This window comes from Corynebacterium sp. MSK074 (assembly GCF_030229735.1).
Classification (GTDB): domain Bacteria; phylum Actinomycetota; class Actinomycetes; order Mycobacteriales; family Mycobacteriaceae; genus Corynebacterium.
This window is the reverse complement of sequence record NZ_JASPIX010000007.1, coordinates 56069-96741: the sequence shown is the minus strand read 5'-3', so window position 1 is coordinate 96741 and position 40673 is coordinate 56069. Positions and strand designations below refer to the sequence as shown.

Genomic DNA, 40673 nt, shown 5'->3' with positions numbered 1-40673 from the left:
ATGCAATATCGAAATCAGACCCTTGAAGCCCTAACCGCCTAGAATTAAACCAGTCCAACTTTCGGGGGGCAGTTCACGATTCGACGAACGCTGCGGGGCGGCTTTTGCCTGGGAAGAATTACTTCTTCAGGCCGTCGATGATCTCGTTGAACTGAGCAACTGGGCGCATGACGGCAGAGGTCTTCTCGTCATTTGGCCAGTAGTAGCCGCCGAGGTCGGCGGGGTTGCCCTGGGCGTCGACAAGCGCCTGGGCAATCTCGTCTGCCTGGGAGGACAGCTGGGAAGCCACGTCCTTGAACGCAGCGGCAAGATCGGCATCATCGGTCTGGTTAGCCAGCTCCTCGGCCCAGAAGGTGGCCAGGAAGAAGTGGGAACCGCGGTTGTCGATTTCGCCAGCCTTGCGGGACGGGGACTTGCCCTCATTGAGCAGGCGCTCAGTGGCCTTGTCCAGGGTGGCGGCCAGGACGCCGGCCTTCTCGTTGCCGTTGGTCTGCTTCTCGTGGCGGAAGGACTCAGCCAGGGCCAGGAACTCGCCGAGGGAATCCCAGCGCAGGTGGTTTTCTTCCTCGACCTGCTGGACGTGCTTCGGGGCGGAGCCGCCGGCACCGGTCTCGAAGAGGCCGCCGCCTGCCATGAGTGGAACCACAGACAGCATCTTGGCGGAGGTACCCAGCTCGAGGATGGGGAAGAGGTCCGTGTTGTAGTCACGCAGCACGTTGCCGGTCACGGAGATGGTGTCCTCGCCGCGGCGGATGCGCTCGATGGAGGTCTTGGTAGCGGTGACCGGATCCTCGATGGAGATATCCAGGCCCTCGGTGTCGTGGTCCTTAAGGTACTTCTCCACCAAGGACTTGATGTTGCGGTCGTGGCCGCGCTCTGGGTCGAGCCAGAAGATGGTCTTCATGCCGGACAGGCGAGCGCGGTTGACGGCGAGCTTGACCCAGTCCTGGATCGGGGCGTCCTTGGTCTGGCAGGCGCGCCAGATATCGCCTTCCTCCACGTCGTGGGAGATGAGAACCTCGCCCTGGGAGTTGCGAACCTCAACGGTGCCCGCAGCCGGGATCTTGAAGGTCTTGTTGTGGGAGCCGTACTCCTCGGCCTTCTGCGCCATGAGGCCAACGTTCGGCACGGTACCCATGGTGGTCGGGTCGAAGGCGCCGTTTTCCTTGCAATCCTCGATAACGGCCTGGTAAACGCCGGCGTAGGAGGAATCCGGGATAACGGCGAGGGTGTCCTGCTCCTCGTCGTTCTTATTCCACATGTGGCCAGAGGTGCGGATCATGGCAGGCATGGAGGCGTCAATAATGACGTCAGAAGGCACGTGCAGGTTGGTGATGCCCTTGTGGGAGTTGACCATGGCGAGGTCGGGGCCGTCGGAAAGCGCGGCGTCGAAAGCAGCCTTGATTTCTTCGCCCTTGTCCAGGTTCTTCAAGCCCTCGTAGATAGCACCCAGGCCGTTCTCGCCGTTGAGGCCGGCAGCCAGCAGCTCCTCGCCGTACTTGTCATAAACATCGGCGAAGAAGGCGCGGACGACGTGGCCGAAGAGGATGGGGTCAGAGACCTTCATCATGGTGGCCTTCAGGTGGGTGGAGAAGAGCACGCCCTCTTCCTTGGCGCGCTTGACCTGTGCGAGGAGGAACTCATCCAGGGCCTTGGCGGACATGAAGGTGCCGTCGATGACCTCACCCTTGAGAACCGGAAGCTCCGGCAGCAGGGTCTGCTCGCCATCGGCGGTCTTGAGGACGATGGACAGGGTGTCCTCGTTTTCCAGAATGACGGACTTCTCATTGTGGCGGAAGTCGTTGTCCGCCATGGTGGCAACGTTGGTCTTGGAGTCCTTGGACCACTCGCCCATGCGGTGCGGGTGCTTCTTCACAAAGTTCTTCACGGCCTCCGGTGCGCGGCGGTCGGAATTGCCCTCGCGCAGCACCGGGTTAACAGCGGAGCCCTTGACGGAGTCGTAGCGGGCGGCGATGTCCTTTTCTTCCTCGGTGGAAGGGTTATCCGGGTAATCAGGCAGATCGTAGCCCGCCGCCTGCAGCTCGGCGATGGCCTTCTTCAGCTGCACCAGGGAAGCGGAAATATTCGGCAGCTTGATGATATTTGCTTCCGGGGTCTTAGCCATCTTGCCCAGCTCCGCCAAGGCGTCCTCGACCTTCTGCTCCTCGGTGAGGCGCTCCGGGAACTGCGCGGCGATGCGGGCGGCTAGCGAGATATCGCGGGTTTCCACGTCGATGCCAGCGGTGGAAGCGAAGGCCTCCACGATGGGCTTGAGGGAGTAGGTCGCCAGCAGCGGCGCCTCATCGGTACGGGTCCACGTAATCTTTGCCATGATTCTCCTATATAACGTTGGAAAATTGTTCAAGTGCCCAGATTACCGATTTTGTGGGCGGCATGTGGGCCAGTTTGCTGAAAGTGATCCCCCATGTGCCGCCCCTTGAAAAGGGTTGCGTGGCCGCTGTCACCCATGCGCGGGAGGGGTGGAGATATTCACGAGCCCCCGCTGCGGGCATGCCACCGGCGCAGACGGGGTGTACCCTCACTCTCCATGAAAATCATCGATGAGCTAAGCCCGCCCAGCGCACACGAACACCGCGTTCGCCGCCGTCCGCTGCCGTTGCAAACGGAGATTACCGCCCGCCGCCGCGCCATCGTCATGGTGGCCATGGCCCTGGGCGCGTTTGCCATCGGCACCACGGAGTTTGTGTCTATGGGGCTGCTGCCGCTCATTGCAGATGATTTTGGCGTTTCGGAAGAAAACGCCTCCACGCTCATCACCATTTATGCGATGGGCGTGGTGGTCGGTGCCCCGCTGATTGCGGCTTTTACCGGCAAGCTGCCGCGCCGCCGCCTGATCTTGCTGCTCATCGGCTTCCTCGTGGTGGGTAACCTCCTCTCGGTCTTGGCACCGAATTACGCCATCCTCATGATTGCGCGCTTCATCGCGGGCATGCCGCACGGTGCTTATTTCTCCGTGGCTAACCTTTCTGCCGCATCCATGGCGCCCCCAGGCGGCCGCGGCAAGGCCATGGCTTATGTGGGCATGGGCCTGGCCATCGCCACGGTGATTGGTGTCCCGGCCGCCCAAGCCCTCGGTTCCGCGCTGGGTTGGCAGGCGGCCTACCTAGTGGTCGTGGCTTTGGGTATTGTCACCGCCGTTGCGTTGTTCTTCCTGATGCCGCACATGACGGAGATGAAGCAGACCGATATTCGCACCGAATTCGGTGCGTTCAAAAACAGCCAGGTGTGGTTCACCGTCATCATGGGCGTGGTCGGCTTTGGCGGCATGTTCTCCGTCTATACCTATATTTCGTGGACCATGACCGAGGTCGCCGGCATGGACCAGAGCCTCATCTGGGTGGTGCTCATGGCCTATGGCATCGGCATGACCATCGGCAATGCCTTTGGCGGCTGGCTGGCTGATCGCAACCTGGAGTTTGGCATTATCTTTGCCTTGGCCTGCCTCATCGTTATCTTGACGGCCTTCTACTTCCTCTCCGGCCATGCCATCCCCGCTACCTTGTGCTTTGGCTGCGTGGCGTTTATGGGCTCTACCCTGGTGCCTTCGCTGCAGCTGCGCTTGGTGCATGTGGCCGGCGACGCCCAGACTTTGGCCGCAGCCCTTAACCAGTCCGCGTTGAACATCGCAAACGCGGCCGGTGCGACCATTGGCGGCGCCGTGGTGGGTGCCGGCTTGGGCTACTCCGCTCCGGCGCTGGCGGGTGCCGGCCTGGCGGCGGCGGGGTGCCTGGTATGGGCTGCGACGATGTGGGATAAAAAGCGCCTTGCTCGCCGCGCCTAGGCATACCGATATGCTGTTGGCATGACCCTTACCATCGCGAGCGTAAACGTCAATGGAATCCGTGCTGCGTGCAAGCAGCGCAATGAAAATAACCCCGGTATGAACGCCTGGCTAGAGGAGACTCCGGCCGATATCGTGCTCATGCAAGAAGTGCGCGCAACCCCGGAGCAAGCCGAAAAGGCCCTGGCCCCAGCCCTCGAGGCGGGCTGGCACTTAGCTCTTGCCGACGCCGCCGCAAAGGGCCGCGCCGGCGTCGGCATCTTGTCCCGCACCCCGCTTGCCGACGTCGAAGTGGGCTTCGGCTCCTTTACCGACGCCGGCCGATGGATCGCCGCTACCACCCGCGATATTCGCGTCGCCTCCCTGTACCTGCCTTCCGGCGATACCGGTTCGCCGAAGTTGGATGAAAAGTACCGCTTCTTGGACGAGTTCCAAGAGGTGCTGGCGGAGAATGCGGCGCACACGAATTCTGATGGCAGCCCGGCCGACATGGTCATCGGCGGCGACTGGAATATCTGCCACCGCGCCCAGGACCTGAAGAATAATAAGGCCAACGAAAAGAAGGCCGGCCACCTGCCGGAGGAGCGCGCCTTCATGGACCATGTCTTTGGCGCCTTCCCGGATGACAAGCCGCAGGAGAAGAAGAACCTCGGGCAGTGGCAGGGTGTGGTCGAATACGCCGGCGGCGAGCCGTGGGCCCCAGCGGCAGAACCGCAGTGGTTCGACGTCGCCCGCCGCCTGCACCCGGAAGAAGATGGTCCTTATACCTGGTGGACCTACCGCGGCCAGGCGTTTAATAACAATGCCGGGTGGCGCATCGATTACCAGGCGGCCACCCGCCCGATGCTGGAGCGCGCGCAGCGCACCTGGGTGGATAAGGCTCCTACCGTGGAGCAGCGCTGGTCCGACCATTCCCCACTGCTGGTGGAGTACCGCTGATGACGCCGCTATTTAGCGTCCTGTATGTAGTTGGTATTACGGCTGAGTCCATGACCGCCGCATTGTCCGCCGGCCGCCAAAAGCTCGACCTTTTTGGCGTCACCATGATTGCCTCCATGACGGCGCTGGGCGGCGGCACGGTGCGCGATATGATCCTCGATGATCCTCCCTTTACCTGGGTTGAGCACCCCATCTATTTGGTGATCGTCATCGTGGCGGCCGTGGTGACGGTGGGCATGTCCTTCCTCATGCACTACTTCCGCCACCTCTTCCTCATCTTGGATGCCTTGGGGCTTGCGGTCTTTTCGGTGCTCGGCACCCAAATCGCGGTCCACTTGGGGCACGGGTTCATCATTGCCTCGGTCTCCGCGGTGATTTCCGGCGTCTTTGGCGGCGTGCTGCGTGACCTGCTTTCAGACCGCATCCCGTTGGTCTTTTCCGGCGAGTTTTACGCCGCTATCTCGGTGCTCGCCGCGGCGCTATTTATGGCGCTGTACCACAGTGGCCTGGCCGAGGAACCGACCGCGATTATCACCGCCTCCGTGTGCTTTTTTGCCCGCTTGGCCGCGATCTACTTCAAGAAAGGCCTGCCCGTCTTTGAATATCGCGATGCCGAGCAGCAGATGGACCCGCGCCTGCGTTTGTCCGCGCGCATTGTGCGCGATGGCGCCCGCAAGGCCAAGCGCAAGGCGGGCGCGGCCACACGCTATGCCAGCCCGATCACGCGCCCGCTGACTCGGCCGCTAAGCCGCCCCTTGAGCCGGACGTTTAGGAAAAAGTCTCGAGCGTTTTCTACGGCGGCTGAAGGAACGGACTACAGCGATATGTCGAGCAACCGCATCGCGCGCCGGCCGAAGCAGCAGTCGATTACGCGGCCGAGCGGCCGGCACTCGCCAGGGGCACGGGGAGTAAACGTGGAGCAGCAGTGGAGCTTTAATAAGGGGGACGTCGGCAAGCGCAAGGCACCCAAACACAAGCAGTAGTGCTAGTATAGGTAAGTCAAAAAATTCAGTAATCTGCAACGGAGAAAGTTCATGGCTCGCGCAATTATTTCTTTCGTCCTCGGCGCTGTAATCCTCGGCCTGAGCATCTGGTGGTGGACCGTTGTTGGTCCGTCCTTCGCTTTCCTCGGCCCCATCGTGCTGATGGGCGTGGGCGGCGCGCTGATGGTTGCGGGCTTTGCCATCTTTATGGATGTTGTTAGCCCCACCTCCCGCAAGATTTAAGTTCTTGCGCCGCTTCCCCTGCCCTACGGGTAGGGGATTTTTCGATCCCTCGCTCAGGCGGCGCCGGGGAAGGATGTGAACCGCGCGGCGAGGCTAGGGGGTAGGATAAGGCACCATGACTGCAGACAATTCCACCGTTTCCCGCGTCCTGTCCGGTATCCAACCCACCGCTGATTCCTATCACCTGGGTAATTACCTAGGAGCGCTCAAGCAGTGGATTGACCTGCAGGACGGCTATGACGCCTTCTACTTCATCCCGGACCTGCACGCGATTACCGTGGAGCAAAATCCGGAGGAGCTGCGCAACCGCACCATTGCGGGTGCCGCTCAGCTCATTGCCTTGGGCATTGATCCGGAAAAGTCCACGCTCTTCGTGCAGTCGCACGTGCCCGCCCACGCGGAGCTGACCTGGGTACTGCAGTGCCTCACCGGTTTTGGCGAGGCCTCCCGCATGACCCAGTTCAAGGATAAGTCCGCCAAGCAGGGCTCGGATCGCACCTCGGTGGGTCTATTTACCTACCCCATCCTCATGGCCTCCGATATCTTGCTCTACTCGCCGGATTATGTGCCGGTGGGCGAGGACCAGCGCCAGCACCTGGAGCTGACCCGTAATCTGGCCGAGCGCTTCAACAATAAGTACGGCGAGACCTTCAAGGTACCGGAGCCGTTCATCCCGGAAGGTGCGGCAAAGATTTATGACCTGCAGGAGCCGACCTCCAAGATGTCTAAGTCCGGCGCCAACCCGAAGGGCCTGGTCAACCTGCTTGATGCACCGAAGACCTCGGCTAAGCGCATCAAGTCCGCCGTGACGGATGATTTGGGCTCGGTGGCCTTCGACCGCGATAACCAGCCGGGTGTGTCCAACCTGCTGGTCATCCAGTCTGCGCTCACCGGTGAATCCATCGATTCCTTGGTGGAAAAGTACGCCGGCCAGGGCTACGGCCACCTCAAAGTCGATACCGCCGACGCGCTGCAGGAATTTACCACTCCGCTCAAGGCGCGCTATGACGAGTTGATGGCGGACCGCGGCGAGCTCGAGCGCATCCTGGCGCAGGGCGCGGAGACGGCACAAGAGATTGCCCAGCCGCTTGTCGACGCCGTCTATGAAAAGGTCGGCTTCCTTCCCCGCCTGCGCAAGTAGCAAGCAGCCGCTTCCCCCGCACCCCACCCCACAAAGGGACAAGTGGGCATCTGCCAGTTACTCTAGGTGAGATAAAAACTGTGCGAGCAAGAAGGGAAGCACGTGCCTACCACCACGCAATCCTCCTCGAAGAAGACGGACCACTACGGCATCGAACGCGCCAATGCCGACGATCCCGGTGCGGTAGATAAGATTCGCTCCAAGTCCGGATTCGTTGACCACCTCATGCGCATGAACGAGCGCTACGGTGCCGAAGGCGGCAACCAGTTTGCCGCCGGCATCACCTATTATTCGGTGCTCTCCATCTTCCCGCTTGCCATGCTGATCGTGGCCACCGTCGCCGCCGTCTTGGCTAACCGCGAGGACCTGCTCAATGATCTGCAATCCCATATCACCAGTTCTATCGATGGCGATATGGGCGATACGGTTAACAAAATCCTCGATACCGCCATTGACCAACGCGGCGCCATGTTCGGTATCGGTGGTTTGACCACCCTGTGGTCCGGCCTGGGATGGATGAATAACCTGCGCATCGGTATCTCGGCGATGTGGGGTATCGATGCCAACGAGGGCGGTTCCTTCTTGAAGAAGAAGTTGTCTGACCTGGTGGGCCTCATTGGCCTTATCGTGGCGTTCCTCATCGCCTTTGGCGTGACCGCTGCCGGGTCCTCCGGCCTTACCCAGAAGATCTTTGAGCGCGTAGGAATCGAGTCCTTCTCGGGCATGGACTTGGTGATTTTCTTTGTCGGCTTGGCTGTGGGCCTCGTGGCGAACTTCATCGTTATGTGGTGGCTGATTATGATCCTGCCGCGCACCAAGGTGCCGAAGAAGTCCGGCCTTATCGGCGCAGCCATCGGTGCCGTCGCTTTCGAGCTGCTTAAGCAGCTGTCTACGGTCATCATGTCCTCTGCTACCGGCAGCCCGGCTGGCGCGGTCTTCGGCCCGGTCATCGTGCTCATGGTGGTCATGTATCTGATTTGGCGCGTGGTGCTGTATATCTCCGCGTGGACCGCCACCACCGCCGAGTCCCTGAAGTACGCTCAACCGCCGGTCCCAGAGCCGGCCGTTATTCGCGTCCGCAACGAGGTCAAGGAAGGCGCGCCTGCAGGTGCGACCTTCGGCGTTGGCGCCGCTGTAGGCGCCGCGGCCGTGGGCGCATGGAGCCTGTTGCGCCGTAAGTAAAATCTCCTCCTTAGGGGTGAGGTCGCCGCTGCCGGTGAGCTTTAAGATAGAGCATTATGAATGCCAATGACATCGCACCGAATCTTTATGAGGAATGGGGACTAGATCGCCGCGATGGCGAGCACGAGCTTTTAGTCTTGTTGGAGTCCAAGGATGTGCTGCTGCAGCAGCAAGGCCAAGACATTGAAGATCCGCGGCGCGCGCAGCTGCGCATCGCTGCCAGCGTCTTAGGCTCTGCTGCAAAGCGGTCCGAATACGATAAGGCGTGCGCGGCGGGAGTGCGCCCCACCTGGGGAGACCTAGGACAGCTGGGTGCGGTAGGGCAGTGGAACCCGCGGCCACAGCAAGCCCAGCAGCAAGCTCAGTCATTCCAGCCCGGTCAGGCGGCCGGGCCGGGGCGTCACGCTCAGCAGGAACCGCGATTTGCGCAGACCGCGAGCCCCTATGGGTCGCCATATTCGCGCAATCCCTTTGCCCCGCAGCACAATCCATTCCCGCCGGCAACGGCGAACGCTGCCGTCCCCGCACCGCTGGTACAGCACCCAGCGCCTGAAATTAGCCAGCGTGCCGGTCAAGATGCGCGCATCGGCATGGCCATTTTGGACCTCATCTTCTTTTCGCTCATTAGCGGCAGCTTCGGCGGCGCGCTGCTGTCCGGCGGCGTGGATGAGCTTTCGACGTTCATTGGCGGCGCTATCATCTTGCTGCTCTACACCTTGGGCACTGAGTGTTGGCTCGGCGCCAGCCCGGCTAAGCTGCTGATGGGCTACACGGTGCGCGATGTCGACACCAAAGAGCGGCTCACCCTCACCCAGTCCGCTAAGCGTCAGTGGTGGCGCCTAGTCAATATCGTGCCGGGCCCCGGTACGTTCGCCAGCTGGGTGGGCGCCGGCGTGCATACCTTCACCATTTCGGAGAAGAATAACCGCCGCGGCACCCACGATGAGTGGGCTAACGCCGAAGTAGTGAAAAAGCACCCACGCACATAGCCAGCAACACTACGGCGCCGGCGATAACCCAGCCGAGCCAGCCCTGCACCCCGTCCAAGGAAGAGTTCGCGGATTGCGCCTGGGCATCGGGCGCCGGCGTTGCCGCAGGGGACGCAGGGGAGTTGGCGTCGGAATGGGCGTCGGCAAGCAAATGCCCTACACCATCCCCGGGATGCACCTTATAGGCCTCGTGCAGCAGTTTCTGAGCCTGCTCCCACGCGCGCGGGCCGTGCTCCACGGTGGTATCGAGCAGCACCGCCTGCAGCCGCCGGCCATGGCGGTCAAGCGCGCCGACGAAGGTATGGTGTGCATCATCGGTAAAGCCCGTCTTGCCACCAATACCATCCGGATCATTGAGGAAGAGCCCGTTATCGTTGCCTAATTGGTAACCATCAAGGTCGCCCCAGCCGGGGAACTCCACGGACTCTGTATCCACAATCCGCGCGAAGGTCGGGTTATGGAAGGCCGCGCGGTAAATGCGGGAAATGTCCTCTGCCGAGGTAGACATGCCCGGGGCATCGAGCCCGGAGTAGCTGGCCGCATAAGTGGAATTCGTGCCGATCTCGGCCGCCTTGTCATTGACCTTGCGCAGCGTGGCCTCGTCCCCGCCCAGTTCCTGGGCCAGGGCGTGCGCGGCATCGTTGCCAGAGGCCATGAGCAAGCCCTGCAAAAGCTGTTCCACCGTGTACGTGCCGCCCGGGCCGATGCCTACCGCTGAGCCATCAATCTGTGCCGATTCTTCGCCCACCTCGACCTTCTGGTGCAGATCCAGTTCGTCGATGACCACCAGCGCCAGCAGCGCCTTGATGATGGAGGCCGGCCGGTAGCGGCCGTTAGGGTCCTTCATCGCGATGATTTCGCCGGTATCGATATCGGAGACCATCCACGCCGCAGCCACCACATCCTTATCCACCTTGAACCCTTCGGGCAGGGTGGTGCCGCAGGCCTCATCGCTATCCACCGGCGGCAACGGGGTGGGGGAGGCCTGCCCAGGAGCGAGGCGCTCTGAGGTGGTGGTGGCCTTTTCCGGGCGCTCGGCGTGCGGGCACTTATCGGTATCCGGGGCGGCGGTACGCGTGGTGGTCGGAGTTTCCGGCTCTTCCGCCAGCGCGAGCGGTGCGCCGCTGAGCAGGACGGCAACGAGAGAACTAGCGATAATTCTTTTCATGACATGACACATCTTAGGCCCGTGCCTACGATGGGACGCATGCATGACGCGCCTTTGATTAGCCCTGAAAACAAGGACTCCGCCGCCGACGTGGTGGCCAAGCTTCCTAAGGTCTCCCTCTTTGAGACTATTTCCTCCACGGCCGCCACGCCGGAGGAACTTACCGCGACCATCCGCGAGCGCTACGAAGCCTTGGCCGCCGATGGTGTGGTCTATGCGGAACTGCACCTGGATCCAGCAGAGATCGGCCTAGACGCTGCCGCGGTTGTCGAAGCCGCTGGTGCAGCCCGCATTCCTTCCCTCGACTCCCGCCTCGTCCTCGCCGGCACGGCCCCTGAGGCAGTAGTGCCTGACGACGCCCCCGTGGTGGGCTACAACCTGCCTCAGGACCAAGCGGGCGCGGCCGCGGACTTCCGCGCCGCATACCTGCCCACCCAGATTCACGTGGGCGAGGACTTCGCAGAAGTAGAGCGTGCCGCCCAGGCCGGCGTGAACCGCCTTATCCACCCGGTGAATATGATCGATGACTTCACTGCGAATATTGAAGGCATCGTGCCGGGTAAGGCCTCTGGCTACATCCGCGACCGTCATATTCCCCTGGTCTTTACCCCACTAGAGGAGGCCGAGGAGCTGACCGACCACCCACTGCCACTGCTGCAACAGCTGGGTTTTACCTGCACCATTTCCTCGGGCGCGACTACCTTGACCAAGCAGTTCCTTGCGCTGAGTGAGACTTTTGGCTACGGGCTGGAGGAATTTTTCGATCTTACCGTCAAAGCGGTGGAGAATTCCTTCGCTGACCAGGAATTACGGCAGCATCTGCTAGAAACGGTTATCTTGCCAGCATACGAGGAACTATCTGATCCGGAGCTTGCTGGCCCGGACACGGAAGGGTCCCTCGCAGATGCTGCAGACGCCGCTGAAGAATAGAAACGATTAAAGGAGAATTACATGCCTTCCGTACTTTTTGTTGTTACCGCTGCTGAGGAATGGACACTGGCCGATGGCACCAAGCGCCCAACCGGCTATTGGGCCGAGGAGCTTATTGCCCCGCACCGCGTCTTCCAGGGCGCAGGCTGGGATATCCACTTCGCGACCCCAGGCGCGAAGGCTCCCGTCGTAGATGAGTACAGCCTAGAGGTACTGCCCGATAACGTGCGCATGGCGCAGGAGAATTACTTGGCGGAGTTGGGCGTGGCGCTAGAGAACCCGCTGAACCTGGCCGATGTCAATGAGGAAGACTATGACCTCATTTTCTACCCAGGCGGCCACGGGCCGATGGAGGATCTTGCCTACGATCAGGATTCTGCCAAGTTGATTCAGGCGCGTATGGATTCCGGCCGCGCGCTCGGCCTCGTTTGCCACGCCCCAGCCGCGCTATTGGCATTGGATAACGAAAATTGGCCGTTCAAAGGCTACAAGATGACCGCCTTTAGCAATGCCGAGGAAGGCGAGGAGATGGTCGCCGCCGCTAAGTGGGCATTGGAGACCCGCCTGCGCGAGCTCGGCGCGGATTACCAGGAGACCGATCCGATGTCCCCGAACGTCATCGTGGATCGCAACCTGTACACCGGCCAGAACCCGGCTTCCTCTGAGCCGCTGGCACAGCGCATTCTGCGCGATTTCTAAATGCGCATCCCGCGAATCCTCAAGGCCGGGACTGCCCTGACAGGAGTGGCCGGGGCCGCGGGCATGGCGGCGTATGCGCTCAGCCGCCGGCCGTACCTGCGTGAGGTGGCACCGGGCCTGCGCAGCCCGGTTCTGTACCTGCCGATGCATTTGCTTGCCGACGCCACCTTTGCCCGCGCCAGCCGCTTCTTTGCCAGCATCGATTTCTCCCGTCCGGTGCGGCACGCGGTGGATATTACGGAGTTCTCCGCTTCCTTCGATGGCCACGCCTTTAGCGCCCGCGTGCTTACCCCACGCGGCGATTCCCAGGGCACAGCCACCGCTGGGCCGCGCCCCGTGGTGGTGTGGACGCACGGCGGCGGCCATCTCATCGGCGGCCCGGCCATGTATGACCCGCAGAATGCCCGCATGGCGTCCGAGCTCGGTGCCATCGTGGTGGCCCCGCGCTACCACAAATCCACCCAGGAGCCGTTCCCCGCGGACCATGATGAGTGCTACGCCGCGCTGCGTTGGGTGCAAGAACACGGCGATAAGCTGGGCGGGGATACCTCGCGCATCGCGGTCGCTGGCGATAGCGCCGGCGGCGGCCTCGCCGCGGGTCTGGTGCAGCGTGCCTTTGATGAGGGCCATCCGGTCCGCGCGCTCGGCTTGGTCTATCCCATGCTGGATCACCGCACCACGGATAAGTCCGGTGCGGTGGGCCAATTCATCTGGACGGCGGGCCCGAACCGCGGCGCGTGGTCCATGTACCTGGGAGATGACCACTTGGATGTTGACCTGCCGCCTTATGCTTCGCCAGCCACGCGCAGTGATCTTTCCGGCTTGCCGCCGACGTGGATCGGGGTGGGTGGCATCGACCTCTTCTGCGATGAATCCGTGGCCTTTGCCCAAGCCCTCGATGCGGCCGGCGTGGATACGACCCTCGACGTGTGGGCCGGCGCCTACCACGGGTTTGACCAGATTAAACCCAAGGCTCCACAATCGCGTGAGCTTATCGGCGCCCTCATTGACCACCTCCGCCGTCACCTCTAAAGTCACGTACTGAGGGAGGACGAGCGATGAAATACAACACGCACGTGTCGTGGGTCGTATTTTTCACCAGCCTTATTGTTCTCGGTCTGATTCTGGGCGGAGTCTTTGGAATAGGGACTCTAGGCCGCTCCATTATTGGACTCAGTTTGGGGATAGCGTGGCTGATTTTCGATAAATACATGCGCGACCGGACCCGACGCCAAGAGCAAGAAGCACGCAGCGACTAGACACAAAAGCCGCCCCCTCACCGTCCAGCTGCTGTGCAGTGGGACAAAGGCGGGGCGGCTGATGTGCTACGCGCGGCCGGGGCCGTGCGAACCGTGTGGGTTTAGAACTTAGAGAAGCGCTTGATGAGCATATCCTCCAAGCCCTTCCAAGACTCAGCGTGCTCGTTATATGGCTTGGACGGTACGTAGCCGGCGTGCTCGGTGGAGCCGAGCATGTAGCCCAAGTAGTCCTGCAGGCGCGGGTGAGCCAGCATATAGGAGTTAATGGAATCGTCGCCGGCCCAGTCGGCGGCATCGGCGCATACCTCGTAGCAGCGCGCCATCTGATCGGAATCGACGGCCTCCGGGCCCTTTTCGATATCGCGCACGATGCCGTTGAAGGAATACTGGTTATCCGGGTGGACCTGAACTTCTAGCTCGCCGGCATTAGCAGCGGCGACAACCTCTTCCCAGGTGGATACGCGTGCCAGGTCGTGGTCATCGTTGTCCATGATCCAGCGCACCAGGGTCTTCGGGGAATCGAAGGTGAAGATCTCGCCCCACTTGCCCAAGAAGATGGGCTTGCCGTCCAGGTAGGTGCGCAGGGTGTAGACGGACTTGGACTGCGCGGTGATCTTGATGGGATCGATGCCGGCGGCGGCCCACGGGGAGTTATCGTACGGGTCAGCGGCCTCGGCGGCGGCCTTGCGCTTTTCTTCGGCTTCCTTGGCCGCTGCAGCGGAGGCGGCAGCAGCAGAAGAGATGCGCTCCTTGGCATCGGAAACCTTGGCCGCATCAAAGTCATCGCTGGAGACCACGCGGACGTGCTCATCCAGGTCTTCGATGACTTTCTTCCAGTTGCCGGCGATGACGTGGCCCACGCCGGACCACTCGCTCATGCCTTGTTCGCCGGAGTAGTGGTCGGCGCCGCGGGAGACATTGCGCAGGATGGAGTGGGAGGCGAAGAAGATGGTGGTGTGCTCTGCACCGGCGACGTCGGCAAGCGCGGAGGCTATCTCCAGGTTGCGGGCCACCGTGGATACGTTCTGGTGGCTCGGGCGACCAGCCAGCGCTTCCGGCATGCCGATGAGATCATATTCATTCCGCTCAGCCGGGGTAACGCGGTCTGCATCGCGGCCGGCAAACTGGTCCCACTGCGGGTGGTCCAGCAAATCGTGCTTGGTGCCAGACTCCACGAAGCACAGCAGCTCGGCGGGTGAGTTAAAGGCTAGGACGGCCTCGTCATCGCCCAAAAAGGCCTGCCACTCGGAGCCATGTTGGCGCCACTTGGGTGCCCAGAGGGTATAAAAATCGCCCTCGGTCAGCGAGAGCTTTACAGGTACAATTGCGCGGGTGCTCATGGCGTTTTAGTCTACCCAACGCCCTAAGCAGCGCGCGAGAGCGCACCGGCCTTAGGCCGTGGGGCGCCAAAATCCTTTGAATTGCATGCCCATATTTGTGGTGCGCAGCGGGTTGGTTTGCACCGGATCACCGGCCTCCACGATTTCGCCATTGCCGGAATACATTGCCACGTGCCCGTCCCATACCACCAGGTCACCGGGTTGCAATTGATCCGCACTGACCTGCTGACCAATGGTCTGTTGGTCTGCTGTGCGAGGCAAGTCCACCCCGGCCTGCGAATAAGCCCATTGGGTAAGGCCCGAGCAATCGAAGCCGCCGTTTCCGGTGCCACCCCACACGTAGGGCTGGCCCACTTGGCTCTTCGCTGCGGCGACCGCGGCCCGCCCGGCGGCCGAACCACCCTCGGCAGAGGGCTCAGGTGCGGGCGGGGAAGAAGCCGCGTCGTGTGGGGCAGCATCGGCGCCGGCCTCATCGCCCGCCGCAGATTGTGCTGGAAGAGCGGCGGAGTGCTGGGCACCGGTGGGGCTTAAGGGGGCGTCGGCAAGCGCGGAGTGCACCGGCCGCTGCGCTACCGGCTGCAGGGACTGAGCGGCCGCGCTGAGATCGCCCATCAGGCGCTGCACGCGGGCAGTGGCCATGCCCAGGTGCTGGGAGATAAGCGCGCGAAGCTGAGCCAGAGCGGCGGCACGCGCCGACGGATCCAGCGACAGGAAACCCAGCGCGGTGGGCAGGGCCTGGCGCACCAGCTGCGTGGCGATGCCCACTAGATCCCGGATGGTGCCTGCTACCAAGGTGCGGGCCTGGCTGAGCGCGGCAGAGATGGTTGCATTATCGAGATCGATATTTTTCGCCGATTCGAGTAGGGGAGCGGGATTGCCGTGGGCGATGGCGGCCAAAGGCTCGGCGGCGGAGAGATCCGGCACGCGAGGAAGCTCAACCTCCGGAAGTTGTGCCGGTTGCATGGTGGCAATCTGCTTGAGCGCGGTATCGAGCATCTACATCGCCGCCCCAAGGTGCTGGCCTAGCGAGGCATCGGTGTCTTCTGCCTCGCGCGACATCTGGAAACCGGAGTGGGCAACCTGCCCCATATCGTTGCGCAGCACGCTCATGCGCGCGCCCACATTATCGAGCGCGGCATGCACGGCCTCATTGAAAGCTGTGAATGCGGAATCTTCAGGCAAAATTGGATGGGGCGGATTCTCCCCTTGGGACTGGGCGTGCAGGTCGCGGGCGAGGTGGCGGGCATAGTCAGTATCGATCGTGAAAGGTCTCATGCCCTATTGGACTGCCCAATGGCCCATTTGGTTCCCAAAAAGTTTAAAGTGGTGGTCATGGACATCCACGTAGTAGATCACCCGCTTGCCGTCTCCCGCCTAACGCTAATGCGCGATGCGCGCAGCGATAACTCCGCGTTCCGCGCCGCCCTGAAAGACTTGGGCGCCATGCTTGTCTATGAAGCATCCCGCGACCTTGCCGTGGAAAACTTCGACTGCGCCACCCCGGTGTCTACCACCCAGGGCACCCGCCTGCAGGACCCGCCCATCATCGTGCCGATCATCCGCGCCGGGCTGGGCATGGTCGACCCGGCCCTGTCTATGATTCCGGATGCGCAGGTCGGCTTCATTGGCATGGCCCGCAACGAAGAGACGCACGAGCCGGTGCCGTACCTGGAGGCATTGCCGGAGGACCTGACCGGCCGCACGGTGTTCGTGGTGGATCCAATGCTGGCCACCGGTGGTTCCCTGCTGCACGCATTGCGGCTGCTCGCTGGCCGCGGCGCCACCGATATCACCGCCATCTGCATGGTCTCGGCGCAGCCGGGTGTGGATGCGCTGGCTGAATCCGGTCTGCCGGTGCGCCTAGTCACCGCCGCTATCGATCCTTCGCTCAACGAGGATGCTTATATCGTTCCGGGCTTGGGCGATGCCGGCGACCGCCTCTACGGTCCGCGCAATATCGACCTTTAAGGTAATCTTCTCCCTGGAAAGGCGACCGCACTTTCCAGGGGGAGAATATGAGTTTCATTCATCTAATGTGGTCGAGCTACGGCCACGGATTTTCGCAACAATTGCGGCGGGTGCGACAGCGTCGGGGGATTTCACAGCAGGCGCTGGCGGAGATTTCTGGGGTCTCTCGCAGCCAAATTTCTAATCTGGAGCGCAACGAAAATGGCGTGCACGCCATGGCCGATCCGCAGCTGTCTACGGTATATAAGCTGGCCTTGGCCCTAGAAATCCCGCCGGCGGTACTGCTGCCGGCCGGCGGGGACGTGGTGGAAGGGCATTTGACCGATTCCGCGGTGGCCGTTGCCGAGGACGTCGCGCCCTTCCCGCAAGGCTATGTGGACCGGCGTCGGTTTGCCGCCACGTGGAATGGCGCCCTGAGCTAGAGCACCCCGCATCACCACCTGAGTTACTGAACCGCATGGTCTAGTTGTAGACTTTGCACCCAGACGTATTTCAATGACAGGGAAGGCACGCGGATGATCTCGGAATGCATCAACGAGTGGTTTAATGCCCACCGTGCGGAGGTCATCGCGTGGCGGCGCCATATCCACCGCCACCCAGAAACCGCGAACCAAGAGGTGGAAACCACCAACTTCCTAGCCTCTATCCTGCAGGACTATGGCTTGCAGCCACAGCGCTTCCCACAGACCGGCCTCATGGTAGACATAGGCCCCGATACGGAGCTAGGCCGGCTGGCCTTCCGCGCCGATATCGACGCCTTGCCGGTCACGGAGGTCACTGGCTTGGAATATACCTCCGAAGTTCCCGGAAAGATGCATGCCTGCGGCCACGACGTGCACACCACCGTGGCGCTCGGTCTGGCTTGCGCATTGGCGGATTTCCAACGCGTCCACGACCTGCCGCTGGGCATTCGTGTCATCTTTCAACCGGCCGAAGAGGTATGGGTCGGCGGTGCGACCGATGTTATTGAATGGGGCGCGCTGGAGGGAGTACATTCCATTTTTGCCATCCACGCCGAACCCAAGCTGCGCGTGGGGCGCATCGGTATCCGCGCTGGGGCGATCACTTCTGCTACCGACGTGGTGGAGCTCAATATCAAGGGCCCAGGCGGACATACTTCCCGCCCGCACCTTTCCGCCGACGTCATCTACGCCTTGGGCAAGGTCATCACCGAGCTACCCGCGCTGCTCTCGCGCCGGGTTGATCCGCGCACCGGCACCGTTTTGGTCTTTGGCCAGGTGAATTCGGGCTACGCGCCCAATGCCATTCCAGAGACTGGCAGCTTGACCGGCACCATGCGCACGGCCGATATTGGCATCTGGCGCGATATGCAAAGTCTCTTTACCGAGCTGGTGGAACAGATTCTCGCGCCGGTGGGCGTAGAACATGAGCTGACCTACAACCGCGGCGTTCCGCCGGTGCTTAACGACGACGTCGCCACCGCCCTGCTTGCCTCCGCCGCCCAATCCATCGATCCGCAGGCCGTCGTGCAAGCCCCGCAGTCCTCCGGCGGCGAGGATTTTTCCTGGTACCTAGAAAAGGTCCCCGGTTCCATGGCGCGGCTTGGCTGCTGGTCCGGCGAGGGCGAGCAGCATGACTTGCACATGGGTGATCTTATCGTCGACGAGAGGGCCATCGGCGTGGGCATCAAACTCTTTGGCGCCGTGGTTGAGCAGTTCATAGGGGAGAATGCGGAGACAGACTAACGCGCTTTAAGGTCCTACACGTTAGACTCGTAAGCGACTTTTAAAGTGGAGCTGATAAAGGAGCAAGTGCGTGTTGAACCAGACCAAGCGAATTGTCATCATCGGCGGTGGCCCGGCAGGCTATGAAGCCGCATTGGCAGGCGCCAAGTATGGTGCAGAAATCACCATTATTGAAGACCAAGGCATGGGCGGTAACAGCGTTATCTTGGACTGCGTTCCTTCCAAGTCCTTCATCGCCGGCGCTAATATCAAGACCGACTTGCGCCGCGCCGAGGACATGAAGCTCAACGAAGGCATTGGCCAGGCCCACCTCTCCCTGACCGCTCTGAATAAGCGTGTGCAGGATCTGGCAAGCAAGCAGTCCTCCGATATCCGCGCTACCGTGGAATCCCTGGGCGCACGCGTTATCGACGGCCGCGGCTACTTCCCAGAGGACCAGGAAGCCGATGCCTTTGGCGGCCACAAGGTTACCGCCGTATTTAACGAGGACGGCCACGAGGAAACCATTAACGCAGATCTCGTCCTGGTAGCCACCGGCGCCACCCCTCGCATTCTCCCGGGCGCGCAGCCAGACGGCGAGCGCATCCTCACCTGGCAGCAGGTATACAACCTCACCGAGCTTCCTGAACACCTCATCGTCGTCGGCTCCGGCGTGACCGGCGCCGAGTTCGTCTCCGCCTTCGCTGAGCTGGGCGTGAAGGTTACCATGGTTGCCTCCCGTGATCGCATTTTGCCGCATGACGACGCCGACGCTGCCGACGTCCTCGAGACCGTACTGAGCGAGCGCGGCGTGGAACTGGAAAAGAACTGCCGCGTGGAAACCGTCAACCGCACCGAGGATGGCAACGTCCTGGTCACCACGCAGGACGGCCGCGAAATCACCGGCTCCCACGTCATCATGTCCATCGGCTCTATCCCGAATACCCAGGACCTCAAGCTGGAGAACGTCGGCGTGGAAACCGCCAAGTCCGGCCACATTCAGGTCGACCGCGTCTCCCGCACCAATATCGCCGGCATCTACGCCGCTGGCGACTGCTCTGACCTTTTCCCATTGGCGTCCGTCGCCGCAATGCAGGGCCGCGTAGCCATGTACCACGCCCTAGGTGAGGGCGTGTCCCCGCTGCGCCTGAAGACCGTGGCCAACGCCGTCTTCACCCGCCCGGAAATCGCCGCCGTCGGTTTCACCCAGGCAGAGATTGAGGCCGGCGAAGTCGCCGCCCGCACCATCACCATGCCGCTCAATACCAACCCGCGAGCCAAGATGCGTTCCCTGCAGCACGGCTTTGTCAAGCTCTTCTGCCGCGCCACCTCTGGCCGCGTTATCGGTGGCGTCATCGTTGCGCCGACCGCCTCCGAGCTCATTCTGCCCATTGCCATGGCCGTGACGAACCAGCTCACCGTGAACCAGCTGGCCGATTCCTTCGCCGTATACCCGTCCCTGTCGGGCACCATCACCGAGGCTGCACGACGCCTCGTTGCCCACGACGATCTGGAGTAAACGAAACCAATTCCTCTCTTCGCGCCCGCACTCGATAAGCAGTCGAGATCGGGCGCTTTTTCATGCGCCGCTAAAAGGTGGAGTAAGAATGCTCGGCGGTGCGATTGAGTGAAACCTGGATGGCGCGATCCGCTTGAGGAAGAGCACGCTGGGGGCAATGCTCGCGCGGGCAAGCGGTACAACCAGGGCCGATAGGGGTGGCGGCGGATACGTCTAAATTAAGCGCATCGGCGTAGACAATGCGGTCGGCCTCAGAGATATCGCAGCCTAAGCCCACGGCGAACTCTTTACGAGGGGTTCCCCAAGATTGTGCGGTTCCTTGCACAAAGCGACCTATCCACAGGTAGACGTGACCGTCTGGCATGGCGGCTACCTGGCGGGTGATGCGATTGGGCGTCTCAAAGGCGCGGTGGACTACCCATAATGGGCATGACCCGCCCGAGCGGGCGAAGTGGAAGGCGGTGGAGGATTGGCGCTTGGAGATATTCCCAGCGCGGTCGGTGCGGATGAAGGAAAAGGGCACGCCGGTAAGGCCTGGGCGCTGGAGGGTGGCCAGGCGTTGTGCGGTGGTTTCGAAACCGGTGCCAAAGTAGTTGCACAAAAGGTCGATATCGTAGCGGGTCTTCTCAGCCATCGACAGGAACGGTTGATAGGGCATGGTGACCGCGGCCGCGAAGTACTGTGCAAGCCCTAAGGTAGCTAGTTCTTGCGCCTCGCCGGCAGGAAGCTCGGAGACGAGGTTATCGCAGACATCGCGGTAGGCGAGCAGGCAGTATTGGAGCGCCATTTCAAAGACCAATTGGGCTTCGGAAAGGCCGTCACGAAGCGCAAGCTCCCGGGTGTCTGGATCGAAGTCGCGGCGTGGCCCCGGCCGGGAAAAGCGGACGGTAACGCCGAGGTCCTCGTGCATGCGGGACGCTAAACGGCCGCGGCGTAGCACCCGGTCACCGAGCTGGCCGGCGAGCTCTTCAGCTAGGACATCGAGCTCATGGATGTAGTTATGGGCGTCGTAGAAAAAATCACGGACGAGCTCAAAAGGGGAGCGCTCCCGCGCTGGGGCGCGGGTGGCGACGTCGACGAAGCGGGGCATGAGCTCCGGAAAGCGCGAGGCTAGGTCGGCCAAGGACTCTTCGGCGGCGTCGGGAAAGATGCGGCGCAGGTCGGTGATGGTGCGCGTATCGCGGTCGTCTGCGAAATATCCGGGATCCACATTGAAGCGCTGGGTCAGCTGCATGAGCACGGTGACGGTAAGCGGGCGTTGATCGTTTTCGAGCTGGTTGAGGTAGCTGGTTGATAGTCCCAACTGTTTGGCCATCGCTACCTGTGTTAGCCCCCGCTGCTTGCGCAGTGCATGGATTCGTGCCCCCGCATAATGCTTGGTCATCGCTAGTTCGGCCACCTTTCGCCGCCGTGAACAGCAGAAACCACAAGGTTTGCAGATTCCACTGAATCGTTCCGCTAGATTACACACACCCTACTTATAGCGCAGAGCACATTCAAGCATTTAGTGTGATGTGCAACGCACCGCAGAGTGAAGGAGGACCCATCTAGTGAAGAAGCACGAGGTACGCACCCATAAATCCGCCGAGGAATTTCCCTATGAGGAACACTTGGCATACAAGGTGGCAGAAGTAGCCGCGGACCCCGTAGAGGTCCCAGCTGAGACCACCGACATGATTATTAACCGCATTATCGACAACGCAGCTGTGGCTATGGCCTCCGTGGCGCGGGGGCCTGTAACCTCCGCCCGCACCATGGCCCAGGCACACCCGGTAAGCGAGGGAGGTTCCACTGTATTTGGTGTGGATGGAGCCTACTCGGCCGAATGGGCCGCCCTAGCCAACGGCACAGCGGTCCGTGAGCTGGACTATCACGACACCTTCCTCGCCGCTGAATACTCGCACCCAGGGGACAATATTCCGCCGCTTCTTGCTACCGCGCAGCACAAGGGCCTTAGTGGCCGTGATCTTATCCGCGGCATCGCTACCGGCTATGAAATCCAGGTCAACCTCGTTAAGGGAATCTGCTTGCACGAGCACAAGATTGACCACGTGGCACACCTCGGTCCCTCCGTAGCCGCCGGCATCGGCACCATGCTTGGACTAGATAAGGACACCATCTACCAGGCGGTGGGCCAGGCGCTGCACACCACTACCGCCACCCGGCAATCCCGTAAGGGTCTGATTTCCTCTTGGAAGGCCTATGCCCCGGCCTTCGCGGGAAAGATGGCCATTGAAGCCGTTGACCGCACGATGCGCGGCGAAGGTGCACCGGCGCCCATCTGGGAAGGCGAGGATGGGTTCATCGCGTGGATGCTGCATTCGCCGGAGCGCACCTACACGGTCCCCTTGCCAGAACCTGGCGAGGAAAAGCGCGCCATCTTGGATACCTATACCAAGGAGCACTCGGCCGAATACCAGGCCCAAGCGCCCATTGATATGGCCTTTGCATTGAAGAAAACCCTGGCAGAAAGGGGACTGAGGACAGCGGATATCGAGTCCATCGTTCTGCATACCTCGCACCACACGCACTATGTCATCGGTACCGGTGCCAATGATCCGCAAAAGATGGATCCCTCTGCTTCCCGGGAGACGCTGGATCATTCCATCATGTACATCTTTGCCGTCGCCCTTGAGGACGGCGAGTGGGACCACGAGGCTTCTTATGCTCCCGAGCGTGCCAACCGCCCGGAGACCATCGAACTTTGGCACAAGATTTCCACCGTCGAGGACCCCGAGTGGACCCGCCGTTATCACTCCAACGACCTTTCTGAAAAGGCCTTTGGCGGCAAGGCTGTGATCACTTTCAAAGACGGCACGGTGGTAGAAGATGAGCGCGCCGTTGCTGACGCCCACTCGCTTGGTGCCCGACCCTTTGCACGCGAGCAATACATAGAGAAGTTCAGAAAACTCGCAAACGGCATCGTGGATGAAGCCGAACAAGAGCGCTTCCTCAACGCCGTCCAAAACTTGGAAAATCTCACTGACCTTACCGAGTTAAACGTGCGGGTGACCGATGCTCACCTCGCCGCCGCACCCCAGAAACCGGAAGGACTCTTCTAATGGCTGGACTATTTGGCTCTATGAAAACTCCCGCGGAAAAGCGCCAGCAATTCCGCGCCGACCTTGAATCTGGCACCATTACCCGATTGCCGGGCGCGTTCAATCCCCTGACCGCGCGCCTAATTCAGGATATCGGTGGTTTCGGCGGAGTTTATGTCTCCGGCGCGGTGCTGGCCAATGATTTGGGCCTTCCCGATATTGGCCTGACCACCTTGACTGAGGTGGCGCAGCGTTCGGGCCAGATTGCCCGCGCGACGGACCTGCCCGTGCTTGTCGACGCCGACACTGGCTTCGGCGAACCCATGTCCGCCGCCCGCACCATAGCCGCACTCGAAGACGCAGGCCTAGCCGGATGCCACCTTGAAGACCAGGTCAACCCGAAGCGCTGCGGCCACCTCGATGGCAAAGAAGTGGTGGACACAGATATTATGCTCCGCCGTATTAGTGCCGCGGTCAACGAGCGGCGCGACCCGAACTTCATTGTTTGTGCCCGCACCGATGCCGCAGGAGTCAATGGCATCGATGACGCCATCGACCGTGCAAAGGCTTACGCCGATGCTGGTGCGGACCTTATCTTCACTGAGGCGTTGTATCAGCCAGCAGACTTTGAAAAATTCCGCGCCGCTGTCGACACCCCGTTGCTGGCAAATATGACCGAATTCGGCAAGACCGAGTTGCTTTCGGCGCAACAGCTAGAAGACCTCGGCTATAACGCAGTCATCTGGCCTGTCTCCACCTTCCGCGTGGCTATGGGCGCCACCGAGGATTTCCTGCGGGATATGCATGAAACCGGCTTACAAACTGACTGGCTCGAGCGCATGCAACACCGTTCCCGCCTTTATGAGCTGGTGCGCTACGAGGAATACAACGACTTCGACCAATCCGTTTTCACCTATTCCAAAGACACCTACCGACCAACCTTCGAAAGCTAAGGAGAATTCCCACCATGTCCGATAAGAACCAGACCCCCGAAATCCGCAAGGGCCTGTATGGCGTCGTCGTCGATGAGACTGCCGTGTCCAAGGTCGTCCCTGAGACCAACTCGCTGACCTACCGTGGCTATCCCGTCCAAGAGCTTGCCCGCTATTGCTCCTTCGAGGAAGTGGCTTATCTGCTGTGGAACGGCAAGCTACCGGGGCAGGAATCCCTCATCCGTTTCTCTGCCCGCGAGAAAGCCCTGCGCCACTTGGAGCGCCATGTCATTGACCTCATTATGTCCATGCCGCTGTCGTGCCACCCAATGGACGTCCTGCGTACCGCCATTTCCTATATCGGTTCCCAAGACCCAGAGGAATACACCAAAGACTCTGAACATATCCGTCGCACCGCGCTTGAGCTAATGGCCAAGATTCCCACGATCATTGCTCTCGATATCCGACGCCGCCGCGGCGAGGGCTACATCCAACCTTCTCGCAAGAAGGGCTTTGCGGAGAACTTCCTGTGGATGGTCTTCGGTGATGAGGAAGGCTCCCCAGCTACCAACCGCGCCGATATCGAGGCCTTTGATAAGTCCCTCATTCTCTACGCCGAGCACTCATTTAACGCCTCCACCTTCGCTGCCCGCGTGGTGACCTCCACCATGTCCGATACTTATTCCGCCATCGTCGCGGCCATCGGCGCGCTCAAGGGGCCTCTGCATGGCGGTGCCAACGAGGCCGTGATGAAAAACTTCCTGGAGATTGCCGATCCTGCCAAGGCAGAAGAGTGGACCAAAAAGAAGCTGGCGAACAAGGAATTGGTCATGGGATTTGGTCACCGCGTCTACAAAAACGGCGACTCCCGAGTTCCCACCATGGAGGCCGCCTTTAAGGAGCTGGCCGAACAACATGACCAGACCCAATGGATTGAGATGTACGACATCATGGCCAAGACGATGGAGGAAAATACCTCGATCAAGATCAAGCCTAACCTCGATTTTCCCGCTGGCCCTGCCTATCACATCTTGGGTTTCGACATTGAATTCTTCACGCCAATCTTTGTGATGGCCCGCATTACCGGTTGGACTGCGCACATCGTAGAGCAGAACGAGAATAACTCGCTTATCCGCCCGCTATCCGCTTATAACGGCGAGGAGCAGCGTTCGGTTCCGCCGAAGTCCTTCTAAAACTCACAAGCTCCCCCTCCTCCAGAGACAATTTTCATTCTCGGGGTGGGGGAGTAGCCGTTTTCCACGGATAGTCTAAGGCTGGACTCGCCGCGCTAACTGATGCATCACCAGTGAGAAAACGATGACAGTCAAAGCCGAGAAGAAGAATAAACCTGGCCAAGGGGCGCCGATGTGGACAGTCCCTAGGCTATCAATAAGAATTGCCAGCAGGAGTGCTGCTGCATAGAAGCCGACAAGGATGCCAACAATAAGCAAGAACCGGGTGAACAGAGAACGTTGTTTGGCGCTACTGACCACTAAGCCGATGAAAGTGCCGATGTATCCGGTAAGTAGGTGGCCACAAATAAAGCTTCCCAAGGTCGCGACTCGAGCGAAGAGAGGCCTGAGACCGGAACTGCCAGGAGAGATAACCCACGACGAGTACATGTCTACGCCAGCGCGTAGCGCGACATAAAATGTCAGCCAAGCAATGGCGCCGAATACGAACGCGGCTAGCCATAGGGTCGCGTGCATGCTCATCAGCCACTGCTGTGGGCGCATTCCCAGTCCACGAAGGGCCCGGTATTCAGTTGCGGTGAAGGCGCAGTAGAGGCCCCAAATGAATACGGCGAGAATTCCCCAGCCAGCAGGGTTAGCGCTAATCGTTGTTGGGTCGGTGGGCAGGAAATAAGGCACGCTCCACAGCAATGCGACGATAATGCAAACGGCGATAAAGGTCTTTGTGGCGTTGAGATTAAAGGTCTTAAGCAGTTTCATGGCTAGGACTCCTCTTGTGAGGTGCGGGTGGATTCATGGGCGCGGGAAACAAGGGAATCAATGAGCTGGCCGTCGTCAAGGTAGGAGACGGTGATTTGGGTGGCGTCCACGGTATCGTCCGGAAACGGCACCGGGGACCAAGCATTAACTTTGGTGGTCGAGCCAAGCGAGGATTGGTGGAGTGGGAGGGCGTCGGCAAGCGCGAGTGCTTGCTCGACGTCTTTGGTGCTGCCCGTGAGCACTGGGTAGTGCGGCCGTTGGGATTCAAGATCGGTGGGCTTATTGACTGTGCCGTCGTGCACGGTAATGACCTGGTCAATTAAACCCACGAGATCTTCCGCCCGGTGCGAAGAGAGCACGAGTAGCCAATCCGGGGTGGCCGCGGCATGGGCGATGATGAGCTCACGCAGGCGCGTGCGCGTCGGCGCATCCAAGCCATTGAAGGGCTCATCGAGGAGGGTGACCGGTGTGCGCGCCGCCAGGGCAGTGGCACAGGCAACCAGTTGGCGCTGGCCGGTGCTTAAAGAGCGGTTCTTGCTGCGCTTATCGACGCCCATCTTATCCAACAGTTCCTCCGCATACCCCACGTCGAATCCCTCACGTACGTGCTCTGCGGCGCGCAGGTGCTGGCGCACGGTGGAACCGGAAAGCAAGATATCGGCGCCGGTGCGCGCTATCGCCACCTGTGGGGTATCGATGCTGCCCTTGGTAGGGAGGAATCCCGCTATCGCGCGCAGGAGCGTGGTCTTGCCGGCGCCATTGGGGCCGATAAGCCCATACATGCCGGCGGTAAGCTCCAGGTGTGGCACGTGCAGGCGGCGCTTGCAGCTGACATTGTGCATATTAAGGTGCGTCATGATGGTCTCCTTCGGCTTCGATGAGGTCGGCGATGTCGCTGGCGCTTAAGCCCAGCGCGGCTCCTTCTTTGAGAAGAGGAAGGATGAAGTCTTCTCTCAGGGCTTCTTGGCGTTGGTGGCGGACCTTGTCGCGCGCGCCTTCGCGCACAAACATGCCCAAGCCGCGACGTTTTTCTAGCAGCCCTTCCTCAAAGAGGACGGTCAGTGCCTTTGCAGAGGTAGTGGGGTTGACGGAGTGGAAAGCCGAAAGCTCATTGGTGCTGGGGGCGCGTTCTCCCTCTGGGAGTTCGCCGGAAATAATCATGTCCCTGATTCCTCCTGCCAGTTGCTGGTAAATAGGCCGGGTGTCACTCATGCTGCGGCCTCTCTAGTTCGTGGCATATGACTCCCTTTCTGGTGTATGGGTTAACCACCTATGTGGGTAACCATATAACGGAAGGCACCAGCGGTCAACGGTGAGGGTAATGCGGGACGCGGTCGCGATGTAATAGTGGGTGTCCCCGTTGCGTAAGTTGTTGAATTAAAAGTTTGCAATATTTACAGAATCGCTGATCTCGTTATTACTGGTCGCCCTGCAGAAATCGCCACGTGGTGGCTCCGCTGCTGGTAAGTGTGGCGAATTAGGCGCAGAAAAGGGCAGACATTTGAGGGGTAGCCCTCTAAACTGAGATGCGGATCACCCAACAGGAGGCGTTGCACTGCGGCGTCTTCCGAGCTGAAAGGAACACAGAAGTGGCTAATCCCGCGCTTCCATCGTTCAAAAAGATTCTGGTAGCCAACCGTGGCGAAATCGCCGTCCGTGCATTCCGTGCTGCCTTTGAAACTGGGGCAAAGACCGTTGCGGTCTATCCCCGCGAAGATCGCAATTCTTTTCACCGCGCTTTTGCGGATGAAGCTGTGCGCATCGGCACTGAAGGTCAACCGGTTAAGGCTTACCTGAGCATCGATGAGGTCATTCGCGCAGCAAAGAAGGCCGGTGCAGATGCTATTTATCCTGGTTATGGCTTTTTGTCTGAGCGCGCGGATCTCGCTAGGGCTTGTGAAGACAATGGCATCAAGTTCATTGGCCCTACCCCTAGCACCCTTGACCTGACCGGCGATAAGGCTGCCGCGGTGAACGCCGCTAAGGAAGCTGGGCTGCCGACGTTGAAGGACTCGGAGCCATCGACGGACGTCGATAAGCTGGTGGAATACTCCAAGGACTTCAACTTCCCGGTCTTTGTTAAGGCCGTCGCCGGTGGTGGCGGGCGCGGAATGCGCTTCGTAGAATCCGAGGATCAGCTGCGCGAAAAGGCGGCCGAGGCTTCCCGTGAGGCAGAGGCAGCCTTCGGTGATGGCAGTGTGTATCTTGAGACTGCGGTCATTAAGCCACAACACATTGAGGTCCAGATTCTGGGCGATAGCCAGGGCAACGTCATTCACCTCTTTGAGCGTGACTGCTCGGTGCAGCGCCGCCACCAGAAGGTGGTAGAGATTGCGCCGGCGCCGTCACTGGATTCCGAGCTGCGTGACCGCATCTGCCAGGATGCGGTGAAGTTCTGTGAGCACATCAATTACGAAGGCGCGGGCACCGTGGAATTCCTTGTCGATGAGCGCGGCAATCACGTCTTCATCGAGATGAACCCGCGTGTGCAGGTGGAGCACACCGTGACCGAGGAAATCACCGGCGTAGACATCGTCAAGGCCCAGATGAATATCGCGGCCGGCGCTTCGCTGGAAGATATTCACCTCGCCCAAGACAAGATTTCCATCACCGGTTCGGCCCTGCAGTGCCGCATTACCACCGAGGACCCGAATAACGGCTTCCGCCCGGATACCGGCACGCTGACCGCGTATCGTTCGCCGGGCGGCGCCGGCGTGCGCCTGGACGGTGCAACGTCCGTGGGCGCAGAGGTTTCGCCCAACTTCGACTCCCTGTTGGTGAAGATGACCTGCCGCGGCGTCAACTTTGAGCAGGCCGTCCAGCGCGCCCAGCGTGCGCTGAATGAGTTCCATGTCTCTGGCGTAGCCACCAATATTGGATTCCTGCGTGCTTTGCTGCGCGAGCCGGACTTCACCAAGACGCGCGTGAACACGGGCTTCATTAGTGATCATCCGGACCTGCTCAAGGCTCCACCGGCAGTCGACGAATCTGGTCGCATCCTCGAGTACATCGCGGAGACCACCGTCAATAAGCCCAACGGTACGCGCCCAACGGCGCTGCGCCCCTTTGATAAGCTCCCCGAGCTAGACCTTTCCGAGCCGCTGCCGCGCGGTTCCCGAGATGACCTGCTCGAGTTTGGTCCGCAAAAGTGGGCGGAGAAGATCCGCCAGCAGAATGCGCTGATGGTTACGGATACCACCTTCCGCGACGCCCACCAGTCCCTGCTGGCTACCCGCGTGCGTAGTACCGCCCTGGTTTCTGCAGCCGAAGCCGTAGCCCGCATGACCCCGAACCTGTTCTCGGTCGAGGCATGGGGTGGTGCAACTTATGACGTCGCCATGCGCTTCCTTCACGAGGACCCATGGGTCCGCTTGGACATGCTGCGCGAGGCTATGCCAAACCAGAACATCCAGATGCTCCTGCGCGGACGCAACACTGTGGGCTATACCCCGTACCCAGACTCGGTCTGCCGCGGCTTTGTCCAGGAAGCAGCCAAGTCCGGCGTGGACGTCTTCCGCATCTTTGATGCTCTTAACGACGTCTCCCAGATGCGCCCAGCCATCGATGCCGTCCTCGAGACCAATACCACCGTTGCTGAGGTGGCCATGGCGTACTCCGGTGACCTTTCCTCGCCGAAGGAGAACCTGTACACGCTGGATTACTACCTCAAGCTGGCCGAGCAGATTGTAGAGTCCGGAGCCCATATCCTTGCCATCAAGGATATGGCCGGTCTGCTCCGCCCTGAGGCCGCTTCCAAGCTGGTTATGGCGCTGCGCAAGGAATTCGACCTGCCGGTGCACGTGCACACGCACGATACCGCGGGCGGCCAGATGGCAACCTACTATGCGGCCGCCTTGTCCGGCGCCGACATTGTCGACGGCGCCTCCGCGCCGTTGGCCGGCACCACCTCGCAGCCGTCGCTGTCCGCCCTTATTGCAGCATTCTCTCAGTCCAAGCGCGATACCGGCATCGACCTGCAGGCCGTATCGGATCTCGAGCCCTACTGGGAAGCCGTCCGCCAGCTCTACGCCCCGTTTGAGAACGGTATCCCTGGCCCGACCGGTCGCGTGTACAAGCACGAGATTCCGGGCGGCCAGCTGTCCAACCTGCGTGCCCAGGCCGTTGCCCTCGGTTTGGCAGACCGCTTCGAGGTCATCGAGGACACCTATGCAGCAGTCAATGAGATGCTGGGCCGTCCGACCAAGGTCACCCCATCCTCCAAGGTTGTAGGCGATCTTGCCCTGCACCTTGTTGGCGCCGGCGTCGATCCTGCAGACTTCGCCGCTAATCCGACGAAGTTCGATATTCCGGACTCGGTCAACCAGTTCCTCCGCGGCCAGCTCGGTACCCCTCCGGGCGGTTGGCCGGAGCTGCGCGATAAGGTGCTCGATGGCCGCGAGGAAACCGGCGCCAAGGTGAGCGAGGTTCCTGCGGAAGAGCAACCGCATCTGGAATCCGATAACTCGGATGAGCGCCGTGCCAGCCTGAATCGCCTGCTATTCCCGAAGCAGTTCGAGGAATTCAACGAGTTCCGCCGCAAGTACGGCAACACCGAGGCACTGACGGATACCACCTTCTTCTATGGTCTTACCGAAGGCGAAGAAAAGGTCGTCCACTACTTCCCAGAGGACTCCACCGATCGCGCTGACCTCAAGCAGGTCGTGGTGCGTCTCGACGCCGTGGGTGAGCCGGACGAAAAGGGCATGCGTAACGTGGTTCTCAACGTCAACGGCCAGATCCGCCCGATGAAGGTGCGCGACGAGAACGCCGAATCCACGGTCGCTACCGTAGAAAAGGCCGACCCCTCCAACGAGGGCCACGTCGCCGCACCATTTGCTGGTGTGGTCAACCCGACCGCCAAGCCTGGCGACGAGGTTAAGGCCGGCGACCAGATCGCGGTCATCGAGGCGATGAAGATGGAAGCATCCATCTCCGCCACCAAGGATGGTGTGGTCGAGCGCGTGGCCATCGGACAGGCCACCAAGGTGGAAGGCGGCGACCTCATTGCCGTCATCAACTAACTGACGCACGCCAGCGCCCCGCTTCCTTCGCTCAATCCTCTAGGAAGCGGGGCGCTGTGCTATCTGCGGGTGGCTTTTCGCGATTTTCGTCCATATAAACCACCAAAACCGTCGACGAAATCGGCGGTTTATATGGACAAAAATCGTGATTCAGTGTGGAGTGCTAAAATTTTCAGCCTAGTAGGGAAGGCAGCGCTATTGAGCCGACTAGAACTAGAAGTGTGATGGCGAGGAATGCTTTGGCCTGCCAGCGGGCGAAGTTGAACGACACGCCTGTGCCGAAGCGCTTATCCACTAGTACCGCCGGATCCTCCGGGTTGTAGTACATCACGCCCCATTTATAGAGATGGTCATTGTCCGGTGATTCTTTGTCTTCATCGGGAAAGCGAATTCCACGCAGTTGCTCGGATAATTGAGATTGTTTGGAGAGAAGAAATGCAACCAGTCCGATGCTGCCACCGATGGTAAGAACCAACATCGTGATAACGGCGGCGCCGTTAAACCGCTGAAATTGCGGTACAGGGCCGGTTACTTGCAGGAAGGCCATGCCGGCACACACGAGCAGGGTGAGAACTCCCATTCCGGTGTTTGTGAAGGCGAGGTTGGCTTCATTGCGCAGTCGAGCTTTAATGCTGCGTTCTGAACGTGGGGATACCTCACTATGTGCGATAAAAGAGCAGATGATGGCGAAAAGCAAGAGCATTCCTAAGGCGATGAAGGAGATAGAAAATACGCTGCCGATATTCTTTTCGCTCCAATTATCCGCCTCCATGGAAGAATTCCAGTGCACTGGAACGGGGTCAGGAATATCCGACCAGTGGGAAGCGACGATGATGGCACCGGCCGCGATGCACAATAGGGAGGCGAGCACTGTTACCCACGGAAAAGTCGGCGTGGGGATGCCTTCGAATTCGGGTGTGCCATTGGCGGTGGTGGAAACACGAGCAGCGATGGTGGTTTCGACCTCGTCGAACCAACCGCCGGCCTTTTTCGCCGCGATGATGCGGCGGCGTTGAGAGATGTAAGCCCACAAGCCGCCGAGCGTCACCAAGAGGGACGGTACGGCGGCGAGTAGTGGCAATTTCCAGGCAAAGAGGGACAGAATTGTTGCCGCGATGCCGGAGCCCCAAGTACGGACCTTGTATCCAGCAAGCGCAGAGGTAACTGCACTATCGGAAAGGTAGTCCTTTGGCACGCGCACACCGAGCGGTGTGCCGGGCAAGGCAAGGGAGGGCGTTTGGGCCATAATCCAGGTAATAGCGAGAGTTGTGGCGGCCATTAAAAGTGCGAAAATCATGACGATACTTCCAAGTGTTTAAGAGTGGAGCTGAGGTGGGTGTGGAGCTCATCTGGGCTAAAGCCTTGGGCACGAGCGAGCGCGACTACGCGGCCTAATTGCTCAGCTAGTTGTCTTTCTTGAGCCTCGGTGTGAGCGCCGGGTCTGACGATGGAGCCGGAGCGGCCGGCGGTTTCTACGAGGCCGTCAGAAACCAAGAGGTCGTACGCCTTCTTCACGGTGGCCGGGTTGATGCCTATGTCTTTGGCGACGCGGCGGACGGGGTCTAGCTTGTCACCATCAGAGAGCTGGCCGCGAGCTATGGCCAGTACTAATTCATCGTGGATTTGTTGGAAGACAGGGACATCCGAATCGGGGTTGAGGTTAATAAACATCTGTCACCTCCTATCTTTGTTCTGTATTACTTATAGTAACACAAACTGTGTTATGTGAAGTAATACAGAATAATGTCAAAAAGAAATCCCCAGGTATGTGCATGTAATGCAGTGACGTACCTGGGGAAAGTGCAGGGTGACTAGATGAAGAGGGCCACAGCTATGGTCGCAATGCCGTAGCCACCGCGCAGGAAGTAACCGAAGACTTCGGGGGAGAATGAAGCGCCGAAGCCACCGGTGTCGATGATATTCATCGTGGTTACGCGCGCTGGGCGGGAGCGCTTAAAAGCGGCGTAGGTAAGTCCTAAACAGCACGCGGCGAGTACGAGTACAGGCAGCTTCCACACGGCGGCGACGAAGGCGGTACCGAGAACGGCGGCACCGGCTGTCGCGGTCAGGGGAAGTCCCCAGTCGGGCCAGGCTCCGTCGATGATGCGGCCGAAGGATGCGGCGCGGCCGGTGGCGGCGCCGACGATGGTCCATGCGCCAGAGAATCCAATGAGCGCAAGGCTGCCAAGCTGCGGTGCTAGTCCTAGGGTTAGGCCCACCACGGCGACCGCGCCGAGCGGAATGTACCAGCGGCGGTATAGGCGCCGGAAAAAGAGGCGGCCGAGCGATGTTGTGGCGTGCGAGCTGGGGCGCAGGCGGGCCGATTGGGAGGCGATGGCATCGGCAGAAACCTCAGAATCCAAGAGCCCTATGGAGGAGGAGCCGACGGCACGGGTGCGGCCCGCGCGAAGAAGTGAGGCGAGGTCGAAGGAACGCCAGCCGAGCGCCATGCGCAGCAAGGGCAGGGCCATCGCCGCATAGAACGGGAGGTGCAGCGACGTGCACAGGGCTAGGCCGAGGAGACTTACGCCGGCGAGCTGGGCAATGGACAGCTTATCGACGCCCCGCATACGCCCCCGCGGCCTGTCCACATAGACCCACCGGCTCAGGGAAAGGCTGCGCAGGGGATAGAGAGCCTCGAGGAGAACGATGAGGGCGAGGGAGCCGAACGCAGCGCCGATGGTCGCGGTGGCGGGCAGGGACGCGGCGGTGCGCTGCGCGAGCGAGGGTAAAACCTCGGCGGCATTCTGCCAAGCGTAGACACTGACGCTCGCGATGAGCGCCGCGATGAAGGCGTAATAGATAGCTGAAGAGGCGTGGGATAAAAGCTTCATGAAATCTCCACCACTTCATCACAGGCATCGAAGATGGCCGGGGAGTGGGAGGCCAGCACTACACAACGGCCCTCGTCGGCGAGGTGGCGCAGCTCCTCGGCCAAGAAGGCGGTCCAGGTGTGGTCAAGGTGGCGCTCGGGTTCGTCGATAAGCAGGGCCTTGGTCGGCTGATAGAGCTGGGCGGCGAGGTAGACGCGCTGACGCTGGCCCGAAGAAAGGTCGCTGACCGCGGAGTTTAGGATGGCGTCGTCGATGGCCCAGAGCTCATGGACCTCGGCAAAGTCTACGCCGGAGCGGCGCGAAAGCAGGGTGAAGTGCTCTCCGACGGTGAGGTCGGGCAAGAAGACCGGGTCCGCGACTGCGATGACGGATCCGGCGGCCTCAGCGCTGCCGGGTGCGGCACCGTCGATGGAGACGGTGCCTTTTAGTGGGGCAATTTCGCCGCTCAAGGTCTGCAGCAGCGTAGATTTACCCGCACCATTGGGACCCTTCAAGCCGTATACGCGCCCGGCGTCGAAGGTGCGATTCAGGTGCCCCAAAGCGGTGGAATGTCCGTAAGTTGCATCTATTTTCAGCATCGTAGCTAGGTTAGCAGGAGGGCGGACGGACCTAGGGGCGAGCTAGAAGCGGCGGAAGAACTTGCCGGGTGCGAGTTCCTCGAATCCGGGCAGGGCCGTGGCAGAAGAGATGCCGGGGGCAGTCTGCTCGGCCGCGAGGTCGATGGCGTTGGCAATAAGCAATTCGCGGGCGGCGGGGTCATCGCTGGAGACGATGAGCTCGGGAATGTCCTCGGGGTCGAAGGGGGTGAGCCAGATGGCGTCGTCAAGCGGGTGCGCCGAGGGATCGCCCAAGAAAGCTGGGCCTTTGTCGGCGGCGGGGTAGTAGCGCAGGAGTGCGGCGCCGCGGGGAGCAACGGTGGGGTCCTCGTTGGCGGCCATGGGTAGGGCGATGACCCCGCCGTCCACAATGGGGGACCAGTCCGCAATATAAGAAGGGAAGAGGCCCGTAAGATAGTCGCGGTCCTCTTCCTTGGCCAAGCGCACGCCGAGGGAAGAATCAGTCATTCTTCCAAGGCTAGCGGGGCAGGCTACTTGATTTCCAGCAGTACGCTGCCCTTGGTGGTAGAAGCGCCTGCTTCTACGGCCAAGCCGGTTACGGTGCCGGCCTTATGCGCTTTGACGGGGTTTTCCATCTTCATGGCCTCGAGCACGAGGAGAACTTCGCCTTCGGCGACCTCTTGGCCTTCTTCGACGTTGACCTTGATGACCGTGCCCTGCATCGGGGAGGTCACGGCATCGCCGGATACGGCGGCCTTGGCACCAGAGCCCTTACGCTTCTTCTTTTTGCGTGGGGTGCCGTTGGCGCCGAAGGAGGCGGGGAGGGCAACCTCGATGCGGCGGCCGTCGATTTCCACGGTGTGCACCTGGGAAGGCTCTGCGTCGGCTGCTTCGGCATCGGTGGACTCATCGTGGGCGGGCAGCTGGTTATCCCATTCCTCTTCGATCCACTTGGTGTAGACGCCGAAGTTGCCGTCTTCTGCAGCGAAGGCGGGGTCAGCAACGACAGCCTGGTCAAACGGGATAACGGTGGGCAGGCCCTCCACCGTGTACTCGGACAGGGCGCGGGCGGAGCGACGCAGCGCGGTCTCGCGGTCTGGGCCCCAGACGATGAGCTTGGCCAGCATGGAATCGAATTGGCCGCCAATGACGGAGCCCTGGACGACGCCGGAATCAACGCGCACGCCCGGACCCGCTGGCTCGGAGTACTTCACGATGGTGCCAGGGGCCGGCATGAAGTTTGCCGCGGCATCCTCGCCGTTGATGCGGAACTCGAAGGCATGGCCACGCGGGGTGGGGTCTTCCTTGAGCGAGAGCTCGTGGCCCTCAGCAATACGGAACTGCTCGCGTACGAGATCGAGGCCGGTAGTTTCCTCGGAAACTGGGTGCTCCACCTGCAGGCGGGTATTGACCTCTAGGAAGGAAATGAGGCCATCGGCGCCCACCAGGTATTCCACGGTGCCTGCGCCGTAGTAGCCGGCCTCGCGGCAGATGCGCTTGGCGGACTCGTGAATGGAGGCGCGCTGCTCCTCAGTGAGGAAAGGAGCCGGGGCTTCTTCGACCAGCTTTTGGAAGCGGCGCTGCAAGGAGCAATCGCGCGTGCCGACGACCACTACGTTGCCGTGCTTATCCGCCAGTACCTGGGCCTCGACGTGGCGCGCCCGATCCAGGTAGCGCTCTACGAAGCACTCGCCGCGACCAAAGGCGGAGGTTGCCTCACGGGTAGCGGATTCAAAGAGCTCCGGGATTTCCTCTGCGGAGTACGCCACCTTCATGCCGCGGCCGCCGCCGCCAAAGGCAGCCTTGATGGCCACAGGCAGGCCATATTCCATGGCGAAGGACTGCACCTCATCGGCGCCGGCTACCGGATCCTTGGTGCCTGGGGCCATGGGGGCTTCGGCGCGCTCGGCGATGTGCCGTGCGGTGACCTTATCGCCCAAATCACGGATGGACTCGGGGGAGGGACCAATCCAGGTCAGGCCGGCGTCGATGACGGCCTGGGCAAAGTCGGCGTTTTCAGACAAGAAGCCATAGCCGGGGTGGATGGCATCGGCGCCGGACTTTTCTGCGGCGTCCAGAATCTTGTCAAAGACGAGGTAGGACTCGGCAGAAGTGGTGCCGCCGAGGGCAAAGGCTTCGTCGGCAAGCGAGGCAAAAGGTGCCTGGGCGTCTGGCTCGGCGTAGACGGCGACGGAGGCAATGCCAGCGTCGCGGGCCGCGCGGATCACGCGAACGGCGATCTCACCGCGGTTCGCCACGAGAACCTTAGAGATCTTTTTGGTTTCTACTGCCACGGCAGCAACCTCCTGAACACATTAGGTTGAATACGCAATCTATTCTTGCACACAAAAGCATGAGTTAATTTTCACGCACGCGAGTGGGGATGTTTCTGAACAAAAATAAACCCACATCCATGCCGGATATGGGTTTATGTGGCGAAACCGAAAAAGTTAACGCTCAATCGGCATTTTCACCATATTGCCCCACTCAGACCACGAACCATCGTAGACCTGCGTCTTTGTGAATCCCAAAAGATGCGTCAACACAAACCAGGTGTGCGCGGCCTGCGCGCCTACGTGGGAGTAGAGAATCGTTGCAGATTCAGGCTCCAGCATTCCGTAATTAACCTTGAGCTCCTCGGCCGAGCGGAAGCAGGAGTTGGGATAGTTGGAACGGTCCCATTCGAGGTTGATGGCGCCGGGGATGTGGCCGTGGCGCATGGTGGTGCCGTAGGCGGAATCGCCATTGGGATCGTGTTCGGTGGCCTCGCCCGCAAACTCCTCTGGGGAGCGGGTATCCACGAGCGCTCCTTCGGACTCTCGCACCTGGTCTACGAAGGCACGCAGGACGGAATCATCGCGGCTTACCTCGGGGTATTCGGATTCGGGGAAGTCCGGCACCATGAAGGAAGTATCGCGTTCCTCGGCCATCCAGGCATTGCGGCCACCATCGAGCAGGCGAACATCCTTGTGGCCAAAGAGGGTAAATACCCACAGGGCGTAGGCGGCCCACCAGTTGGACTTATCGCCATAAAGGACAATCGTATCGTCGGCATTAATGCCCTTGTCCCGCATCAAGGCAGTGAATTCTTTACCATCGATGAAATCGCGAGTAAGTGGGCTCAATAGTTCCGTGCGGAAGTTGATGCGAGTGGCAGTGGGGATATGGCCAATGTCATAGAGGAGCGAGTCTTCATCGACCTCGATGACACGCAGGCCCTTGATACCTAGGCGTGCGGACAGCCACGGTGCAGACACGAGGCGCTCGGGGTGTGCGTATTCCTGAAATGGGGGATAGGGATCAACGTCAGCCACTGTCCGCCTGCCTTTCCTATAAGGGTTAGTAATTTGCTCCCACCACTTTAACCCGAATTTTCCCGTGGTGATCACTCGGGGATCATGCCTGTGGTGTGCGATACAGGGCTCGGCCGGGGAAATAGGGTCGCTGGCCGGCGGGGTTAGACAGAGGGGGCAGTTGGCCGCGCGGGGGAGAAAAAGCTGGGATAAACTCCGGATATGGTGCGACAACGTGCTATGAACACCACCTAAGAAGGGAACTGCTAGTGCACAAGGCAATCGTTGTATTTGAGGTAGAGGGCGGCTCCGATAAAGGCGCAGACGGTCACCGTAAGGACACCATGCCGATCGTCCACGCGATCAAGGAACAGGGCTGGGATGCGGAGGTTATCTACTTCCACCCAGATAACGCGGAAGAGATCTACGCCCAGGTTTCTGAAAACTTTGATGCTTATATCTCTCGCGTGAACCCAGGCAATATCCCCGGTGGCGAGAAGGGCTATTTCGAATTGCTCACCAAGTTGGCCGATGCCGGCCTGGTAGGCATGTCCACTCCGGCGGACATGATGGCCTACGGTGCCAAAGATGCACTGGTCAAGCTCAATGACACCCCGCTGGTGCCGGACGATACCGCCGCGTACTACGAGGTAGAAGAGCTGCATAATACTTTCCCTACCTCGCTGTCTTATGGTGAGCGGGTGCTCAAGCAAAACCGCGGTTCCACCGGTGAGGGCATCTGGCGCGTGCGCCTCGCGGACCAGGAGCTTGCCCAGTCCGTAGAACCGGGCACCGCGCTCCCGCTCGACACCGCCCTGAAGTGCACCGAGGCAGTAGACAATCAGACCCACGACTACAAGCTGGGCGCCTTCATGGACTTCTGTGACCAGTACATTGAGGGCGATAACGGCATGCTGGTGGACATGCGCTTTATGCCGCGCATTGTGGAAGGCGAAATCCGTATTCTCCTCGTGGGAGATGAGCCGGTATTCATCGTGCACAAGAAGCCGGCGGAAGGCGGCGACAACTTCTCTGCCACGCTCTTCTCCGGCGCAAAGTACACCTACGATAAGCCGGAATCTTGGCCCGAGTTGCTCGAGATGTTTAAGAAGGCTCGCCCCGTTATCGCAGAGAAGCTCGGCGATACCAAGGATGTTCCGCTGATTTGGACCGCGGACTTCATGCTTGATGATGCCCCCGATGGCACCGACACCTATGTCCTCGGTGAGATCAACTGCTCCTGTGTTGGCTTCACTTCCGAGCTAGACATGGGCATCCAAGAAAAGGTTGCCGCCGAGGCGATTCGTCGCGTTCAGGACGCGAACGCCTAGCGCACGCTGTATTCTGCCAAGTGGCCCCACGGGTGACCGTGGGGCATTTTCCTACCATCCCCTAAAGCATTTTCTAAGGACCAGATTATGGCTGATAATGATTTCAACTCCGACGGGTTTCCGAAGGATTTTTCTCCGCGCGATTTTTCCGAGACCCCGCGTCACCACGCCGAGGACGCTGCGAAAAGCACCGAAGGCACCGGTGCCTCCGAGGTGAATGAGACCAAGGAATTCGGCTCTACCGATGCCAAGGAGACGAAGTCTTTCGGCCACACCGATAAGCCTGGTGAGTCTGGGCATTCGAGTGCTCTTTCCTCCCCGCAGCCGAGCGCGGAGGGCAACTCCTCTGACTTCTGGGCCTCCTCGAAGTCCTCCACCCCAAGCGAGGGCGCTGCCTCCCGTGCGCATAATCCATTTACGGATCCGGCACCGTCGGACGCTGTTGCGAACGGCGATCAATTCGGCTCCGCCCAGTCCGCTAGCGATCAGCCGGTTTTCGGCGGCTATACCCAGCAGCAGGGCACGAGCCAGGGATTCGGACAGTTCCCGCAAGCAGGCGATGCTCCTGCCGATTCCGGACAGACGCTTGGCGATAAGAAGAGCCAGATGAGTGACGCCCTCAAAGGCTTGGGCAAGAAAGACGGTCTATTGGGCGGGCTCTTTGAGTTCGAATTCAAGCACTTCCTGACACTCACCCACGTGAAGGAAATCTACAAGGTTGCCATGATTCTTGGTGGCATCATGTGGATCCTTCACCTCCTCGGTGCCTTCTTGTTCGCCACCGGCATGGGCATTTATGGCATTCAGGAAGATTCCGCGTCCGCCATCTTCGGAAGCATCTTTGCTTTCATCTTCCTGGCGGTACTGAGCACTGTCATTTACTACGCAATCATGGTTGCCATCAGGCTATTCCTGGAAGCGATGGTGGCTAACGTGCGCATTGCACAAAACACCGGCGACATCCTGGACAAGATGGACTAGCACTGTCATGAGCTGCTTGCGCAATTAAGCGAGCAAGGAGATTCGCCCCAGCGGGATTCCGCTGGGGCGCATTGTGTTGCCGGCATAGGTGATTAAGTGCCGGCCTAAAAGTTAGTCGTAGGTGCCAAGCTGGTAGCTGGGAAGGTCAACCCACATCTTGTTGAATTCCGCGACTTCACCGGATACCGGTTCGAGGGAATCGCCCTGTGCCCGCAGGCGCACGGTGTGGTGTGCGGTAATGCCCTCCGCGGTGGAGCGGCTGCGTTCTCCCCACGTGAAATCGACCTCGTTGTCTGAGACCGAGGTGACGCTCTCTACCTTATCGAAGACGGACATGTCCTTGGCCGGAGCACCATTGACGTAGAAGGCTATGCCATCAGCAATCGAGGCGCCGGTGCCTGCCGGGCCGTTCACATCGCCCATTGAGCCGCGGAAGATGATCCAGCTAATCGTGGTGCACGGGTCATAGGAATTGTCGATATCGGCGATCCAGTAATTGAAATCGCTGCCATCATCGGCGGGCATGCGCCCGGGGGCCGTGCCAGAGGCGTAGACCTTGCGCGGGTCGTTGGGCAGCTCCGTGCACTCGCTGTCCTTGCCCTTCTCCTGCTGCTGCGTGGTCGTTTCATCGCCCCCGTCGGTGGACTCAGACGGGGAGGGTGCTGCAGCGGAAGCCGCATCGTCTCCGCCGGAGGATTCCTCCTCGGCAGGTGCTTGGCTGGAAAAGACCGGCTCTGGGGAGGAAGAAGAATCCTCCTGAGCACCGCAGGCACTCAGCGCGAGCGGCACGGAAGCGGTGAGCACTACGGCGGCGGAGAAGCGGCGTAGGCAGCGGGGTGTCACGGCAGGCATGCGGAAACTCCAGGATTAGTCGAGGAGGGTGG

The 40673-nt window shown here is 60.5% G+C and carries 38 protein-coding genes (1 of these 38 cut by a window edge); 20 read left to right on the top strand and 18 right to left on the bottom strand.

Features of this window, described 5'->3' with window-relative positions; genetic code table 11:
- Nucleotides 1-118: 118 nt before the first annotated feature.
- The gene (locus QP965_RS07905; protein WP_238801184.1) at nucleotides 119-2332 is read right to left on the bottom strand and encodes an NADP-dependent isocitrate dehydrogenase; all 2214 of its coding nucleotides are present in this window, start codon (nucleotides 2330-2332) and stop codon (nucleotides 119-121) included.
- Between the two features lie 216 nt (nucleotides 2333-2548).
- Here QP965_RS07905 and QP965_RS07900 point away from each other — a divergent pair, with 216 nt between their 5' ends.
- From QP965_RS07900 to QP965_RS07870, 7 genes are all read left to right on the top strand, one after another.
- On the top strand, nucleotides 2549-3802 hold the full coding sequence (locus QP965_RS07900) for an MFS transporter (RefSeq protein ID WP_284844595.1): 1254 nt from the start codon (nucleotides 2549-2551) through the stop codon (nucleotides 3800-3802).
- Between the two features lie 21 nt (nucleotides 3803-3823).
- Nucleotides 3824-4741: an exodeoxyribonuclease III gene (locus tag QP965_RS07895; RefSeq protein ID WP_239235050.1), complete on the top strand. Its 918-nt coding sequence runs from the start codon at nucleotides 3824-3826 to the stop codon at nucleotides 4739-4741.
- The gene (locus QP965_RS07890; RefSeq protein ID WP_284844594.1) at nucleotides 4741-5724 is read left to right on the top strand and encodes a trimeric intracellular cation channel family protein; all 984 of its coding nucleotides are present in this window, start codon (nucleotides 4741-4743) and stop codon (nucleotides 5722-5724) included. Before QP965_RS07895 ends, QP965_RS07890 begins: the two co-directional genes overlap by 1 nt.
- Nucleotides 5725-5775: 51 nt before the next feature.
- The gene (locus tag QP965_RS07885) at nucleotides 5776-5967 is read left to right on the top strand and encodes a hypothetical protein (RefSeq protein ID WP_049378073.1); all 192 of its coding nucleotides are present in this window, start codon (nucleotides 5776-5778) and stop codon (nucleotides 5965-5967) included.
- Between the two features lie 115 nt (nucleotides 5968-6082).
- Nucleotides 6083-7108, top strand: coding sequence for a tryptophan--tRNA ligase (gene trpS / locus QP965_RS07880; protein ID WP_005322617.1), 1026 nt, complete (start codon nucleotides 6083-6085; stop codon nucleotides 7106-7108).
- Between the two features lie 102 nt (nucleotides 7109-7210).
- Nucleotides 7211-8290 carry a YhjD/YihY/BrkB family envelope integrity protein gene (locus QP965_RS07875; protein ID WP_284844593.1) on the top strand — a complete coding sequence of 360 codons (1080 nt, stop codon included), beginning with the start codon at nucleotides 7211-7213 and terminating at the stop codon, nucleotides 8288-8290.
- Between the two features lie 56 nt (nucleotides 8291-8346).
- Nucleotides 8347-9279, top strand: coding sequence for an RDD family protein (locus QP965_RS07870; protein ID WP_225745909.1), 933 nt, complete (start codon nucleotides 8347-8349; stop codon nucleotides 9277-9279).
- On the opposite strand, the gene QP965_RS07865 is transcribed toward QP965_RS07870, so the two are convergent.
- On the bottom strand, nucleotides 9242-10447 hold the full coding sequence (locus QP965_RS07865; protein WP_225745908.1) for a D-alanyl-D-alanine carboxypeptidase family protein: 1206 nt from the start codon (nucleotides 10445-10447) through the stop codon (nucleotides 9242-9244). The two genes, QP965_RS07870 and QP965_RS07865, sit on opposite strands and share 38 nt — an antisense overlap.
- Before the next feature lie 39 nt (nucleotides 10448-10486).
- On the opposite strand from QP965_RS07865, the gene QP965_RS07860 reads away from it, so the two are divergent.
- The 3 genes from QP965_RS07860 to QP965_RS07850 are packed head-to-tail and all read left to right on the top strand — an operon-like array spanning nucleotide 10487 to nucleotide 13108.
- Nucleotides 10487-11377 carry an adenosine deaminase gene (locus tag QP965_RS07860; RefSeq protein ID WP_284844592.1) on the top strand — a complete coding sequence of 297 codons (891 nt, stop codon included), beginning with the start codon at nucleotides 10487-10489 and terminating at the stop codon, nucleotides 11375-11377.
- A 21-nt stretch (nucleotides 11378-11398) separates the two neighbouring features.
- On the top strand, nucleotides 11399-12076 hold the full coding sequence (locus QP965_RS07855; protein ID WP_284815279.1) for a type 1 glutamine amidotransferase domain-containing protein: 678 nt from the start codon (nucleotides 11399-11401) through the stop codon (nucleotides 12074-12076).
- Nucleotides 12077-13108: an alpha/beta hydrolase gene (locus tag QP965_RS07850; RefSeq protein WP_284844591.1), complete on the top strand. Its 1032-nt coding sequence runs from the start codon at nucleotides 12077-12079 to the stop codon at nucleotides 13106-13108.
- A gap of 328 nt (nucleotides 13109-13436) precedes the next feature.
- On the opposite strand, the gene QP965_RS07845 is transcribed toward QP965_RS07850, so the two are convergent.
- The 3 genes from QP965_RS07845 to QP965_RS07835 are packed head-to-tail and all read right to left on the bottom strand — an operon-like array spanning nucleotide 13437 to nucleotide 15950.
- Entirely contained in the window at nucleotides 13437-14675 is a 1239-nt protein-coding gene (locus tag QP965_RS07845; RefSeq protein ID WP_284844590.1) for a SatS C-terminal domain-containing protein, read from the bottom strand.
- 51 nt (nucleotides 14676-14726) lie between these two features.
- The gene (locus QP965_RS07840; RefSeq protein ID WP_284844589.1) at nucleotides 14727-15671 is read right to left on the bottom strand and encodes a C40 family peptidase; all 945 of its coding nucleotides are present in this window, start codon (nucleotides 15669-15671) and stop codon (nucleotides 14727-14729) included.
- On the bottom strand, nucleotides 15672-15950 hold the full coding sequence (locus QP965_RS07835; RefSeq protein ID WP_284765941.1) for a chemotaxis protein: 279 nt from the start codon (nucleotides 15948-15950) through the stop codon (nucleotides 15672-15674).
- A 57-nt stretch (nucleotides 15951-16007) separates the two neighbouring features.
- On the opposite strand from QP965_RS07835, the gene upp reads away from it, so the two are divergent.
- The 4 genes from upp (at nucleotide 16008) to QP965_RS07815 (ending at nucleotide 19847) form a co-directional block, all read left to right on the top strand.
- Nucleotides 16008-16643 carry a uracil phosphoribosyltransferase gene (gene upp, locus QP965_RS07830; protein ID WP_284844588.1) on the top strand — a complete coding sequence of 212 codons (636 nt, stop codon included), beginning with the start codon at nucleotides 16008-16010 and terminating at the stop codon, nucleotides 16641-16643.
- Between the two features lie 47 nt (nucleotides 16644-16690).
- The gene (locus QP965_RS07825; protein ID WP_250412699.1) at nucleotides 16691-17065 is read left to right on the top strand and encodes a helix-turn-helix domain-containing protein; all 375 of its coding nucleotides are present in this window, start codon (nucleotides 16691-16693) and stop codon (nucleotides 17063-17065) included.
- A 93-nt stretch (nucleotides 17066-17158) separates the two neighbouring features.
- On the top strand, nucleotides 17159-18349 hold the full coding sequence (locus QP965_RS07820; protein WP_284844587.1) for a M20 family metallopeptidase: 1191 nt from the start codon (nucleotides 17159-17161) through the stop codon (nucleotides 18347-18349).
- 70 nt (nucleotides 18350-18419) lie between these two features.
- A complete protein-coding gene (locus QP965_RS07815; protein ID WP_284844586.1) occupies nucleotides 18420-19847 on the top strand; it encodes an NAD(P)H-quinone dehydrogenase in 1428 nt (475 codons plus the stop codon).
- 70 nt (nucleotides 19848-19917) lie between these two features.
- Here the strand turns inward: QP965_RS07815 and QP965_RS07810 are convergent, their stop codons facing one another.
- Nucleotides 19918-21231, bottom strand: coding sequence for a short-chain fatty acyl-CoA regulator family protein (locus QP965_RS07810; protein ID WP_284822001.1), 1314 nt, complete (start codon nucleotides 21229-21231; stop codon nucleotides 19918-19920).
- 166 nt (nucleotides 21232-21397) lie between these two features.
- Here QP965_RS07810 and prpD point away from each other — a divergent pair, with 166 nt between their 5' ends.
- Genes prpD through QP965_RS07795 form a run of 3 tightly spaced genes read left to right on the top strand, consistent with a single transcriptional unit; the run spans nucleotide 21398 to nucleotide 25013 of the window.
- On the top strand, nucleotides 21398-22909 hold the full coding sequence (gene prpD / locus QP965_RS07805; protein ID WP_284844585.1) for a 2-methylcitrate dehydratase PrpD: 1512 nt from the start codon (nucleotides 21398-21400) through the stop codon (nucleotides 22907-22909).
- On the top strand, nucleotides 22909-23841 hold the full coding sequence (gene prpB, locus QP965_RS07800; RefSeq protein WP_239278881.1) for a methylisocitrate lyase: 933 nt from the start codon (nucleotides 22909-22911) through the stop codon (nucleotides 23839-23841). Before prpD ends, prpB begins: the two co-directional genes overlap by 1 nt.
- 14 nt (nucleotides 23842-23855) lie before the next feature.
- Nucleotides 23856-25013 carry a bifunctional 2-methylcitrate synthase/citrate synthase gene (locus QP965_RS07795; protein WP_239278882.1) on the top strand — a complete coding sequence of 386 codons (1158 nt, stop codon included), beginning with the start codon at nucleotides 23856-23858 and terminating at the stop codon, nucleotides 25011-25013.
- A gap of 75 nt (nucleotides 25014-25088) precedes the next feature.
- Here QP965_RS07795 and QP965_RS07790 read toward each other — a convergent pair whose 3' ends face one another.
- From QP965_RS07790 to QP965_RS07780, 3 genes are read right to left on the bottom strand one after another with little or no spacing between them, the layout of a single operon-like run.
- On the bottom strand, nucleotides 25089-25772 hold the full coding sequence (locus tag QP965_RS07790) for a transglycosylase (protein WP_239278883.1): 684 nt from the start codon (nucleotides 25770-25772) through the stop codon (nucleotides 25089-25091).
- Nucleotides 25773-25774: 2 nt separating this feature from the next.
- A complete protein-coding gene (locus tag QP965_RS07785; protein ID WP_284844584.1) occupies nucleotides 25775-26629 on the bottom strand; it encodes an ATP-binding cassette domain-containing protein in 855 nt (284 codons plus the stop codon).
- Complete coding sequence (locus tag QP965_RS07780) at nucleotides 26616-26984, bottom strand: GntR family transcriptional regulator (protein ID WP_239278886.1); 369 nt, start codon at nucleotides 26982-26984, stop codon at nucleotides 26616-26618. The genes QP965_RS07785 and QP965_RS07780 overlap by 14 nt, the downstream gene beginning before the upstream one ends.
- 377 nt (nucleotides 26985-27361) lie before the next feature.
- On the opposite strand from QP965_RS07780, the gene QP965_RS07775 reads away from it, so the two are divergent.
- Nucleotides 27362-30793 carry a pyruvate carboxylase gene (locus QP965_RS07775; protein WP_284844583.1) on the top strand — a complete coding sequence of 1144 codons (3432 nt, stop codon included), beginning with the start codon at nucleotides 27362-27364 and terminating at the stop codon, nucleotides 30791-30793.
- Nucleotides 30794-30965: 172 nt separating this feature from the next.
- Here QP965_RS07775 and QP965_RS07770 read toward each other — a convergent pair whose 3' ends face one another.
- The 7 genes from QP965_RS07770 to QP965_RS07740 all read right to left on the bottom strand — a co-directional run bounded on the left by QP965_RS07770 (nucleotide 30966) and on the right by QP965_RS07740 (nucleotide 37498).
- Nucleotides 30966-32090 (bottom strand): DUF1648 domain-containing protein, encoded by a 1125-nt coding sequence (locus QP965_RS07770; RefSeq protein ID WP_284844582.1) that lies wholly within the window; start codon nucleotides 32088-32090, stop codon nucleotides 30966-30968.
- Nucleotides 32087-32464: a GntR family transcriptional regulator gene (locus tag QP965_RS07765; RefSeq protein ID WP_179387448.1), complete on the bottom strand. Its 378-nt coding sequence runs from the start codon at nucleotides 32462-32464 to the stop codon at nucleotides 32087-32089. Before QP965_RS07765 ends, QP965_RS07770 begins: the two co-directional genes overlap by 4 nt.
- A 140-nt stretch (nucleotides 32465-32604) precedes the next feature.
- Nucleotides 32605-33627, bottom strand: coding sequence for an ABC transporter permease (locus tag QP965_RS07760; protein WP_284844581.1), 1023 nt, complete (start codon nucleotides 33625-33627; stop codon nucleotides 32605-32607).
- Nucleotides 33624-34205 carry an ABC transporter ATP-binding protein gene (locus QP965_RS07755; protein WP_284844580.1) on the bottom strand — a complete coding sequence of 194 codons (582 nt, stop codon included), beginning with the start codon at nucleotides 34203-34205 and terminating at the stop codon, nucleotides 33624-33626. Before QP965_RS07755 ends, QP965_RS07760 begins: the two co-directional genes overlap by 4 nt.
- Nucleotides 34206-34247: 42 nt before the next feature.
- Nucleotides 34248-34691, bottom strand: a complete 444-nt coding sequence (locus QP965_RS07750) for a hypothetical protein (protein ID WP_284844579.1) — start codon at nucleotides 34689-34691, stop codon at nucleotides 34248-34250.
- 23 nt (nucleotides 34692-34714) lie between these two features.
- A complete protein-coding gene (locus QP965_RS07745; protein WP_284844578.1) occupies nucleotides 34715-36478 on the bottom strand; it encodes an acetyl/propionyl/methylcrotonyl-CoA carboxylase subunit alpha in 1764 nt (587 codons plus the stop codon).
- A gap of 156 nt (nucleotides 36479-36634) precedes the next feature.
- Nucleotides 36635-37498: a sulfurtransferase gene (locus QP965_RS07740; RefSeq protein WP_150850515.1), complete on the bottom strand. Its 864-nt coding sequence runs from the start codon at nucleotides 37496-37498 to the stop codon at nucleotides 36635-36637.
- Between the two features lie 248 nt (nucleotides 37499-37746).
- Between QP965_RS07740 and QP965_RS07735 the strand changes: the two genes are divergently transcribed.
- Nucleotides 37747-38808 carry a Cj0069 family protein gene (locus tag QP965_RS07735; RefSeq protein WP_284844577.1) on the top strand — a complete coding sequence of 354 codons (1062 nt, stop codon included), beginning with the start codon at nucleotides 37747-37749 and terminating at the stop codon, nucleotides 38806-38808.
- Between the two features lie 87 nt (nucleotides 38809-38895).
- On the top strand, nucleotides 38896-39789 hold the full coding sequence (locus QP965_RS07730) for a DUF4282 domain-containing protein (RefSeq protein WP_284844576.1): 894 nt from the start codon (nucleotides 38896-38898) through the stop codon (nucleotides 39787-39789).
- 111 nt (nucleotides 39790-39900) lie between these two features.
- Here QP965_RS07730 and QP965_RS07725 read toward each other — a convergent pair whose 3' ends face one another.
- Together QP965_RS07725 and QP965_RS07720 are read right to left on the bottom strand one after the other, a co-directional pair.
- Nucleotides 39901-40641, bottom strand: coding sequence for a hypothetical protein (locus QP965_RS07725; protein ID WP_284844575.1), 741 nt, complete (start codon nucleotides 40639-40641; stop codon nucleotides 39901-39903).
- A 15-nt stretch (nucleotides 40642-40656) separates the two neighbouring features.
- Nucleotides 40657-40673, bottom strand: the final stretch of a protein-coding gene (locus QP965_RS07720) for a DUF3151 domain-containing protein (RefSeq protein WP_284844574.1). Its footprint extends 400 nt past the window's final position; 17 of the gene's 417 nt are visible here — the last part of the coding sequence; its start codon lies off the right edge, out of view — the gene reads right to left on this strand; the stop codon is at nucleotides 40657-40659.

What these genes read in the sequence shown, in the direction of transcription:
- QP965_RS07810 (WP_284822001.1), bottom strand. Translation starts at nt 21,231, where the DNA reads ATGACCAAGCATTATGCGGGGGCACGAATCCATGCACTGCGCAAGCAG.
- QP965_RS07900 (WP_284844595.1), top strand. Translation starts at nt 2,549, where the DNA reads ATGAAAATCATCGATGAGCTAAGCCCGCCCAGCGCACACGAACACCGC.
- upp (WP_284844588.1), top strand. Translation starts at nt 16,008, where the DNA reads ATGGACATCCACGTAGTAGATCACCCGCTTGCCGTCTCCCGCCTAACG.
- QP965_RS07780 (WP_239278886.1), bottom strand. Translation starts at nt 26,984, where the DNA reads ATGAGTGACACCCGGCCTATTTACCAGCAACTGGCAGGAGGAATCAGG.
- QP965_RS07760 (WP_284844581.1), bottom strand. Translation starts at nt 33,627, where the DNA reads ATGAAGCTTTTATCCCACGCCTCTTCAGCTATCTATTACGCCTTCATC.
- QP965_RS07855 (WP_284815279.1), top strand. Translation starts at nt 11,399, where the DNA reads ATGCCTTCCGTACTTTTTGTTGTTACCGCTGCTGAGGAATGGACACTG.
- QP965_RS07895 (WP_239235050.1), top strand. Translation starts at nt 3,824, where the DNA reads ATGACCCTTACCATCGCGAGCGTAAACGTCAATGGAATCCGTGCTGCG.
- trpS (WP_005322617.1), top strand. Translation starts at nt 6,083, where the DNA reads ATGACTGCAGACAATTCCACCGTTTCCCGCGTCCTGTCCGGTATCCAA.
- QP965_RS07765 (WP_179387448.1), bottom strand. Translation starts at nt 32,464, where the DNA reads ATGTTTATTAACCTCAACCCCGATTCGGATGTCCCTGTCTTCCAACAA.
- QP965_RS07750 (WP_284844579.1), bottom strand. Translation starts at nt 34,691, where the DNA reads ATGACTGATTCTTCCCTCGGCGTGCGCTTGGCCAAGGAAGAGGACCGC.
- QP965_RS07825 (WP_250412699.1), top strand. Translation starts at nt 16,691, where the DNA reads ATGAGTTTCATTCATCTAATGTGGTCGAGCTACGGCCACGGATTTTCG.
- QP965_RS07770 (WP_284844582.1), bottom strand. Translation starts at nt 32,090, where the DNA reads ATGATTTTCGCACTTTTAATGGCCGCCACAACTCTCGCTATTACCTGG.
- prpB (WP_239278881.1), top strand. Translation starts at nt 22,909, where the DNA reads ATGGCTGGACTATTTGGCTCTATGAAAACTCCCGCGGAAAAGCGCCAG.
- QP965_RS07785 (WP_284844584.1), bottom strand. Translation starts at nt 26,629, where the DNA reads ATGACGCACCTTAATATGCACAATGTCAGCTGCAAGCGCCGCCTGCAC.
- QP965_RS07790 (WP_239278883.1), bottom strand. Translation starts at nt 25,772, where the DNA reads ATGAAACTGCTTAAGACCTTTAATCTCAACGCCACAAAGACCTTTATC.
- QP965_RS07725 (WP_284844575.1), bottom strand. Translation starts at nt 40,641, where the DNA reads ATGCCTGCCGTGACACCCCGCTGCCTACGCCGCTTCTCCGCCGCCGTA.
- QP965_RS07820 (WP_284844587.1), top strand. Translation starts at nt 17,159, where the DNA reads ATGATCTCGGAATGCATCAACGAGTGGTTTAATGCCCACCGTGCGGAG.
- QP965_RS07860 (WP_284844592.1), top strand. Translation starts at nt 10,487, where the DNA reads ATGCATGACGCGCCTTTGATTAGCCCTGAAAACAAGGACTCCGCCGCC.
- QP965_RS07870 (WP_225745909.1), top strand. Translation starts at nt 8,347, where the DNA reads ATGAATGCCAATGACATCGCACCGAATCTTTATGAGGAATGGGGACTA.
- QP965_RS07865 (WP_225745908.1), bottom strand. Translation starts at nt 10,447, where the DNA reads ATGAAAAGAATTATCGCTAGTTCTCTCGTTGCCGTCCTGCTCAGCGGC.
- QP965_RS07840 (WP_284844589.1), bottom strand. Translation starts at nt 15,671, where the DNA reads ATGCTCGATACCGCGCTCAAGCAGATTGCCACCATGCAACCGGCACAA.
- QP965_RS07905 (WP_238801184.1), bottom strand. Translation starts at nt 2,332, where the DNA reads ATGGCAAAGATTACGTGGACCCGTACCGATGAGGCGCCGCTGCTGGCG.
- QP965_RS07730 (WP_284844576.1), top strand. Translation starts at nt 38,896, where the DNA reads ATGGCTGATAATGATTTCAACTCCGACGGGTTTCCGAAGGATTTTTCT.
- QP965_RS07850 (WP_284844591.1), top strand. Translation starts at nt 12,077, where the DNA reads ATGCGCATCCCGCGAATCCTCAAGGCCGGGACTGCCCTGACAGGAGTG.
- QP965_RS07845 (WP_284844590.1), bottom strand. Translation starts at nt 14,675, where the DNA reads ATGAGCACCCGCGCAATTGTACCTGTAAAGCTCTCGCTGACCGAGGGC.
- QP965_RS07885 (WP_049378073.1), top strand. Translation starts at nt 5,776, where the DNA reads ATGGCTCGCGCAATTATTTCTTTCGTCCTCGGCGCTGTAATCCTCGGC.
- QP965_RS07755 (WP_284844580.1), bottom strand. Translation starts at nt 34,205, where the DNA reads ATGCTGAAAATAGATGCAACTTACGGACATTCCACCGCTTTGGGGCAC.
- QP965_RS07795 (WP_239278882.1), top strand. Translation starts at nt 23,856, where the DNA reads ATGTCCGATAAGAACCAGACCCCCGAAATCCGCAAGGGCCTGTATGGC.
- QP965_RS07890 (WP_284844594.1), top strand. Translation starts at nt 4,741, where the DNA reads ATGACGCCGCTATTTAGCGTCCTGTATGTAGTTGGTATTACGGCTGAG.
- QP965_RS07835 (WP_284765941.1), bottom strand. Translation starts at nt 15,950, where the DNA reads ATGAGACCTTTCACGATCGATACTGACTATGCCCGCCACCTCGCCCGC.